This window comes from Streptomyces acidiscabies (genome assembly GCF_020010905.1).
GTDB lineage: Bacteria > Actinomycetota > Actinomycetes > Streptomycetales > Streptomycetaceae > Streptomyces > Streptomyces acidiscabies.
The window spans coordinates 3968940-4024073 of the sequence record NZ_JAGJBY010000001.1 but is presented as its reverse complement, the minus strand read 5'-3'; the positions used below and the strand labels follow the sequence as shown (position 1 = coordinate 4024073).

Sequence of the window (55134 nt, the reverse complement as noted above, 5' to 3'; positions counted from 1 at the left end):
GCTGGACGATGTGGACGGGGTCGTCCGGATGACCGTCGGGGCCGTGGTGGGCACCTGGCGGGGTGAGCCCGCCGACCAGCCCGGGGAGCGGGTCGGGGACTGGCGCTGGTATCCCCTGGACCGGCTGCCGCCGTCGCTGTTCGTGTGCAGCGCGCAGTCCCTGACGGCCTGGCGCCCCGAGCTGCCGATCGACCACGCCCCGGCCCACTTCACGCCCTACGCCGGATAGCCCTCGTACACCTGTCCTCCTCTCACCCGTTCTCGTGGGTTGACCTCGTATTTCCTGGTCCGCGCCCGGTCGCCGTAAGAGCATTTCGGCGACGGACGAGCAGGGAGGCGACAAATGAGACGACTGACCACGTTCCTGACGGTGTGCGCGACGGTGGCGGGCGCGGCGCTCGCGGGCGCGCCACCGGCCGACGCGGCGGTGGCGCAGGGGGTGACGTACCGTCAGTACGACATCCGGGGCGCGGCGGGGACGGCGCACGCGCATGTCCTGAGCGTCGACCTCACCAACTCCCATGTCCGGCTGGGCCTGTTGTACCCGGGGGTCGTGGCGGGCCGGGCGCCGGTGTCCCGACTGGCCGATTCCCAGGGCGCGTTGGGCGGGGTCAACGGCGACTTCTTCAACATCACGGAGAGCCAGCACCCGGGCGTCCCGGCGACCGGCGCGAGCGTCGGCCCTGCGGTGGCGGACGGCGAGTTCCTGAAGGGCGCGGTCCCGGACGGCCAGCGCTTCGGTCCCACGCCTCCGTCGGACACGAACACGCGTGACGTCATCGGCGTCGACCGCGACGGCCGCGCCCGCCTGGGCACGCTGCCGTTCACGGCGACGACGAACACGGGCCTGCCCGTCTCGGGCCTCAACCAGTACGCGCTGCCGGAGAACTCGGTCGGCGCGTACACCTCTCGGTGGGGCGACATCCCACGGACCAGGGCGACTTGTGGCACGGACCTGGACAGGGCCGCGCCCTGTGCGACCGACACGTACGAGGTGACGGTGCGCGGCGACCGGGTCGTCTCGGGCTCGCCGACCCCCGGCGCCGGGTCCATCTCCACGGGGACCACTGTCCTGTTGGGCCGGGAGAAGGGGGCACGGCAGCTTCGCGCGCTGGTCAAGGGGCAGTACCTGTCGGTGCGTTACCCGTACGAGGTCGAGCATCCCGCGTTCCGGTTCGCGGTGGGCGGTTACCCGATCCTGACCGGGGGCCGACCTCTTCCGGGCCTGGACGACAGGACGTCCGCCGTCCGCACGGCGATCGGTATCTCGGGGGACGGCCGACACGTCCAGCTCTTCGCCCTGGACGGGGGAACGGCGTACCGCAAGGGCTTGACGGTGGCGGAACTGGCGGGCGCGCTACGGAAGTTGGGGGCGACGGAGGGCTTCAGCCTGGACGGGGGAGGTTCGACGACGCTGGTGCTGAGGCAGGCCGGGCAGAGCGCGGCGGCGGTCCTCAACCATCCGTCGGGCGGGGCGGAGCGCCCCGTACCCAATGGCGTGGGCGTCTTCGAACGCGGATAGCCGAGCACGAAAAACATGCGCGGGGATGTCGATCCAGGCAGGCTCTGTTCGACGTAGGGGTGAGAGACGGCATCGACACGAGAGGCGAAGACCATGCCCAAGGTCCGCGTACACAACGTCACGATCTCCCTCGACGGCTTCATGGCCGGCGCGAACCAGCGACTCGACGCCCCGTTCGGCGACGGTGTGGGCTGGGGTGACGATCTGCACCGGTGGTTCATCTCCGCGTCGGAGGACGTCGCGGCGGGCAAGACCGGAATCGACGTCGACTACTTCACCCGTGGCGATCAGAACGTCGGCGCCACGATCATGGGGCGGAACATGTTCGGGCCGCAGCGCGGGCCGTGGGCGGACGAGTCCTGGCAGGGCTGGTGGGGCGACAACCCGCCCTACCACCACGACGTCTTCGTCCACACCCACCACGTGCGCCCGCCGCTGGAGATGGAGGGCGGCACGACCTTCCACTTCACCGACGAGCCGCTGGAGACGGTGTTGCGGCGCGCGTTCGACGCAGCGGGCGGCAAGGACGTCCGGATCGGCGGCGGCGCGGCGGTCATCCAGCAGTACCTGCGGGCCAGGCTGATCGACGAACTCCACCTGGCCATCGCGCCGATGCTCGTCGGACACGGGGAGCGGCTGCTCGACAACCTGGGCGACGGGATCGACGGCTACCGGGTGTCCGAACTGGTCAGCTCACCGACGGTCACGCACGCGGTGCTGGTCCGCCGCTGACGCCCGGAACTCAAGGCCGGATCCCCGCCACCAGATCCGCCGTCGCCGTCAGTCCACTGTGAATCGTCGGCGCGATCCTCGTCCCCGCCAGGAAGAACCCCAGCAACAGGCACGCGACCACGTGCGACATCTTCAGCCCCCCGTTCCGGACGAACACCACCACCAGGATCAGCAGCAGTACGACCAGGGAAATGGACACGGCCAACGCGAACCTCCTCCACTACGTCCGCTTTCGCGGCGTTCGGCCGCAAGTGTGGCGTAGTGGAGGGGCGAACCGGCTGAGTGACCTGTCCCTCGAACGGGTGGTTACGCGGCCTTGTGGGTGTCGAGGAAAACTTCGAGCCCGGCAAGGTCGTCGGTGTTGAAGTAGTCGACGCCGGCGGCGAGAAGCTCGGCCCAGAGGGCGTCCCGGGCGGGTCCGGCGAGGTCCGGCGTGGCCCAGAAGCGGACCTTCTGTCCCCGCTCGTGCGCGGCGGAGACGATCCCGCGCAGCCGCTGCCGCTCGGCCTCGGGGAAGGAACCGACGCCGAGCCAGGTGAAGTTGAGGGTCCAGTTGTCGCTGATGAGGGGGATGAGGGAGGCGGGCGCTGCGGTGCCGAGGTCGGCGAGGCGGCCGTCGTAGAAGGCACGCCGGTAGGTCTGCGCCTCCAGGGGCCCGCGTGCGGCGCGGTCGCCGGAGATGACGGCGGTGACGGCTCCCTTGCGGACCCGGCCGTGCGCGTACGTGGTGAACAGCCCGGGGTAGCGCTGGAGATGGCGGTCCAGCTCCAGGTACGTCGAGGACCCCTCGGTCTTGATGTCGATGAGGAGCTGGATCGGCTTACGCCAACCCCGGTACACGGAACCGTGGTTGGCGCGCACGCGAGCGGCGAGGGGCTCCAGGTAGAGGGATTCGAGCGTCCGGGTGGGGTCGAGGTCGCTCACCTCATGGCCGATCAACAGTTGATCGCCAACAAGGAAGATGTCCGCCTCGACGCTCCCGAACCGATGGTCGAGCGCGTCGAAGAGGGGCCGGGGGTGCTCGTAGTCGTTGTGGGCGTGCGCGCGCCACAGCGGCTCCCGGCGACCGGGGTGCCGCTCGGCGGCGAGCGCGCTGACGCCGGGCAGGGCGACGGTGCTCGCGAGGGCGGCGCCGAACGCGCCGAGGGCTCTGCGACGGGTGGTGAGGGCCATGCGCTGCTCCCTGTCTCGTGGGGGTCCCCCGCGAGTATGCGGGCGTGGACACCTCAAGAGGAGGAAGCAGAACAGGAGTTGGCCGGACGTTCACCGGGACGCACGAAGACGACGAAGAAGCCCGCCCCAGGTGGGACGGGCTTCACCGGACGGGAACCTAGAGCCTGTGTCACATCCCCGGTCGGATCAGCGCACGTCGTCTGGTGCGTGCGATCGCAAGGCGCCGGAGCGCCCGCGTGGCAGAGTCACGTGGGCGTTTCGGCAACGCCGCGAGCGTGCGTGCCAGGCGGCGGGCGCCCGGCCGGGGATGTGACACAGGCTCTTACGGCGCCTGGAGGTCGACGAGTCCGGCGAGAGTCGTCCGGTGTGCGCCGGCCGTCCCGTAGGCGATGGAGTCGGCCTTGGCCCGCTTCAGGTAGAGGTGGGTCGGGTGCTCCCAGGTCATCCCGATGCCCGCGTGGAGTTGCAGCGCCTCTTCCGCGGCCCGTACGGCGACGGGCGAGGCGTACGCCTGGGCGACCGCTACGGCCACCTCGACGTCCTCACCCGTGGCCAGCGCGTCGGCCGAACTGCGGGCAGCCGCGCGGAGGTTGACGACCTCCAGCCACACCTGCGCGAGCCGGTGCTTGAGCGACTGGAACCCGCCGACAGGCCGGTTGAACTGCTTGCGGTCCTTGAGATAGCGGACCGTCTCGGTCAACGCCCAGTCGGCGACGCCGAGTTGCTCGGAGGCCAGCAGCCCGGCGGCCGACCGCAGCGCACGGCGCACGGCGGGCCCGGAGTCACCGAGGCGGCGCCCGGGAGCGCCGTCGAGCGTGACCGTGGCCAGCGGCCGGGTGAGGTCCAGGGACGACTGCGGGGTGACCGTCGCGTCGGCGGCCTCGACGGCGTACAGCCCGCCGTCCTCCGCCGGAACCAGCAGCACATCGGCGGCGCCGGCGTCCGCGATCCCGGTCAACTGCCCGTGCAGACGGCCATTTTCGAGGCGTACGACGGAGAACGCGGTGCCCGGCGCGCGGTGCAGGCCGACCGCGAGGGCCCCCACGGCACGCCCCGACGCGAGCCGCTCCAGCAGCTCCGCGTCACCGCACTCCAGGAGCGCCTCGGTGGCGACGACCGCGCTGGACAGGTAGGGCACGGGAGCGACGGCCCGGCCCAACTCCTCCAGGACGACGGCGACTTCGCGGTGCGTGGCACCCTGGCCGCCCTGCGCTTCGGGGACGAGGAGTCCGGCGAGGCCCATGTCACCGGCGAGCAGCTTCCACAGGGCGAGGTCGTGCGGCGCGTCGGACTCGGTGCGCGTGATGACCCCGGCCGGGTCGCAGTGGTCGGTGAGCAGGTCCCGTACGGCGGACCGCAGGGCCTCTTCCTCCTCCGAGTACAGCAGGTCGCTCATCGGGCCAGGTCCTTCCAGGCGACGTCCTTGTCGGTGCGCGGCTCGGCGGGCAGGCCCAGGACGCGTTCGGCGACGATGTTCAGCAGGATCTCGGTGGTCCCGCCCTCGATGCTGTTGCCCTTGGCGCGCAGGTAGCGGTAGCCGGCCTCGCGTCCGGTGAAGTCGACGAGTTCGGGGCGGCGCATCGTCCAGTCGTCGTACAACAGGCCCTCGGAGCCGAGGAGTTCGACCTCCAGGCCGCTGATCTCCTGGTTGAGCCGCGCGAACGCGAGTTTCATCCCGGCACCCTCGGGTCCGGGCTGCCCGGCGGAGAGCTGCTGGCGCAGCCGGTCGGCGGTGAGCCGGGAGACCTCGGACTCGACCCACAGCTTCAGGAGCCGCTGGTGGAGTTCGTGCGTCCGCAGCTCGGGGCGCTCGCGCCAGGTCTTCGTGACCGGCCCGATCATCCCGCCCTCGCGCGGCAGCCGCATCCCGCCGATGGCGACGCGCTCGTTGTTCAGCGTGGTCTGCGCGACCCGCCAGCCGTCGCCGATCTCGCCGAGCCGGTGGGCGTCGGGGATGCGGACGTCGGTGAGGAACACCTCGTTGAACTCGGCCTCACCGGTGATCTGCCGCAGCGGGCGCACGTCGACGCCGGGGTCGGTCATGTCGCACAGGAAGTACGTGATCCCCGCATGCTTGGGCACGGCCGGGTCGGTGCGGGCGATGAGGATGGCCCAACGGGCGTTGTGCGCACCGGAGGTCCACACCTTCTGCCCGTTGACGATCCAGTCGTCACCCTCCCTCACAGCCCGCGTGCCGAGCGCCGCGAGGTCGGACCCGGCGCCGGGCTCGCTGAAGAGCTGGCACCAGACCTCCTCGCCGGTCCACAACGGCCGCAGGAATCGCCGGTGTTGCTCGGGAGTCCCGTACTTGAGGATGGTCGGCGCGGCCATGCCGAGCCCGATGCCGTTGCGCCGGGCGTCGTTGTCGGGCGCCCCCGCCGCCGCCAACTCGGCGTCCACGGCGGCCTGGAGAGCACGCGGCGCGTCCAACCCGCCCAGTCCGACGGGGTAGTGGACCCAGGCGAGCCCGGCGTCGAAGCGGGCGCGCAGGAAGTCGAGCCGATCGGTGCTCGCGGGCGGGTACGCCGTGAGCAACTCCCCCACCAGGCGCTTGAGTTCGGTCGCGTCGGTCATGCGGAGACCTCCACGACGACGCGGCCCGTGGTGACCCCGTCGGCCAGCTTCTGCACGACACCGGCGGCGCCGGCCAGCGGGACGCGCTCGCTCACCAGCGGCTTGATCGCGCCCTGTGCGGCGAGTTCGGTGAGCTGCTCGTGGCAGTGCTGGATCAGCTTCGGGTTCTTGGTGGCGTACAGGCCCCAGTGCAGGCCGAGCAGCGAGTAGTTCTTCACCAGCGCGTGGTTCAGCGAGGGGCTCGGGATGGAGCCGCTGGCGAACCCGACGACCACGATCCGCCCCTCGAACGCGACGACCTTGGTGGACTGCTGGTACGCCTCCCCGCCGACCGGGTCGTAGATGACGTCGGCACCCCGCCCGCCGGTCGCCTCCTTCACGGCGCCGACCACGTCGTCCGCACGCCGGTCGATGACGACGTCACAGCCCAACTCCCGTGCCACAGCGGCCTTCTCGGCCCCTCCGACCACGCCGATGACCCGCGCCCCGGCCGCCTTCCCGAGCTGCACGGCCGCACTCCCGACCCCACCGGCGGCGGCATGCACGAGCAGCGTCTCCCCGGCCTCAAGGCGGGCACGCCGGTGCAGCCCGAACCACCCGGTCTGGTACCCGATGTGCAACGCGGCGGCCTCGGCGTCGTCGAGCGACTCGGGCGCGGGGAACAACGCGGCAGGCTCGGCAACGGCGTACTCGGCAAGCGCCCCGAACGGCAGCACAGGGTTCCCGATGACCCGCCGCCCGTCCTCGGTCTCCCCACACAGCTCGACACCGGGCGTGAAGGGAAACGGCGGCTTGACCTGATAAAGCCCCCGGGCCATCAGCACATCAGGAAAGTTGAGACTCGCGGCACGCACCTTCAGCAGAACCTGACCCTCACGAGGCACAGGCCGCTCCACCTCAGCAAGCCGCATCACCTCACTCGGCTCGCCGTTCTCGTGCACTTGCCATGCCTGCATGTGGTGCCTCCACGGGGGACTACGTCGTCTGACCGAGGTCGCTTCGCATACTAAGCGGTCGCTTGCAGGGAGGGAACCGTCAGTTTCCCTCCGGGCGGGTCTCGGGACGGCCCTTGGGACGAGCCCGCACATGCATCCGCTCCCCCTGCGGCCCGAACAAACTCAAAAACTCCACCGCCCCCTCCCCCGTAGACCCGAACCAGTGCGGCACCCGCGTATCACACTCCGCCGCCTGCCCAGCCGTCAGCACGACATCATGCTCCCCCAGCACCACCCGCAACTTCCCCGACAGCACGTACAACCACTCGTACCCCTCATGCCGACGCGGCTCGGGCCGCTCCTCGCTCTGCGGCACCAGCACCTTGTACGCCTGAAGCCCACCCGGCTGCCGGGTCAACGGCCAGAAAGTCCGCCCATGCCGCACGAGCGGCTCGGACCTGACCCGCGGATCCCCCGCCTTCGGCGCCCCCACCAACTCATCCAGCGCCACCTGATGCGCCTGGGCGATCGGCAGCAACAACTCCAGCGACGGCTTCCGCAACCCCGACTCCAGCCGGGACAACGTACTGACGGAAATCCCGGTCACCTCGGACAACCCCGCCAACGTCACCTGCCGCTCCTTACGGATCCGCCGCAACCGTGGCCCCACCTCGGCAAGAACTTCGTCCGTACTCATACCGCGCATTGCATTTTCGGCAACAGGGTTTGTCAACCCCGCAGCACTTCGGGATGTGCGCGAGCCACCCCCGTAGGACGATGGCCCTATGCTCCTAGCCCGGCTGGCCGAGGTCTCCCGGGAGGTCGCCGAGACCTCGGCACGCTCCCGCAAGACGGCCCTGCTCGCGGACCTCTTCCACGAGACGGCCCCGGCGGACGTCCCCGTGGTGATCCCCTACCTGGCGGGCCGCCTCCCCCAGGGCAGACTCGGCATCGGCTGGAAACTCCTCAGCCGTACGACGCCCCCGGCCCAGAACCCGACGCTCACCGTCGCCGAGACGGACGCCCGCCTCACCGCCCTCGGCAAGGTCGCGGGAACCGGCTCCCAGGCCGAACGGACCCGCCGGCTCGCGGAGTTGATGGAGAAGGCCACGGACGACGAACAGCGCTTCCTCCGGGGCCTGTTGAGCGGCGAGGTGCGCCAAGGAGCCCTGGACGCACTCGCCGTAGAAGCCCTGGCCCAGGCAACTCGGGCGAACCCGGCGGACGTTCGCCGCGCGGTCATGCTCGCAGGCTCCCTGCAACCGGTCGCCCAAGCACTGCTCGCACAAGGACCACCAGCCCTCGCCGAGTTCCAACTCACCGTAGGCAGACCGGTGTTCCCCATGCTGGCCCACACCGCGACGTCGCCCGAGGAAGCCCTCACGAAACTGGGCCCCTGCGCGATCGAGGAGAAACTCGACGGCATCCGCATCCAGCTCCACCGCGACGCCTACGAGATCCACGTCTACACCCGCACCCTGGACGACATCACCGACCGCGTCCCCGAACTGACAGACATCGCCCGCCAGTTGAAGAGCACCGCCTTCATCCTGGACGGCGAGATCCTCGCCCTGGACCCGACGACCAACCGCCCCCTCCCCTTCCAGGAGACCGCCGGACGAGTCGGCTCCCGCGTGGACGTCACGAAGGCCGCCGCGACCACCCCCCTCTCCCCCGTCTTCTTCGACGCCCTCTCGGTGGACGGCCGCGACCTCCTGGACCTCCCCTACACGGACCGCCACGCGGAACTCGCCCGCCTGGTCCCGGAGCCGATGCGCGTACGCCGCGCACTCGTGAGCGACCCGGCCCCCGCCGAGACCTTCCTCGCGGAAACCCTGGCCAGAGGCCACGAGGGCGTCGTCCTCAAAGCCCTGGACTCCCCCTACAGCGCGGGCCGCCGAGGCACCTCCTGGCTCAAGGTCAAGCCCGTCCACACCCTCGACCTCGTGGTTCTCGCCGTGGAGCGCGGACACGGCCGCCGCACCGGCAAGCTCTCCAACCTCCACCTGGGCGCCCGCACGGCCGACGGCGGCTTCGCGATGCTCGGCAAGACCTTCAAGGGGATGACCGACGCCATGCTGACCTGGCAGACCGAACACCTCGGCGCGCTGGCCGTCGCGGACGACGGCTGGACCGTCACCGTACGGCCCGAACTCGTCGTCGAGATCGCCTACGACGGCCTGCAACGCTCCTCCCGCTACCCGGCCGGAGTCACCCTGAGGTTCGCCCGCGTCGTCCGCTACCGCGAGGACAAGCGCCCCGAGGACGCGGACACCGTGGAGACCGTGCTCGCCGCGCACCCGGAGGTACAACTGTGAAGCGCAGCGCGGGCCTGTTGCTGTTCCGGCGCCGGGACGGCCGTACGGAGGTGCTGATCGGGCACATGGGCGGGCCGCTGTTCGCGCGGAAGGACGCGGGGGCGTGGACGGTGCCGAAGGGGGAGTACGGCGACGACGAGGCGCCCTGGGACGCGGCGCGGCGGGAGTTCCAGGAGGAGTTGGGGTTGGAGCCGCCCGGCGGGGAGGCCATCGCGCTCGGGGAGGTCCGGCAGGCCGGCGGGAAGCTCGTCACCGTATGGGCGGTCGAGGCGGACCTCGACCTGGCGGCGTTCGCCCCGGGGACGTTCCGGATGGAGTGGCCGCCCAGGTCGGGGCGTGTCCAGGAGTTCCCCGAGCTGGACCGGGTCGCCTGGTACGGCCTCGAAGAGGCGCGCGGCCTCGTCGTACCGGCCCAGGCCGCGTTTCTCGACCGGCTCGCGGAGCACCCGTCCCCCGAAGGAGGCCGACCATGACCATCGCGACGGTGAACCCGGCGACCGGCGAGACCCTCAAGACGTACCAGCCCATGGACGCCGAGGAGGTGGAACGGCGGCTGCGGCTGGCGGAGGGCGCGTTCCGGTCGTACCGCACGACGACGTACGAGGAACGCGCGACGCTGCTCGGCCACGCCGCCGACCTGCTCGACGCGGACCGCGACGACATCGCCCGCGTCATGACGACCGAGATGGGCAAACCCGTCGTCCAGGCCCGCGCCGAGGCCGCGAAGTGCGCGAAGGCGATGCGCTGGTACGCCGGGAACGCGGCGGCGCTGCTCGCCGACGAGGTGCCGTCGACCGCCGACGTACGGGACTCCGGCGGCGTACGCGTCCTCGTGCGGTACCGGCCGCTCGGGCCCGTGCTCGCGGTGATGCCGTGGAACTTCCCGCTGTGGCAGGTGATCCGGTTCGCGGCGCCCGCGCTGATGGCGGGGAACGTCGGGCTGCTCAAGCACGCGTCGAACGTGCCGCAGACCGCGCTGTATCTGGAGGACCTGTTCCAGCGGGGCGGGTTCCCCGAGGGGTGTTTCCAGACGCTGCTGATCGGGTCGGGCGGGGTGGACGAGGTGCTGCGCGACGAGCGGGTGCGCGCGGTGACTCTCACGGGGAGCGAGCCTGCGGGGCGGGCCGTCGCGTCCACCGCCGGGGACATGGTGAAGAAGACCGTGCTCGAACTGGGCGGCAGCGATCCGTACGTCGTCATGCCGTCCGCCGATCTCGACCGGGCGGCCGAGGTCGCGGTGACCGCGCGTGTGCAGAACAACGGGCAGTCGTGCATCGCCGCTAAGCGGTTCATCGTGCATGCGGATGTGTACGAGGGGTTCGTCGAGCGGTTCGTCGCGGGGATGGGGGCGCTGCGGGTGGGGGATCCGCTGGACGAGTCGACGCAGGTGGGGCCGCTGGCGACCGCGCGGGGGCGGGCCGATCTGGAGGAGTTGGTCGAGGATGCGGTGCGGGGTGGGGCGCGGGTGTTGTGCGGGGGTGTGCGGCCTGAGGGGGACGGGTGGTTCTATCCGCCGACCGTCCTCGCGGGTGTGGGGCGGGAGCTGCGGATTCATCGGGAGGAGGCGTTCGGGCCGGTTGCCGTGGTGTATCGGGTGCGGGATCTCGACGAGGCTGTCGCCGTTGCCAACGACTCGCCGTTCGGGCTGAGTTCGAGTGTGTGGACGCGGGACTCCGGGGAGGTGTCGCGGTTCGCCGATGAGCTGGAGGCCGGTGGGGTGTTCTTCAACGGGATGACCGCTTCGCATCCCGCGTTTCCGTTCGGTGGGGTGAAGCGGTCCGGGTACGGGCGTGAGCTGTCCGGGCATGGGATCCGGGAGTTCTGCAACATCACTACCGTTTGGCACGGTGTGTGACGGTTGCGCGGTTACGATCGGGGCGTGAACCGGGAAGTGACTTTGCCTCTGATCGTCGACGACCGGGGGGATCTGCAGGTGGCGGCGGCCGATGTGAGCAAGTTGCTGCGCACGCTGGGCGGGAGGTGGCTGCACCTTGTCGAGGCCGGGGAGTCCGGGTGGGACGAGGAGACTGTGGCCGATCTGACGATCGAGCTGGCGAAGTTGGCCGACCGGATTGACGTTGCGTGCATTGCGCACAGTAGCGGGCGGTCGTCGTAGGGGGTTCTGAAGCGTTGCCGGGTGCGGGTTCGTCGTGGCTGGTCGCGCAGTTCCCCGCGCCCCTAAAAAACATGCACTCGCCGCCCGTCCAAAGGGCACCGTGGCGCCAGACCCGCCCAGAAAGCCCGTGCCGCCGGAATCTCCGAGAGCCCCGCGTCTCCGGAATCCCCGAAGGTCCCTTGTCGCTGGAATGGAGTAACTCCGCGCGAGATCGCCTGGTCCCCGAGTGATCGTGAGGGGAGCATCCCCTGGCGAAAGCAGGATCCGGTCATGGCTACTTTGTGCAGGCCCTCCGTTTCGGTGCCGGAGTATGTGATCACGATGGAGGAGACGCTGGAGCTGGCGCGGGAGCGGCACGCGGATCATCCTCAACTGCCGTTGGCGTTGCGGCTGATCGAGAACACGGGGGTCCGGAAGCGGCACATCGTGCAGCCGATCGAGGAGACGCTGAAGCACCCGGGGTTCGAGGAGCGCAACCGGGTCTACGTCGCGGAGGCGAAAGCGCGGGTGCCTGCCGTGGTGCAGCGGGCGCTGGACGACGCGGAGCTGCTGACCTCGGACATCGACGTGATCCTGTACGTGTCGTGCACGGGGTTCATGATGCCCTCGCTGACGGCGTGGCTGATCAACGAGATGGACTTCGACCCCTCGACCCGCCAGATACCGATAGCGCAGCTCGGTTGCGCGGCGGGCGGCGCGGCGATCAACCGGGCGCACGACTTCTGTACGGCGTATCCGCAGGCCAACGCGCTGATCGTGGCCTGCGAGTTCTGCTCGCTGTGCTACCAGCCGACCGACCTCGCGATCGGCTCCCTGCTGTCCAACGGCCTGTTCGGCGACGGCATCGCGGCGGCCGTCATGCGCGGCCGGGGCGGCGAGGGCATCACGCTGGAGCGCAACGGCTCGTACCTGATCCCGAAGACCGAGGAGTGGATCATGTACGACGTCCGGGCGACCGGCTTCCACTTCCTGCTGGACAAGCGGGTCCCGGCGACGATGGAACCCCTCGCCCCGGCCCTCCAGGAGCTGGCCGGCACGCACGGCTGGGACGCGGCCGACCTGGACTTCTACATCGTCCACGCCGGAGGCCCCCGCATCCTGGACGACCTGAGCAAGTTCCTCCAGGTCGACCCGGAGGCCTTCCGCTTCAGCCGCGCCACCCTCACCGAGTACGGCAACATCGCGAGCGCCGTGGTCCTGGACGCGCTGCGCCGCCTGTTCGACGAGGGCGGCGCCCCCGACCGCGCGCGCGGTCTGCTCGCCGGGTTCGGTCCCGGGATCACCGCCGAGATGGCGCTCGGACGCTGGAGCCGCGCATGACCGAGGAGACGCTGACCCAGGCGGTACGGCAGTGGCCCGCGCTGGATCTCCAGGGCACCGAATTCGACCCGGTGCTACGGGAGTTGATGGCCGAGGGCCCGGTCACCCGGATCCAGCTGCCGAACGGCGAGGGCTGGGCGTGGCTGGTGACGCGCATGGACGACGTACGGTTCGCGGTCAGCGATCCGCGCTTCAGCCGCGAGGCCGTCATGGACCGGCCGGTCACCCGGCTCGCCCCGCACTTCATCCCCGAGCGCGGCGCGGTCGGCTTCCTCGATCCGCCGGACCACACACGCATCCGGCGCTCGGTGGCCGCCGCGTTCACCGCGAAGGGCGTCGAGCGCGTCCGGGACCGGTCCCGGGCGATGCTGGACGAGATGGTCGACGCGCTGCTCGCCGAGGGCCCGCCCGCCGATCTGACCGGCGCCGTCCTCATGCCGTTCCCCATCGCCGTGATCTGCGAGCTGATGGGCGTCCCCGCCGCCGACCGGCACGTCATGCACACCTGGACCCAGCTCATCCTGTCCTCCACGCACGGCCGCGAGGTCAGCGAGAAGGCCAAGGCCGAGATGGGCGCGTACTTCGCCGACCTGATCGGCCTGCGCGAGGGCTCCACCGGCGAGGACGTCGCCTCGCTCCTCGGTACGGCCGTGGGGCGCGGGGACGTCACCCTCGACGAGGCCGTCGGGCTCGCCGTCCTCCTCCAGATCGGCGGCGAGGCCGTCACGAACAACAGCGGCCAGCTGTTCCATCTCCTGCTGACCCGGCCGGAGTTGGTGGCACGACTGCGCGCCGACCCGGCGATCCGGCCGCGCGCCATCGACGAGTTGCTGCGCTGGCTCCCCCACCGCAACGCCGTCGGCCTCTCCCGCATCGCGACCGAGGACGTCGAGATCAGGGGGGTCCGTATCCGGGCGGGGGACGCGGTGTACGTGTCGTACCTCGCCGCGAACCGGGACCCGGCGGTGTTCCCCTCGCCGGACGAGATCGACTTCTCCCGCTCGCCGAATCCCCACGTGGCCTTCGGGTTCGGCCCGCACTTCTGTCCCGGCAACATGCTGGCGCGCATGGAGGAGGAGTTGTTGGTGGACGCGCTCCTGGACCGGCTGCCGGGACTGAAGTTGGCGGTTCCCGCCGACCAAGTCCCTTTCAGGAAGGGCGCGTTGATCCGTGGCCCCGAGTCGCTGCCGGTGACCTGGTGACGGCCGGCGAGGGTCTCCTCGTACCGCCGGGGCACGGGCGCGTCGTCCAGACCCCGGCCCAGCGGGTGACGTTCAAGGTGACCGGGGAGCACTCGCGGACGGCGTCCACGTTCGAGGTGGAGGTGCCGCCGGGGTTCGACGTGGGCGCGCACGTCCACACGCACAGCGAGGAGCTGTTCTACGTCCTGGAGGGCGAGTTGGACGTCCTGGCCTTCGAGCCGCGCATCCGCACGCCGGACAACTGGCAGCGCTGGGAGTCGAGTTCGGGGGGCAGGGTGGTCCGGGCGACACCGGGCACGGTCATCGTCGTACCCCCGGGCTGCCCGCACGCGTTCGCGAACCCGACGGACACCCCGGCGAAGATGTTCTTCCAGGCGTCGCCGCCCCCAGATCATGAGCGGTACTTCGAGGAGCTGCTGGAGATTCTGGGGAGCGGCGGGCCGCCGGACCACGAGGCGATCGAGGAGCTACGACGGCGCTATGACATCGAGCAGCTCACGCCTCTGAAACACCGTTAGCGGATGTTCATCCCGGAGAGGGTCCTCGCGATCACCAGCTTCTGGATCTCGCTCGTCCCCTCGAAGATCGTGTAGATCGCGGCGTCCCGGTGCATCCGCTCCACCGGGTACTCCCGCGTGTACCCGTTCCCCCCGAGTATCTGGATCGCCTGCCCCGTGACCGTCTTGGCCGTCTCGCTGGCGAACAGCTTCGACATGGACCCCTCGGCGGCCGTGAACGGCTTCCCGTTGATGGCCATCCACGAGGCACGCCAGACCAGCAGCCGGGCCGCGTCGATCTGCGTACGCATCTCGGCGAGTTGGAAGGCCACGCCCTGGTTGTCGATGATGGGACGGCCGAACTGCTCGCGGGTCTTCGCGTAGTCGAGCGCGACCTCGTACGCGGCACGTGCCGTACCGACGGCCATGGCGCCGACGGCGGGCCGGGACGCCTCGAACGTCGCCATCGCCGCGTTCTTCACACGTTCGCCGCCGCTCTTCGCCTTCTCGTGCGCGCGAGCGATCCTCTGGTCCAGCTTCTCCTTGCCGCCGAGGAGGCAGGAGCCGGGGACGCGGACGTTGTCGAGGACGACCTCGGCGGTGTGGGAGGCGCGGATGCCGTGCTTCTTGAACTTCTGGCCCTGGGAGAGGCCTTCGGTGCCCGGCGGAATGATGAAGGACGCGTGGCCCTTGGAGCCGAGGTCGGGGTCGACGACGGCGACGACGACGTGGACGTTGGCGATGCCGCCGTTGGTCGCCCAGGTCTTCGTACCGTTGAGCACCCACTCGTCCTTGGCCTCGTCGTACACGGCACGCGTGCGCATGGAGGCGACGTCGGAACCGGCGTCGGGCTCGGAGGAGCAGAACGCGGCGACCTTCACGTCGTTCGCGTCGCCGTACATCTGGGGTATCCAGGTGCCGATCTGTTCCTCGGTGCCGTTCGCGAGGACGCCGACGGCGGCGAGGCCGGTGCCGACGATGGACAGGGCGATGCCCGCGTCACCCCAGAAGAGTTCCTCCATGGCCATCGGGATGCCGAGGCCGGTGGGGTCGAAGTACTGCTGGGCGTAGAAGTCCAGGGAGTAGATGCCGACCTTGGCGGCTTCCTGGATCACCGGCCAGGGGGTCTCCTCGCGCTCGTCCCACTCCGCGGCGGCGGGGCGGATGACGTCGGCGGCGAAGCCGTGGAGCCAGTCCCGGACCTCTTTCTGCTCGTCGTTGAGTTCCATGGTGAACTCGGCCATGACTCCTCCAGCGCGGCGGTGCACAAACGGCGACACTTACCATCATGTTACTAGCGGTAACGCCAGTGTGTTACTCGCGAGTAGGAAAAGTCAACTCCGGATGCAGGTGTTAGTTTGCGCAGGCGGGACCGAAACACCACAGGGGAGCGGAAATGGACACCACACAGCGGACCGACCAGCAGAGGTCTGCTGACCGTCGTCGGCGTGAACTGCTGGAGGCGGCGGATCGGGTGGTGCTGCGGGAGGGGCCGCAGGCTTCGATGAACGCGATCGCCGCTGAGGCGGGGATCACCAAGCCGATTCTGTATCGGCACTTCGGGGACAAGGGTGGGTTGTACGCGGCTCTTGCCATGCGGCATACGGATGCGCTGTTGGCCTCGTTGCGGGCCGCGCTCGATGCTCCTGCTGAGCGGCGTGAGCGGGTTGAGGCGACGCTTGATACGTACCTTGCCGCGATCGAGGCTCGGCCTCAGGTGTATCGGTTTTTGATGCACCCGGCCGAGGGGGATGTCGGGCGGCACTCTGCTCCTCTGTTGAAGCGGATGGGGGAGGAGTTGGCTCAGGTGATCGAGGAGCGGCTTGATCTGGGGCCTGGTGGGCAGCAGGTGGCTCGGGTGTGGGGGCATGGGATTGTTGGGATGATGCATGCGGCTGGGGATTGGTGGTTGGGGGAACGGCCTTGTGAGCGGAGTGAGTTGGTGCGGTGTTTGGCGGATCTTCTGTGGGGGCGGCTTGCGGCTGCGGGAGACCGGGTTGGGGGGCCGGGGTTCTGATGCGTTGCGGGGTGCGGGTACTTCGTGGCTGGTCGCGCAGTTCCCCGCGCCCCTAGGTAAGTCAACTCCCCTTGCTCCAAGAGGCTCTGCTTACTTGTCTCAGCAATCGCTTCCGCCGCCAGCCCTCCAACCGGTCCACATAAGTGCTGCCCTCCAAGTGGTCCATTTCATGTTGCAGGCATCTTGCGAAGAAGCCTGTGCCCTCAACCCTGATCTGGGCTCCCGTCATCGTGTAGCCCTCGATCACCGTTTCGTCGTAGCGTTCCGTGCCTGCCTCCAGGCCCGGTAGGGATAGGCAGCCTTCCGGGCCTCGGAGTACTACGCCGTCCACGCTGATTACTCGGGGGTTCACGATGTGGCCCACGTGGCGGAGGTCTTCGTCGTCCGGGCAGTCGTACACGAAAACCCGTAGAGGTTCGCCTACTTGGTTCGCCGCCAGGCCCACCCCCTGCGCCGCGTACATCGTCGCGAACAGGTCCTCGACCAACGACGCCAGTTCGGGGGTGAAGGCCGGGACCTCCTCGCAGGGCGTGTGGAGGGACTGGGTGCCGTGCAAAGTGATCGGGCGGACTCGGCCCCGTGTGCCCGGGATGGAGCGGTGTGGCATGGCCGTAAGGGTACGGTCCTTTGTGACACGCGCATGTCTAACAGCCGTGAGACGGTGGCGGGATTCGGGAGTGCGAATGGATCTCGATAGGCTGGCCACCCATCACGTTGTCGTCAGGCAGAGGCGCGGCGCGTACGAAGGAGGATCGAGGACTGATGGCAGGCAACTCGGACCCGCTCACGCCGCGGGCCAAGATCGCCGTGACCGCGGGCAAGGCGGTCGCCGCGGCATCGCGGGCCGCGGGCCGTGGCAGCGGTTCGGTCATCGGCGGCAAGGTCGCCCTGAAACTCGATCCCGACCTCCTCGCCCGGCTCGCCCAGAACCTGGACGTCGTCCTCGTCTCGGCCACCAACGGCAAGACCACCACGACCCGGCTGATCGCGGAGGCGCTGCGCGCGGCGGGCCCGGTCGTGTCGAACGCCCTGGGCGCGAACATGCCGGCCGGTATCACCTCGGCGCTCGCGGGCGGTTCGGAAGCGCGGTACGGCGTGATCGAGGTCGACGAGAAGTACCTCGCCGGGGTCGCGCGGGACACCGACCCGAAGTGCATCGCGCTGCTGAACCTCTCCCGTGACCAGCTCGACCGCGCCGCCGAGACCCGCATGATGGCGGAGGCGTGGCGTGAGGGGCTGAGCGGTTCGAAGGCGGTCGTCGTCGCCAACGCGGACGACCCGCTGGTGGTGTGGGCCGCGTCCTCCTCGCACAACGTGATCTGGGTCGCGGCGGGTCAGATGTGGAAGGACGACGCCTGGTCCTGCCCGTCCTGCGGTGGCGTGCTCCAGTGGCCCGGCGACGACTGGTACTGCGCGGAGTGCGGTTTCCGCCGCCCGCAGCCGAGTTGGGCCCTGTCCGGTGACCACGTCATCGACCCGCACGGCTCCGCCTGGCCGATCCACCTCCAGCTCCCCGGCCGCGCGAACAAGGCCAACGCCGCGTCCTCGGCCGCCGTCGCCGCCGTGTTCGGGGTGCCGCCGCAGGTCGCCCTGGAACGCATGTACCAGGTGCAGGCGGTCGCCGGACGCTACGACGTCGTCCAGTTCATGGGCCGGGACCTGCGGCTGCTGCTGGCGAAGAACCCGGCGGGCTGGCTGGAGACGTTCAGCCTGATCGATCCTGCACCGGCGCCGGTGATCCTGTCGGTGAACGCGCGCGGCGCGGACGGCACGGACACCTCCTGGCTGTGGGACGTCGACTACACGCAGCTGACCGGGCACCCGATCTGTGTCATCGGCGACCGCAAGCTCGACCTCGCCGTCCGGCTCGAAGTGGCGAACCAGCACTTCCAGGTGTTCGACTCGGCCGACCAGGCGGTGGCGGCGTGCCCGCCGGGCCGGATCGAGGTCATCGCCAACTACACCGCGTTCCAGGATCTGCGCCGCCGCGTCGGCAACTGAGGGGATTCAGCCAGTGAGCGACAACCAACTGCGGGTCGTCTGGGTCTACCCGGACCTGCTGAGCACGTACGGCGACCAGGGCAACGTCCTGGTCGTCGAGCGGCGGGCGCGGCAGCGCGGTCTGGACGTGGCGCGGCTCGACGTCCGCAGCGACCAGCCGATCCCGACGTCCGGCGACATCTACCTGATCGGCGGCGGCGAGGACCGTCCGCAGCGGCTCGCGGCGGAGCGGCTGATCCGGGACGGGCACCTGTACCAGGCGGTGAACAACGGGGCGATCGTGTTCGCGGTGTGCGCCGGGTACCAGATCCTGGGCCACGAGTTCGTCAACGACCAGGGCCAGCGCCAGCCGGGCCTCGGGCTGCTCGACGTGACGACGGTGCGCGGCGAGGGCGAGCGGTGTGTCGGTGACGTCCTCGCGGACATCGACCCCCGGCTCGGGCTGCCGCAGCTCACCGGGTTCGAGAACCACCAGGGCGTCACGCATCTCGGGCCGACGGCGCGGCCGTTCGCCCGCGTCCAGATGGGCAAGGGCAACGGCACGGGCGACGGCACGGAGGGCGCGTACAGCGACACCGTGTTCGGGACGTACATGCACGGTCCCGTCCTCGCGCGCAACCCGCTCATCGGTGACCTGTTGCTGAAACTCGCACTCGATGTGAACGCGCTGCCGCCGTGCGACGACCGGTGGTACGAGGCGCTGCGGGGCGAGCGGATCGCCTCGGCCCAGCAGCCTGCCTGACCTGTGTGTTCACCTGTTTTTCGGGGCACCGTCAACAGCCCGTCTGACGGTGCCCCCGCGCAGGTGAGCGGGTGCGTCCAGCAGACGGACGCACCCTTCGGATCGACCCCTTCCTGACGCTAGGGTGGCGGGGAATCGAGCCGGACGACGTGGTCCGGTCCCCGGCCCACGTGAAGAAGGTTGTTGCGCTATGCGCATTGGTGTCCTCACGTCCGGAGGCGACTGCCCCGGCCTGAACGCCGTCATCCGGTCCGTCGTGCACCGTGCCGTCGTCGACCACGGCGACGAGGTCATCGGCTTCCGGGACGGCTGGAAGGGCCTCCTGGAGTGCGACTACCTCAAGCTCGACCTCGACGCGGTCGCGGGCATCCTCGCGCGCGGCGGCACGATCCTCGGCTCCTCCCGGGTCCAGCCCTCCCATCTGCGCGACGGTGTCGAGCGGGCCAAGGGGCACGTCGAGGAGCTCGGCCTCGACGCGATCATCCCCATCGGCGGTGAGGGCACCCTCAAGGCGGCGCGGCTCATGTCCGACGCCGGGCTGCCCGTCGTCGGCGTACCGAAGACCATCGACAACGACATCGCCGTCACGGACGTCACGTTCGGCTTCGACACGGCCGTGGGTGTCGCGACCGAGGCGCTCGACCGGCTCAAGACCACCGCCGAGTCGCATCAGCGCGTCCTCGTCGTCGAGGTCATGGGGCGGCACACCGGGTGGATAGCGCTGCACTCCGGGATGGCGGCCGGTGCGCACGCGGTCGTCGTCCCCGAGCGGCCCTTCGACATCGACGAGCTGACCCGGCGGGTCGGCGCGCGGTTCGAGGCGGGCAAGCGGTTCGCGATCGTCGTCGCGGCGGAGGGGGCCAAGCCGAAGGCCGGGACCATGAGCTTCGACGAGGGCGACAAGGACATCTACGGCCACGAGCGGTTCGCGGGGATCGCCCGGCAGCTGTCCATCGAGCTGGAGTCGCGGCTCGGCAAGGAGGCGCGGCCGGTCATCCTCGGGCACGTCCAGCGGGGCGGCACGCCGACCGCGTACGACCGCGTCCTGGCGACACGCTTCGGCTGGCACGCGGTCGAGGCCGTCCACCGCGGGGAGTTCGGCAAGATGACCGCGCTGCGGGGGACGGACATCGAGATGGTGCCGCTGGCGGAGGCGGTGGAGACGCTGAAGACGGTGCCGGAGCAGCGGTACGCCGAGGCGGAGTGCGTGGTTTAGCTTGTTCGGCGGGTGCGGGTCTGCTGTGGCTGGTCGCGCAGTTCCCCGCGCCCCTAAAGGTGGGTTGCTCCCCCGGTGACATGACGTGCCGGGGGTCGCTCTACTCTTGTAGGCGCATATTTCCCCACCTCGTCTGGAGCCGCCCTTATGGATCACAGCGGGCACGGCATGACCATGGATCTGCCGCCGTTCACGCTGGGGCGGGGGTTGGAATGGTCCGCTGATCCGTTCTTCCTCGTCGCCTGCATTCTCGGGCTCGGACTTTACGGGTGGGGGGTGCTGAAACTCCGGCGGCGCGGTGATTCCTGGTCCTGGCCGCGCACCATTTCCTTCGCGCTCGGTGTTCTCACCGTCGTGCTCGTGATGTGTACGAAGCTCAATGACTACGGCATGGTCATGTTCAGCGTGCACATGGTGCAGCACATGATCATCAGCATGGTCTCGCCGATCCTCGTGCTGCTCGGGGCGCCGATGACGCTGGCGCTGCGGGCGCTGCCGGTCGCGGGGAAGGGCCGCAAGGGGCCGCGTGAGCTGCTGCTCGCCCTGCTGCACAGCCGGTACATGACGGTCATCACCCACGCCGCGTTCACGATCCCGCTGTTCATCGCGAGCCTTTACGCGCTGTATTTCACGCCGTTGTTCGACACGCTGATGGGGTCGAAGGCGGGGCACCTCGGAATGATGGTGCACTTCTTCGCGGTGGGCGTGGTGTTCTTCTGGCCGATCATCGGTGTGGACCCGGGCCCGAAGCGTCCGGGATATCTGATGCGGATGCTGGAGCTGTTCGCGGGAATGCCGTTCCACGCGTTCTTCGGTATCGCGTTGATGATGGCGTCGCAGCCGATGGTGAAGTCGTTCGAGAACCCGCCGGCCTCCCTCGGCATCGACGCCCTGTCGGACCAGAGCGCGGCGGGCGGCATCGCGTGGGCGTTCAGCGAGGTCCCCTCGGTGATCGTCCTGATCGCGCTCCTCTTCCAGTGGTACGGCTCGGACCAGCGCCTGGCGAAGCGCCAGGACCGCGCGGCCGACCGGGACGGTGACAAGGAGCTGGAGGCGTACAACGCGTATCTGGCGTCCCTGAACTCACGCCAGGGCTGACATCAGGGCACCATGGAGGGTGGACCCGCCCTGCGGAGGGCGGCCCTGAGGAGGGTGTCGCGATGGCCGGTTCCACGGACAGCTCCACCAAGACCATGGGGGTGGTCACCGTCGGCGGACTCGTCGCGGTGACGGCCTACACGGTCGCGCTCGGCAGCAACGGCTGGCTGTGGTTCGGCTGGGTCGTGCTGGGGCTGATCACACTTGCCCTGATAGTGATGCGCCAGCCCTGAGATTCACTGCGGTGCCAGTCGGGCGGCCGGGTGGACGCCCGGCTGGTACTTCGGGAGGCGCGCGGTGATCTTCATACCGGCGCCGGGGGCCGTCTCGATGACGAGGCCGTAGTCGTCGCCGTACACCTGGCGGAGTCGGTCGTCGACGTTGGAGAGGCCGATGCCGCCCGACGGGCTGACGTCGCCCGCGAGGATGCGGCGCAGCAGCTCCGGGTCCATGCCGGCGCCGTCGTCCTCGATGACGACCGTGGCCTCGGCGCCGGTGTCCTGCGCGGTGATCCTGATGTGGCACTTGTCGGCCTTGCCTTCGAGGCCGTGCTTGACGGCGTTCTCGACGAGGGGTTGCAGGCACAGGAACGGCAGGGTGACCGGGAGGACCTCGGGCGCGATCTGGAGGGTGACGGCGAGCCGGTCGCCGAAGCGGGCCCGCACGAGCGCCAAGTAGTGGTCTATGGCGTGGAGTTCGTCCGCGAGGGTGGTGAAGTCGCCGCGTCTGCGGAACGAGTAGCGGGTGAAGTCCGCGAACTCCAGCAGCAGTTCCCGCGCCCGCTCCGGGTCGGTCCGCACGAACGAGGCGATCACCGCGAGGGAGTTGAAGATGAAGTGCGGCGAGATCTGCGCGCGCAGCACCTTGATCTCCGCCTCGATCAGCCGGGTACGGGAGTCGTCGAGATCGGCGAGTTCGAGCTGTACGGAGACCCAGCGGGCAACCTCGGCGGCGGCCCGGACGAGGACGGCGGACTCGCGCGGCGCGCACGCGACCAGCGCCCCGTGCACCCGCTCGTCCACGGTCAGCGGCGCGACGACGGCCCACCGCACGGGACAGTCCGGCACCTCGCACACCAGCCGGAACGCCTCCCCCCGCCCGGTCTCCAGCGCCCCCGACAGCCGCCCCATGATCTCGGCCCGGTGATGCGCCCCGACCCCGTCCCAGGCGAGCACGCTCTTCTCGTCGGTGAGGCACAGCGCGTCGGTCCCGAGCAGCGTCCGCAGTCTGCGCGCCGACTTCCGCGCCGAGTCCTCCGTGAGCCCGGCCCGCAGCGCGGGGGCCGCGAGGGACGCCGTGTGCAGGGTCTGGAACGTAGCGTGCTCGACCGGCGTGCCGAGACCGCCGAGGGACTCGGGCCGCGCCGTACGCCGCCCCAGCCAGAAGCCTGCGGCGAGCAGCGGGAGGGCGGCGACGAGGAGCCCGGCGAGGAAGCCGCTCATGAGCCGGACTCCGATGCCGGGAGAACGGGCCGCTCACCGGAGGAGGACCGCTTCTGCGGGGCGGGCCGCTCGACGGGGGACGGCCGCTCGGTGGGAGCCGACGATGCGGACTGGTGCGGGACCCGGTCCTCCTGCGACGGCCCCTCCCCTACCGGCAGTCTCTCCCCTGCCGACGGGCGCTCCCCTGCCGACGGACGGGACTGCGGCGGGACACGGTCACGCGGCGCCCCGACATCCGGCCCCACCGCCCCGGCGTACGGCTCCACCGCCCCGGCCTCGCGCCCCGCGTGCCCGGGTGTGCGGTCGAGTGGTCGCGCGGTGTCCCGGGTCGGCCGCGCACCAGTTTCCGGCACCGCCTCCCCACCCCCCGGCGAACGCCCCGCACCGCCCTCGCCCACACCGCCACGCGACGAACGCCCCATATCCCCCTCGGCCACCCCGCCACCCGGCAGACTCCCCACACCAGCCTCAGCCGCCCCGGCCCCCGCCTCGTACCCGGTCGCCCCCGGCAGCCCCCGCCCCTCCCCCACCAGTTCCTCCGGCAGATGGAAGCGCGCCAGGATCGCCGCCGTCCCCGCCGGCACCCGCCCCGGTGTCGCCAGGGAGATCAGGATCATCGTCAGGAAGCCGAGCGGGACCGACCACAGGGCGGGCCAGGCGAGGAGGGCGTGCGGGGTGCCGGTGACCGGGAGGCCCGCCATGGTCGTGGCCACCGCGACAAACGCCGAGCCGCCGCCGACCAGCATGCCCGCCGCCGCGCCCGGCGGGGTCAGGCGGCGCCACCAGATGCCCAGGACCAGCAGGGGGCAGAACGAGGACGCGGAGACGGCGAACGCGAGGCCGACCGCGTCCGCGACCGGGAGGCCGCCGACGAGGAGGCTCGCGACGAGGGGCGCCGCCATCGCCAGGGCCGTACCCAGGCGGAAGTGGCGTACGTTGCGCGCCGGGAGGACGTCCTGGGTGAGGACGCCCGCGACGGCCATCGTGAGGCCGGACGCCGTCGAGAGGAACGCGGCGAACGCGCCGCCCGCGACCAGCGCGCCGAGGAGGTCGCCGCCGAGGCCGCCGATGATGCGGTCGGGCAGGAGCAGGACGGCCGCGTCGGCGTCGCCGGTGAGGGCGAGTTCGGGGGCGTAGAGGCGGCCGAGGGCGCCGTACAGCGGGGGCAGGAGGTAGAACGCGCCGATGAGCGCGAGGACCGCGACCGTGGTGCGGCGGGCGGCGACGCCGTGGGGGCTGGTGTAGAAGCGGACGACGACGTGCGGCAGGCCCATCGTGCCGAGGAACGTCGCGAGGATCAGGCCGTACGTCGCGTACAGGGGGCGTTCCTGGCGGCCCGTCGCCAGGGACGCCGACATGCCGCCGGTGGCGCCCCGGTCGGCGGTGGGGACGTCCGCGCCCTGCGGGAAGACCAGGCGCGTGCCGCGCTCCACGCGGTGGATGCCCATCGGCAGGCTCACCTCCGTGCCGGAGTACCGGCGGCCGTCCACTCTTCCGGTCACCTTCACGGTCAGGGGGCCCGCGAGGTTCAGATCGAGGGTCGCGTCGACGCGTACGGAACGCTGTTCGCGGAAGGTCGCGGGCTCGTCGAAGGCTTGTTTCGGACCCCCGTCGCCGTGCCAGGCCAGGGCGAGGAAGAGCGCCGGGACGAGGAGGGCGGTGAGTTTCAGCCAGTACTGGAAGGCTTGTACGAAGGTGATGCTCCGCATGCCGCCCGCCGCGACGGTCGCGGTGACGACGACGGCGACGATGACCCCGCCGAGCCAGCCGGGCGCGCCGGTCAGGACCGTCAACGTCAGCCCGGCGCCCTGGAGTTGGGGCAGCAGGTACAGCCAGCCGACGCCGACGACGAGCCCGCCCGCGAGCCTGCGCACCGTCCGCGACGCGAGCCGCGCCTCCGCGAAGTCGGGGAGCGTGTAGGCGCCGGAGCGGCGCAGCGGGGCGGCGACGAAGAGGAGCAGGACCAGGTATCCGGCGGTGTAGCCGACCGGGTACCAGAGCATGTCGGGACCCTGGACGAGGACGAGGCCCGCGATGCCGAGGAAGGACGCGGCGGACAGGTACTCGCCGCTGATCGCGGCGGCGTTCAGGCGGGGGCCGACCGTGCGGGAGGCGACGTAGAAGTCCGACGTCGTACGGGATATCCGCAGGCCGAACGCGCCGACGAGGACGGTCGCGACGACAACGAGCGCGACGGCGGGGATGGCGTACGAGGAGTTCATCGGTCCCCGGGGTTCACTTGTCTTCGACCAGGCGTACGAAGTCCCGTTCGTTGCGTTCGGCGCGGCGGACGTACCAGCGGGCCAGCAGGACGAGCGGGAGGTACAGACAGAACCCGAGGACCAGCCAGGTCATGCGGCGGGCGCCCGGCATCGCCGCGAACAGCAGGGGCAGCGGGCCGACGAGGAGGGCGAGGACCGCGAACACGGTGAGCGCGGCGCGCAGTTGGGAGCGCATGAGGGAGCGGACGTACGTGTGGCCGAGGGTGGTCTGTTCGTCGATCTCGGTGCGCGGGCGGTAGGCGCCGGAGGGACGCCGGGTGCGGCGGGGCGGTCCGGTCACGGTGACACGGCGCTCGGCGGGGTCCTGGTTGGGCACCTTTCAGAGTCTCCTCGTCGACAGCGGGCCGTGCTGCGCCTTCATGTGTTCACGTTCTCCTCATCAGCAGATCCCGCAACTCTCGCGCGTGCCTGCGGCTGACCTGGAGTTCCTCGCTCCCGACGAGGACGCTCACCGTACCGGCGTCCAGGCGCAGTTCGCGTATGTGGCGCAGGGCGACCAGGTGGCGGCGGTGGATGCGGACGAAGCCGCGGGCGCGCCAGCGCTCCTCCAGGGTGGACAGGGGGATGCGTACGAGGTGGCTGCCCTGGCCGGTGTGCAGGCGGGCGTAGTCGCCCTGGGCCTCGACGTGGGTGATGTCGTCGACGGACACGAAGCGGGTGACGCCGCCGAGCTCCACGGGGAGGTGGTCGGGGTCGGGTTCGTGGACGGGGATGTGCGGGGCGGCGCCGCGCAGTTCCGCGACGCGGCGTACGGCTTCGGCGAGGCGCTCCTTGCGGACCGGCTTGAGGACGTAGTCGACGGCCTTGAGGTCGAACGCCTGGACGGCGAAGTCCTCGTGGGCGGTGACGAACACGACCAGCGGGGGCCTCGCGAAGCCGGTGAGGAGCCGCGCGAGATCCAGGCCGTCGAGCCCCGGCATCTGGATGTCGAGGAACACGACGTCGATGGCCTCGGGACCGCCGGGCCCCGACTCCAGAGCCCGGTTGATGCGGCGCAGCGCCTCGGTCGCGTCGCCGGCGCCCTCGACGCTGCCTATGCGCGGGTCGGCGTTCAGCAGGTACAGCAGCTCCTCCAGGGAGGGGCGTTCGTCGTCGACGGCGAGGGCGCGCAGCATGAATGGGGAGTGTAGGGGGGAACGGGCGTTGTGCACATGTACGGGGCTTGGCGGTATCCGCTGGATACAGTGCCCGCATGAACTCTGGCGACGATCTCGACCGGAAGATCATCACGGCGCTGATGGCGAACGCTCGGTCCAGTTTCGCCGAGATCGGGGCGGCGATCGGGCTGTCGGCGACGGCCGTGAAGCGGCGGGTGGACCGGCTGCGGGAGTCCGGGGTGATCACCGGGTTCACGGCGACCGTGCAGCCGGCGGCGCTGGGCTGGCGTACGGAGGCGTACGTGGAGGTGTACTGCGAGGGCGCCGCGCCCCCCAGGCGGCTCGCGGAGGTCGTGCGCAACCATCCGGAGATCACCGCGGCGATGACGGTGACCGGCGGGGCGGACGCGCTGCTGCACGTGCGGGCCCGGGATGTGGAGCACTTCGAGGAGGTGCTGGAGCGGATCCGGACCGAGCCGTTCATCCGGAAGACGATCAGCGTGATGGTCCTGTCCCACCTGCTGCCGGAGGCTCCGGAGGCGGGCGCGACCCATCCCGCACCGGACGTGCGTGAAGGGGCCTGAACACGCAGCGATCGTGCGTCGACACGCAACGTCGGTTGCTTGTCGCTCGTACCGGTGAGTTCCTACCGTTGATCACATCCCGTAGGTTTCACTGGAAAAGCGGAGGAACCCCTCTGTGCCCGACTCCCGTGTGCCGCGCTCCCGGCGGTTCCTCGTCTGCGAACCCCGGCACTTCGCCGTGCAGTACGCGATCAATCCCTGGATGAACCCCGACAAACCCGTCGACGTCGATCTCGCGCAGGAGCAGTGGCAGTCGCTGATCCGCGCGTACCGTTCCCACGGCCACACCGTCGACTCCGTCGAGCCCGCGCCCGGCCTGCCCGACATGGTGTTCGCGGCGAACTCCGCGGTCGTCGTCGACGGCCGGGTCCTCGGCGCCCTCTTCCACGCGCCCGAGCGGCGCCCCGAGTCCGTCCACTACGACACCTGGTTCACGAGCGCCGGGTACGACGTACGGCGTCCGGAGCACGTCGTCGAGGGCGAGGGCGACCTCGTCTGGACCGGCCGCTACCTGCTCGCCGGGACGGGGTTCCGCACGACGCGGGAGGCGCACCGCGAGGCGCAGGAGTTCTTCGGGCGGCCGGTGATCGCGCTGACGCTGACCGACCCGTACTTCTACCACCTCGACACCGCCCTGTTCGTCCTGGACGACGACAACATCGCGTACTTCCCGGAGGCGTTCTCGCCGGGCAGCCGCGAGGTGCTCGCCGCCCTCTACCCGGACGCCGTCCTCGCCACCCGCGACGACGCGCTCGCCTTCGGCCTCAACTCCGTCTCCGACGGCCGCAACGTCTTCATCGCCCCGCGCGCCGAGGCGCTCGCCGCCCGGCTCGCCGACCACGGCTATGTCCCCGTCCCCGTCGACCTCTCCGAGTTCCACAAGGCCGGCGGTGGCATCAAGTGCTGCACCCAGGAGATCCGCTGATGACGACCATGTCCGAGCTGCGTACCTCTGCCGAGCTGATCGACGCCGAGGAGCCGGTCCTCGCGCACAACTACCACCCCCTGCCGGTCGTCGTCGCCCGCGCGGAGGGCGCCTGGGTCGAGGACGTCGACGGCCGCCGCTACCTCGACATGCTCGCCGGGTACTCGGCCCTGAACTTCGGCCACCGCCACCCGGCGCTGATCGAGGCGGCCCACCGCCAGCTCGACCGCCTGACGCTCACCTCCCGCGCCTTCCACAACGACCGCCTCGCCGAATTCGCCGAGCGGCTGACCGCGTTGACCGGCTACGACATGATGCTGCCGATGAACACGGGCGCGGAGGCCGTGGAGAGCGGCATCAAGCTCGCCCGCAAGTGGGCGTACGACGTGAAGGGCGTCCCCGCCGACCGGGCCACCATCGTCGTCGCCGCCGACAACTTCCACGGGCGTACGACGACCATCGTCAGCTTCTCCACGGACGAGTCGGCGCGCAGCGGCTTCGGGCCGTTCACGCCGGGGTTCCGGATCGTGCCGTACAACGACCTCGCGGCGCTGGAGGCGGCGATCGACGAGACGACGGCGGCGGTGCTGATCGAGCCCATCCAGGGTGAGGCCGGGGTCCTGATTCCCGACGCCGGATACCTGTCCGGCGTGCGGGAGTTGACCCTCCGCGCCGGGTGTCTCTTCATCGCCGACGAGATCCAGTCGGGGCTGGGGCGGACGGGGCACACGCTCGCGGTCCAGCACGAAGGGGTCGTGCCGGACGCCGTGCTGCTGGGCAAGGCGCTGGGCGGCGGCATCGTGCCGGTCTCGGCGGTCGTGGGCCGCCGCGAGGTCCTGGGCGTCCTGCACCCCGGCGAGCATGGCTCCACGTTCGGCGGCAACCCGCTCGCGGCGGCGGTCGGCACGGCGGTGATCGACCTCCTGGAGACGGGCGAATTCCAGCGCCGGGCCGCGGAGTTGGGGACGGTCCTGCACGAGGGCCTCACCGACCTGGTGGGCCACGGAGTCGTCTCCTTCCGCTCCCGGGGCCTGTGGGCGGGCGTCGACGTGGACCCGGCGCTCGGCACCGGCCGCGAGATCAGCGAACGGCTCATGCGGGAGGGCGTCCTGGCCAAGGACACCCACGGCTCGACGATCCGCATCGCCCCGCCGCTGTGCATCACGGAGGAGGAACTGCGGTCGGCGATCGGGGTGTTGGGGAGGGTGCTGAGCTGAATTGCGGGCCGGGTTCCCCCTACTCTTGGAGCCGCGGTGACAGGTCCAGCGAGCAGGGGGAACCCAGGTGCCCAGCGATCCGGAAGAGTTCGAGGACGGGGGCGGTGACAGGCAGGTCTCCACCGACCAGGTGTCGTCAGGCCCCATCGCGGTGGGGGGCCACTCGTCCGTCACCGTGGGGCCAATGAGCCCGGAGGGGCCTACGGAAGGGCTGTTGCGGGCGGTCCACGAGGTGCGCGAGGACCTGACCCGCGTACGGCCGGACGTCCTGGACTCCTCCCTCGACGGGATCCTGGCCAGGGCCGAGTCGCAGGTCGAGCACGCCGGGGAACTGCCGCTCCCCCTGGCCCGGTTGCTCCACTCGCACCTCATGCGTTCCTCGATCGCTCCCCTGTTCTCCTCGGCCCTGCGGCTGGCCGAACTGCTCGCGGAGTACGCCGAGCCCGACGCCGAGTCCGACGAGGACATCGTCGTCCGCGATTACCACATGCCCGCCCCACCGCAAGGCGCCGTTTACGGCACCCACCCCGGCACCCCCGCCAAGCACACCCCGCCCGGCCCCGGCACCGGTTCCGACGACGACGAATGGCCCGACCCGGTAGATGGGTGACATAGCGAAAGGCGCGCTGGGTGGGGCCTGGACGCTGCTCGTCGGCTGGATCCTCCCCACCGCGCTGAACCTCGCGGTGCTGATGTTCGCCGTCGCGCCGAGCCTGCGTGGGCTGGGGCCGTTCGACCGTGTGCGGGACATCGGGTCCGGGCACACCGGGATTCTGCTGCTGACCGGCTCCCTGCTGATCGGGCTCGCCGCGAACGCGTGCCAGAACGCGCTGTACCGGTTGCTGGAGGGGTACTTGCTGTGGCCCGCGCGGGCGTACGACGCCGGGTGCCGGCGCAGCCGTCGTACGAAGGAGCGGTTGGCCGGGCGGCTGACGGTGCTGCGGCTGGAGCGGCGGCGGCACGAGCGGGGGTCGCTGTCGGAGGTGGACGCCGGGGAGCTGGCGCGGCTGCTGGGGGATCCGGGGATCGCGCGGGCCGTGCCCGGGGACCGGCGCCGGACCGCCGCTCAACGGGCCCTGTTGCAGGAGCGGTTGGCGCGGTATCCGATCGCCGACGACCAGATCGCGCCGACCCGGCTCGGGAACGCGATCCGGCGGTTCGAGGAGTACGGGGCGGACCGGTACCGGATGGACACACAGCTCCTGTGGAACGAACTCACCGGCTGCGCACCGGATCAGCTCACCCGGCAGACCGAGATCGCCCGCGCGAGTGTGGACTTCTTCGTGGCGCTCCTGTTCGGGCACGCGGCGGTGATGGCGCTGGCGGTGCTCGCGCTGGCGGCGGGCGACCGGCCGGACGTGCCGTTGCTGCTGGTCATGGTGGGCGTGCTCGGGGTGCTGCTGCCGGTCTGGTACCGGTCGGCGGTGACGGCGACGGACGAGTGGGCGGCGTCGGTGCGGGCGCTGGTGAACGCCGGACGCAGGCCGCTCGCGGGGGCGTTGGGGCTGAGGGTTCCGCAGCAGCTCGCGGACGAGCGGGAGATGTGGGCGATGGTGTCGCGGCTGTCGCGGATCCCGTACCACGAGCGGGCGTCGGCGCTGGACCGGTACCGGGTCACCGGGGACGCGGGAGACGCCGACGGGCAGGGCTGAGGAAGCTCCGGCCGGGTCCGTTCCCGTGCGTTCCCCGCCCGCCTACACTGACCCCACTTGATGTCCCGGCTGACCTGCCGGAATGTCGGAGCGAGGAGCGGGCCTTGTTCTACCAGTTGTTGAAGCATGTGTTGCTGGGCCCGTTGTTGAGGGTGTTGTTCCGGCCGAAGATCGAGGGGCTGGAGAACGTTCCGGAGGACGGGGCCGCGATCGTCGCCGGGAATCATCTGTCGTTCGCCGATCATTTTCTGATGCCGGCCGTCATCAAGCGGCGGATCACCTTTCTCGCCAAGGCCGAGTACTTCACCGGGCCCGGGGTGCGGGGGCGGCTGACGGCCGCGTTCTTCCGCAGTGCCGGGCAGATTCCCGTGGACCGGTCGGGGAAGGAGGCGGGGCAGGCGGCCATCCGGGAAGGGCTCGGGGTGCTGAGCAAGGAGGAGTTGCTCGGGATCTATCCCGAGGGGACCCGGTCGCACGACGGGAAGCTGTACAAGGGCAAGGTCGGGGTCGCCGTGATGGCGCTGACCGCCGGGGTGCCGGTCGTGCCGTGCGCGATGATCGGGACGTTCGAGGCGCAGCCGCCGGGGCAGCGGTTCCCAAGTCTGCACCCGGTGACGATCCGGTTCGGGAAGCCGCTCGAATTCTCGCGGTACGCCGGGATGGAGCACGAGAAGGCGATCCTGCGGGCCATCACGGACGAAATCATGTACGAGATTCTCAAGCTGTCGGGTCAGGAGTACGTCGACCAGTACGCGGCCGTCGCGAAGGCGGAGGCGCAGAAGTTCCCCCGGCTGCCGCTGAGTTGACGTAAAAGGGGACGCAAAGGGGGGACGACCCCGGCGGAGGCCGTCCCCTCGTACAGACGCTTACGGCTTCGGCGTCGCGTGCGGCCCGCAGGCCACGTCGGCGGCGTCGAGCGTGCCGCGCAGGAGGTACGCGTCGACCCGCTGGTTGACGCACGGGTTGACGAGCGCGGTCACACCGTGGGAGCCCGCGTTCTTCTCGGTGATGAGGCGGGAGCCCTTGAGGCGCTGGTGGAGAGAGACGGCGCCGGAGTACGGGGTGGCGGCGTCACGCTCGGACTGGACGATGAGCGTCTGCGGCAGGCCCCGGTTCGTCCGAACCTCGACCGGCGTCTGCTGCTTGGCCGACCAGGTCGCGCACGGCAGGTTCAGCCACGCGTTCGCCCAGGTCAGGAAGGGATAGTCTTTGTGGAGCCGGGTGTTGTCCCGGTCCCACTTCTTCCACGACGTCGGCCACTTGGCGTCCGCGCACTCGACGGCCGTGTAGACGGCGTTGCCGTTCTCGGCGGTGATGTTGCCCGCCGTGTCGGAGAGGTCGGGCGCGGCGGCGTCGATGACGGCCTGGACGTTCCCGGCGAAGTACTGGCTGAGAGCCGTCGCGGTGGGAATCCACGACGAGTCGTAGTACGGCGCGGTCTGGAAGAACCCGATCAGCTCGGCCGGTCCGACGACCCCGCCGAGGGGCGCCTGTGCCGCGTCGGCCCGCAGCTTCAGCCACTTCGCCTGCACCTGGTCGCGCGTGGTGCCGAGGTGGTACGCGGCGTCGTTGGCGGCGACCCAGTCCTGCCAGTCCTTCCAGCGGCCCTCGAAGGCGACGTCCTGGTCCAGGTTGGCCTGGTACCAGATCTTCTCCCGCGAGGGGTCGACGACGCTGTCGAAGATCATGCGGCGCACGTGCGTCGGGAACAGGGTGCTGTAGACGGCGCCGAGGTACGTGCCGTAGGACGCGCCGAGGAAGTTGAGCTTCTTCTCGCCGAGCGCGGCGCGGATGACGTCGAGGTCGCGCGCGGAGTTCGGGGTGGTGAGGTGCGGCAGCATCTCGCCGCTGCGCTCGGCGCACCCGTCGGCGTACTCGCGGGCCAGCTTGCGCTGGGCGCGCTTGTCGGCCTCGGAACTGGGCACCGGGTCCATCTTGGGCGCCTTGACGTACTCCTGCGGGTCGATGCAGGAGATCGGCGCGGACTTGCCGACGCCGCGCGGGTCGAAGCCCACGAAGTCGTACGCCTTGGACGCGTTGACCCACACCGGGGCCTTGGTGGTGACGCGGCGCGGGAAGCGCAGGCCGGAGGCGCCGGGGCCGCCGGGGTTGTAGATGAGGGCGCCCTGGCGCTCCTCGGGGGTCCCGGTGTTGCGGATGCGGTCGACGGCGAGCTTGATCTGCTTGCCGTACGGCTTCGCGTAGTCGAGCGGGACGCTCACATAGCCGCAGGTGATCGGCTTCTCCAGGCCCCAACTCGTGGGGCAGTCCTGCCAGTCGATGCCGGCCTGCGCCGCCCGTGCGGCGGCTATCGCGACGCCGACGGACTCACGGCCCTGGCCGTAGCCGCTGCCGCCGGTGGCGCTCGCGGTGGGGGCGGCGACGGCCCCGGCTATCAGGGTCGCCGTGACGAGCACTCCGGCAGAACCCAGCGCGGCGGTTCTTCTGTGGGGTCTCAAATGCGGTCTCCCTGTACGAAGTTGACGTGTCAGTACGGGAGGGATCCTGTCTGTTGTGCGTTTCTTGTGAACAGACCCGGCACCGGTTCTTTGCCAATCCGATAAGCGGATGACGACGTCCGTTCGCCGGATCTCTCACCCCAGTTGGGCCAGCGCCTCATCCAGCACCCTGCGCAACACGAGCCCGTCGGGCGCGAGCGCGGTCACGAGAGCGGCCGGGCCGCTCAGCGGTACGACACTGGCGGCACCGTCCGCCAGCACCCGCACCGGCGCCGGGTCGTCCGCGAACTCCGGGCGTACGACGATGAGTTGGCCGACGGCGCGGTGGCCGCCGAGGACAGCCGGGCCGTCCCAGCCGCCGGGCGCGCCCGGACCGCACGCCAACTCCTGGTCCAGGACGGTGCGTTCACCGACCTTGAGCGTCAACCGGCTGGTGAGGCGGCCGGGTTCCTCACCGGCGCGGCCGAGCACCTGCTCCTCGCGGAACACGAGCCGGGCGCCGAGGGCGGCGTCGATGCGGGTCGTGACGTACAGGTCGCTGCCGTTCGCGGAGATCAACGGCTCGGGGAGCCAGCGGAGTTCGGCGTCCTCGGCGACCTTCAGGCGCACGTCGTACCGCGCCTCGCCCTTGTGCTGGCCCGGCAGCGCGATCGTCGCGGCGGCGGAGCCGACGGTCAGGCGGGCGCCGGGGTCTACGTCCGCCTCGACGCGGAAGCGGTCGCCGCCGAGGGGGCCGCTCATCGCGCCGACGAGCAACGCCCTTGCCTCGGCCGGGTGGTGACTCCGGGTGCGGCGCAGCGCCAAGGGGCCGTCGCTCTCCAGCACCGGCAGGACGGTTCCGCCCCGGTCGTCGAGGGTGGCCCGCAGCCGGGCTGTCGCCTTTACGCCGTCCACGCACGCACCTGTGCCCGCACCCACGCGGCGACCTCGGCGACGCCCGCCTCGCTCCTCAACGACTGGAAGGCGACCGGGAGTTCGGCGCGCTGTGCCTTCGCGTCGGCCGCCATCCTCGCGAGGTCGGAGCCGACGTACGGGGCTAGGTCGGTCTTGTTGACGACGAGGAGGTCGGCGGTGGTGACACCGGGGCCGCCCTTGCGGGGGATGTCGTCGCCGCCGGCCACGTCGATGACGAAGATCTGCGCGTCCACCAGGCCCTTGGAGAAGGTCGCGGTGAGGTTGTCGCCGCCGGACTCTACGAGGATCAGGTCCAGCGGGCCGACGCTGTCCTCCAGGTCCTCGACGGCTTCGAGGTTGGCGGAGATGTCGTCGCGGATCGCGGTGTGCGGGCAGGCGCCGGTCTCCACGGCGGCGATGCGCTCCGGCGGCAGCACGGCTTCCCTGAGCAGGAATTCGGCGTCCTCGCGGGTGTAGATGTCGTTGGTGACGACGGCGAGGCTGAGTTCTTCGCGGAGGTCTCGGCAGAGGGCGGCGACGGTGGCGGTCTTGCCGGAGCCGACGGGGCCGCCTAGGCCGATGCGGAGCGCTCTGCGGGTGCCGTCGGGGCGGTGGGCGTCTGCGCTGAGCGCTGCCGCGTGGGAGTGGGGGTGGTCGAGGTGCATGGGTGGCTCCTGGTGTGCGGGGGGCGGAGGGTGCGGGGTCGGGGGTGGGGAGTGTTGCTTGGTGCCGGGTGCGGGTTCGTTGTGGCTGGTCGCGCCCGCGCGGCGGTAGCCGCAAATTGATACAGCCCCGCGCCCCTAAGTGGGAGTGGTTGGCGTTAGTTGGGATGTGAGGTGTGCGCCGCCAAGCCTCGCCTCACCCCACCCCCGCCGAACTTCACGACGCGAACAACCTCCCCCGCCTCCCCGCGTGCACCTCCGCCGCCAGTTCCAGCAACGGTGCCGAAGCCGCAGGGAGTTGCGGGGGTGTCGCCGTTCCCGCCGTCACCGCCGCGTCCACGACCCGGTCCATCTCCGGGGCCAGCCGCGCCAGAACTCCCGTCGCCTGGAAAGGGTCGAGGCTCAGCAGCCGGACCACGGCCGTCGCCGGGCCGCTGACGCTCTCGTACACGGAGCAGTACGCGGCGTCCCGGGGGCCCAGGCCCGCCGCGCGTGCCGTCACCCCCAACACCACAGGCTGGTGCGCCCCCTTGGGGAACTCCCGCGCCAGCGCGTCCAGTTCGGGCCCCGGCCAGGTCGCCCGCGCGGCCCGCATCAACTGCCTCCCCAGCTTGCGGGCGGCAACCCGCAGCGCCGGTGAGGGAGTTCGCGCGTCCGCCTGCGCGTCCAGCCACACCGGGTCGGCACCGGCGGCGGCGGCCGAGGCCAGTGCCGCCGAGACGAGCCCCGCCGTATGCAACCGCCCCCGGCAGAACGCCTCCAAGCTCTCGACTCCGGTGATCCGCCCGGCCCGCACCGCCTCTTCCGCCCCGCCGGAGTGCGCGTGCCCCCCGGCGGGAAAGCGGCCGTCGGCGAGGACGAGCAACGCCGCCCCGGACATCAGTAGCCCGCCATCTCAGAACCTCGCCCTCTCGGACCCGTCAGAACAGGAAGTACCGCTGCGCCATGGGCAGTTCGGCGGCCGGTGTCGCCTCCACCAGTTCCCCGTCGATGTGGACGGCGAAGCTGTCGGGGTCGACCCGGACGTCGGGGCGCGCGGCGTTCTCCCGCATGTCCGCCTTCGTGACGCCGCGCGTGGAGTCGATCGCGACGAACCGCTTGCCGAGCTGGAGGCGCTCGGGGAGCCCGTCGTCGATGGCCAACTGGGCGACGAAGTTGAAGGAGTTGGCGGCGGGGGCGCGGCCGATCGCGCCGTACATGGGGCGCGGCAGGATCGGCTGGGGCGTCGGGATGGACGCGTTGGCGTCACCCATCTGCGCGTAGGCGATCTGCCCGCCCTTGACGACGAGATGAGGCTTCACGCCGAAGAACGCGGGCTCCCACAGCACGAGGTCCGCGAGCTTGCCGGTCTCGACGGAACCGACCTCGCGGGCGAGCCCCTGCGCGATGGCCGGGTTGATCGTGTACTTGGCGACGTACCGCCGTACCCGCTGGTTGTCGGCGCGCCCGTCCCCCGGCAGGGAACCCCGGCGCCGCTTCATCACGTGCGCCGTCTGCCAGGTACGGAGGATGACCTCACCCACCCGCCCCATCGCCTGCGCGTCGGAGGAGATGATCGAGATCGCGCCGAGGTCGTGGAGGATGTCCTCCGCGCCGATGGTGGACGGCCGGATGCGGGACTCGGCGAAGGCGAGGTCCTCGGGGACGGCCGGGTTGAGGTGGTGGCAGACCATCAGCATGTCGAGGTGTTCCTCGGCGGTGTTGACGGTGTAGGGCCGGGTCGGGTTGGTGGAGGACGGCAGGACGTTCGGCTGGGAGACGACCGTCATGATGTCGGGCGCGTGCCCGCCGCCCGCACCCTCGGTGTGGTACGCGTGGATCCCGCGCCCGCCGATCGCCGCGAGGGTGTCGGCGACGAACCCGGCCTCGTTCAACGTGTCGGTGTGGATGGCGACTTGGATGCCGGTCTGGTCTGCGACGGTGAGGGACGCGTCGATGACGGCCGGGGTGGACCCCCAGTCCTCGTGGAGCTTCAGGCCGAGCGCGCCGCCGCGGATCTGGGAGAGCATCGCGTCGTGCGAGACGGTGTTGCCCTTGCCGAGGAACCCGATGTTGAGCGGGTACTGCTCCATCGCCTCCAGCATCCGCGCGAGGTGCCAGGGCCCGGGCGTGACGGTCGTCGCCTTGGAGCCCTCGGCGGGCCCGGTGCCGCCGCCGACGAGGGTGGTGACGCCGGCCGCGAGCGCCTCGTCGGCGATCTGCGGGCAGATGAAGTGGACGTGCGCGTCGACCCCGCCCGCCGTGACGATCCGCCCGTTGCCCGCGATGATCTCGGTCTCGGGCCCGATGACGAGGTCCGGGTGGACGCCGTCCATGGTGTCGGGGTTACCGGCCTTGCCGATCCCGGTGATCCGCCCGTCGCGGATGCCGATGTCGGCCTTGACGATCCCCCAGTGGTCGACGATGACCGCGCCCGTGATGACGGTGTCCGGCGTGCCGTCTGCGCGCGTAGCACGCGCCTGCCCCATGGACTCCCGGATGACCTTGCCGCCCCCGAACACGGCCTCGTCACCGGCGAGTCCGGGCCCGCCGGAGCGGTCCTCCTCGATCTCGATCAGCAGGTCGGTGTCCGCGAGGCGGATGCGGTCGCCGGTCGTCGGGCCGAACAGGTCGGCGTACGCGGCGCGCGAGATCTCAGGCATCGAGGGCACCTCCGGTCTCCCCGCGCAGCCCCGGCACGATCCGGGCGCCGGCCAGCGGGACGAGTTCGACGTCGACGGGGAGCCCCGGTTCGAAGCGTACGGCCGTCCCGGCGGCGACGTTGAGCCGCTTGCCGTGCGCGGCGGCGCGGTCGAACTCCAGACCGGGGTTGGCCTCGGCGAAGTGGTAGTGGGAGCCGACCTGCACGGGGCGGTCGGCGGCGTTGAGGACGGTCATCCGGGTGACCTCGCGGCCCGCGTTGTACACGATCGGACCCTCCTCGAACAGGATCTCTCCGGGAATCATCGGCGGCCTCAGACGATCGGGTCGTGGACGGTGACGAGCTTCGTGCCGTCCGGGAAGGTCGCCTCGACCTGGACGTCGTGGATCATCTCGGGGATGCCCTCCATGACGTCGTCCCTGGTGAGCAACTTCCGGCCGGACGCCATGAGTTCGGCGACGGTACGGCCGTCCCGGGCGCCTTCGAGGATGTGCGAGGTGATCAGCGCGACCGCCTCGGGGTGGTTGAGCTTGAGACCGCGCGCGCGGCGCTTCTCGGCGACGTCGGCCGCCACGTGGATCAGCAGCCTCTCCTGCTCGTGCGGGGTCAGTTGCACGTCCCACCTCACCTCCTCACGCCGGACCGTGCGGGGTCCGGCTGCCGCGGCCACGGGAAAAGCCCTGGTGGCGTGATCGGAGGCTAGTTGCGGCGCGTTTCAGGGACGTTAACCGAGCTGTGACTCCGCGGCGCGGGGGTCGCGCATGCTCATCAGGGCGCGTACGCCGTCGGTGAGGGCCTTCTCCATGTCGTCCGGGGTGGCCCCCAGGACGGCGATCTGGGTCACCAGGCCCTGCGCCATCGCGATCATCGCGCGGGCCAGCGCGTCCGCGTCGGCGTCGGGCGGCATGATCCCGGCGTCCTTGTAACCACGGACCACGTGCTGCCAGGACTGACGCACCCTCTCGTACCCCTCGCGCACCTGCGCGGCCAGCTCCTCGTTGCGCAGGAGCTCGCTCCACGCCTGGACGAGCAGCCGGGGGAACAGCCACTCGCCGCCCTCCAGGCGCCCCGCCCGCGCCTTCAGCATGCTCCTCAGCACCCTCGGCACCAGCTCGTCCGGCAGCGGCGCCGGGTGCTCCTGCGCCGCCTCGCCGTAGACCTCGGCGAGGACGCCGATCACCTCGGCGACGATCGCGGCGATCAGCTCGTCCTTGCTGCTGAAGTAGCGGTACACCGCCCCCGCCGAGAGCTCCGCCTCCTTGAGCACGTCCTGCATCGACGTGGCATGGAAGCCGTTGCGGGCGAAGCAGCGCTCGGCCGCGTCGAGGATCTGCCGACGGCGGGCGTCGAGGTGTGCCTGGGATACACGAGCCATGCCCTCAACATAAAACGAACGTTCCTTCTTGACAAGGCGCGGGGACCCGGAGCACGGTATGGACAACGTAAAACGAACGATCCTTCTTTTTAGGGGGCCGCCATGCGGACAGCACAGAGCACGGACCGGGAAGCACCCGCTCGGGCAGCGGACACACGGGAGACCGCACCACCGGCACCCGCCACTCCCCTCCCCCGCCGCCTCCTCGCCACCCTCCTCCTCGTCCCGCTCCTCGCCGCCCTGGCCCTCTGGGCCTTCGCCTGGCCCGCCACCCGCGTGGCCCCGCGCGACCTGCCGCTCGGCGTGGCGGGCCCGAGCGCTGCGGTGACCCAGGTGGAGGGCCAACTGCGGGAGCACAAGGGCGCGTTCGAGATCCACCGGTACGCCGACGAGGCCGCAGCCCGCGCCGCGATCGAGGACCGGGACGTGTACGGCGCCGTGGTCGTCACCTCGGGCGGGCCGGAGCTGCTCACCGCGTCCGCCGCGAGCCCGGTCGTCGCGCAGCTGCTCCAGCAGGCGGTGCCCGCCGGCACGAAGACGGTGGACGTGGTCGCCGCCCCGGCGTCGGACCCCCGGGGCGCCGCCCTCACCGCGAGCGTCCTGCCGCTGGCGATGGCCGGGATGGCGGCCGGCGCGGTGGTGACGGTCCTGGGCCTGGCGGGCTGGCCGGCGATCGCGGCGCTGCTGGGGTCGGCCGCGCTGGCCGGTGCGGTGGTCGCGGGCATCGCCGACAGCTGGCTCGGCGTCCTCACCGGCGACTGGTGGGCGGAGGCGGGCACCTTGGCGCTGGCGACCCTCGCGGTGAGCGCGGCGGTGGCGGGCGTGTCCGCGCTGCTCGGCCGCGCCGGGATCGGCCTGGTCTCCGCGGTCGTGATGCTCCTCGGCAACCCGTTCTCCGGAGCCTCCTCGGCCCCTCAGATGCTCCCCTCGCCGGTCGGCACGATCGGCCAGTGGCTCCCGCCGGGTGCCAGCGCGACGCTCCTGCGCTCGGTGTCCTTCTTCGACGGCGCGGCTTCCCTGGGCCCGGCCCTCACGCTGGCCTGGTGGGCGGCGATCGGGTTGGGTGCGGTGCTGCTGGGTACGGCACTGAAGGGCCGTACGGCGTCCAAGGAGCGGGAGTTGGCAGCCGCGTAACGGCAACCTCACCGACGTACCGATACCCCCCAGCGCGCCCCGCCTCCCCGGCGAGGGCGCGCACCCCTTTCACCGGCGCGTCTCACCCCAGCGCCGGCCCCCGGTGCTCCGCCGCGATCCCGAACCGCTGTCGTTCGCGAGGAGCTGAAGCCACCTCGCGGACCGTCGACACCGCGCTGATCATCGGCTCCTCGACGGGCGCGTCCATCGCGTCGAGGCGTTCCAGGTCCGCTGCGGAGACCAGTGCCACCAGGGGTTTTCCGTGTCGCGTGACGACGACGCGCTCGCCGCCGTAGACGACCCGGTTGATCAGGTCGGCGAGTTCAGCCCTGGCTTGCGTCACCGGAATCTCGTAGGCCATACCTCATTCTAACGTCACGTACGTCCTGTACATTTTTTACAGACGCAGAAGGAGGGTCATCCATGAACCGCCCGACCGCCCACGCCCGGCACGTCCTGCCTGAGTTCCACGAACGCACGAGCTACGGCACGAAGACGCTGGACCCGTACTCGAAACTCCTGGAGGAGCGGATCGTCTTCCTCGGGACGCCGGTGGACGACGTCTCGGCGAACGACGTGATGGCCCAGTTCATGCACCTGGAGTACCAGGACCCGGACCGGGCGATCTCGCTGTACATCAACTCCCCGGGCGGCTCGTTCACGGCGATGTCGGCGATCTACGACACGATGCGGTACGTCAGCTGCGACGTGGAGACGATCTGCCTGGGCCAGGCCGGCGCGTCGGCGGCGGTCCTGCTCGCGGCCGGCACCCCGGGCAGGCGGCTGATCCTGCCCGGCGCGCGGGTGGTGATCGGCCAGCCCGAGGCCGGCGAGTTCCAGGGCCAGGCCAGCGATCTCGCCATCCAGGCCGAGGAGTTGAGCCGGACCCGGGCGCTCCTGGAGGAGATGCTCGTACGTCACTCGGGCCGTACCCCGCAGCAGGTGACCGAGGACATCGAGCGGGACCGGGTGCTCGACGCGGAGGCGGCGGTGGCGTACGGCATCGTCGACCGGATCGTGTCGACCCGCGGGGCGAGCGGCGGAAGGTGAGGGCTGGATGCTGCCGGAACTCCCCCCGCTCCCGGCGCTGACGCGCGCGGAGGCCGACCTGATCGACCATTACCTGGAGGTCGTCGACCTGCTGGGCCGCATCAACCCCAGCCGGGACGGCGACACCTACCGGGGCCTCAGGGCGGCGCAGGCGCTGGTGGCGAAGGCGACCGCGCTGCGTGACGCGCTGACGCTGATGCACCAGCGCGGCGAGCACGAGGTCCACGCGGAGACCCTGGCGCGCGCCCTGCGCGTCCTGGACGGCGACCGGCGCACGGCGAGGGTGACGCTGCCCCCGCCCCGGAGCTGAGCGTGCGCCTCACGCGCCCGCCCGTGCTCCCTCGCGGTGACGTACGGGGCCGTCGCACGGTGCGTGATGACGCATCGCCACCGGAGGGCCGCCGGGCGGCGGACAGTGGCGTAGAACCGTCCCCCGTTCGGCGTAACGAGGTTTCCCCCGGGCGGCCCTCAGAGGTTGCGCAACCTGCGGAGACGGGGTGCGGACCGGGGCATTCCCGCCCTGATCGACGGCTGCGCAGGTGACGGACACGTGGCCGTTTCTCGAACTGTTCACCCGAATGGCTCAGTCGTGAGTAAGGCCACAAATCCTCGGATTCGTTGGGTATTTCGGTCACGAGTGAGTCAAGATCCCTGACTGACGACAAGCCCCCGCCACCAGAGGCGGGGCGGTCCGGGTGGACGCCGAGTCCTGCCGCTGCCCGGATTGACCGAGTCGACAGGAGTGCATCGGCAGGAGTGGAGGACCCAGGCAGTACGGGTCGCCGGGACGGTCACGCCATGACCGGGCCGCGCAGCCCTTGGGGTGAAGCCGTGGTGACACGGCCGGGCCAACTTCGCCAGCCCGAATCCGACAGGTCATCCTTCTCAGGCGGTTGACGAAGGGTTGCGCATGACTGCGCTCAATCGTGTCCCGTCGATGATGGTCCGAGCCGGAACGGTCTCGGCCTTCGCACTGGCCGCCGTGGGCGGCTCCGTGGTCGTACCGGGTGTCGCCTCCGGAGCCGAGGCGGCCACCGTCTCGACGAAGGCGCTCCAGATCGCGGCGTCCAAGAAGGGCGCCCCGTACAAGTACGGCGCCGCCGGACCGAAGCGGTTCGACTGCTCGGGGCTCACGCAGTACGCGTTCAAGAAGGCGGGCAAGTCCCTGCCGCGCACGACCACCCAGCAGTACAACAAGACCAAGCACATCTCCGCGTCGAAGCGGCAGAAGGGAGACCTGGTCTTCTTCCACTCCGGGTCGAACGTCTACCACGTGGCGATATACGCCGGGAACAACAAGATCTGGCACTCGCCGAAGACCGGTGACGTGGTGCGCCTCCAGAAGATCTGGACCAAGAGCGTCTGGTACGGCCGGGTCAAGTAGCCCGCTGCACCGTCGCCGCCGTCCAGGGCAGCTCGCACAGGACCGTCTTGCCGCCCTCCTGGGTGGGCCGCACCCTGAGGCGCCCGCCGCACTCCGCCGCCAGCGAGCGGATGATCACCATCCCCCGGCCGTTGTCCTGCTGGACAGCGGCCGGAAGGCGTTTGGGGAAGCGCGGATGGCTGTCCGTGACGCCGACGCTGACCTGCTCGTCCCGGTCGAGGACGAGGGCGACGGTGAAGGTCGGCGACTGGCCGAGGGTGTGCTGGATGGCGTTGGTGGCGAGTTCGGAGACGATCAGGCGGATGGTCTCGGCGAGGTCCGCGCCGGGCGGCAGGCCCCACTCCGCGAGCGTGCCCGCGGTGAAGGTACGGGCCGCGGCGACCGACACGGGGTCGCTCGGCAGGGTGACGGATGCTTCCAGGTGGTCTGCCATGGCGACGTCGTCCCTTTCCCACGGGACCGGCGTCCGACACGAGGCGGATGGTTCGAGTACGGTCCCGGACTGGTGCTTCACCGTCAGACTGCCATTTCCACGGGCCTCCTGTGCGGCGATCCACCAGGATATGCATATATCTGTCGCCCGAAGCGGTGAACTCTGCTACGGCAGATCGGATTTGGGCGGCGCGCAGGGAGTAATGGGAAGCAGTGAGGAGAAGGGCATGCAACACGGCCCGGCGGTGCGCCGCCGCAAACTGGGCGCGGAACTGCGTGCGTTACGCAATCGGGCCCGGCTCACGAGCGGCGAGGCGGCCCGGCTGGTGGGCTGGCACCAGTCGAAGGTGAGCCGGATCGAGACCGGCACCAGCAGTGCGAAACCGGCCGATGTGGCGCTGCTCCTGGACGCCTACGGGGTGGCCGACGCCCGGCTGCGGGAGCTGATGCTGGTGCTCGCCGGGGGTGGCGAGGGGGTCGGGCGGGACCACTGGTGGCACGCCTACCGGGGTCTGCTGCCGCCCACGTACCGGGACTTCATCAGCCTGGAGTCGCAGGCGAGCGCGATGCGCACGCTGGAGACGACGGTGGTCCCGGGGCTGCTCCAGACCCCCGAGTACGCTCGCGCGGTGACCCGCTCGGCCCTGGAGGGCGTGGACGAGGAGCAGTTGGACGCGCTGGTGGAGGTGCGGCTGGCCCGCCAGGACGTGCTGCTCGGGAACCCGCCGCTGCTGCTGAGCGCCGTCCTCGACGAGGCGGTGCTGCGCCGTCAGGTGGGCGGTCCCGAGGTGATGGCGGCGCAACTGGAACGGTTGCTGGAGGCCGCGAAACTCCCCCAAGTGACGCTCCAGGTACTCCCGTTCTCGGCGGGGGCGCATATCGGGGTGACAGGGCCTTTCGTAGTCTTTTCGTTCTCGAGCGTTTCTGATCTGGATGTGGTCGTTCTCGACCACTTGACGAGTAGTCATCACCTTGAGGGGAAAGAAGACCTCCGGGCCTACTCGGAGGCTTTCACCAAGCTTCAGATCCATGCCCTTTCACCCGAGGACTCATTGGATTTCATCGCCGGGACAGGTGACGGCGCGTAAGGAGGCACCCCCATGTCAGCACTGCCTCGGAACGTTCCTTCCGCAATCGCTCTGCACGAGGCTCGATGGCTGCGCAGCAGCTACAGCACGGGAGCCAACAACTGCGTGGAGACAGCCCCGTACTCGGGTCTCCTCGCGGTCCGCGACTCCAAGTCCCCCACCGGACCCGCGCTGCTCTTCACCCAGGGGAGCTGGACGGAGTTCGCCTCGGCACTCTGAGCACGCTCTCCTGAAATACAGCACGGCCGTGTCGCCGACTCATGGTCGTGTCGCGTCGATCACCCGCACCGCGCGGTCCACTTCCACCCCGGAGAGGTCCGCGCGGGCGGTCAGCCGCAGCCGTGAGACACCGTCGGGCACGGAAGGGGGGCGGAAGCACCCCACCGCGAGCCCCGCCGTCCGGCAGTCCGCCGCCCAGCGGACGGCCGCCTCGGGCGACGGGGCGCGCACGGAGACGACCGCGGCGTCGGGGCGTACCGCGTCCAGGCCCGCGGCCGTCAGCCGGTCGTGCAGCTCGCCCGCCACCGCGCGGGCCCGCTGCGCCCGCTCGGGTTCCCGCCGCAGCAGCCGCAGGGCCGCGAGGGCGGCTCCGGCCGCCGCCGGGGCGAGTCCCGTGTCGAAGATGAACGTGCGGGCCGCGTTGACGAGATGGTCGATCACCTTCGCCGGTCCCAGCACCGCGCCGCCCTGGCTGCCGAGCGACTTCGACAGGGTGACGGTGACGACGACGTCGTCCGCGCCCGCGAGTCCGGCCGCGTACGGCGCTCCGCGCCCGCCGTCGCCGATCACGCCGAGGCCGTGCGCGTCGTCCACGACCAGCCCGGCGCCCGCTTCCCGGCAGGCCGCCGCGAGCCGGTCCAGGGGGGCCGCGTCGCCGTCCACGGAGAACACGGTGTCGGAGACGACGATCGCCTCGCCGTCGTACGTACGCAGGGTCTTGCGCACCGCCTCCGGGTCGGCGTGGCCGACGACCTGGACGGTGCCCCGGGCCAGGCGGCAGCCGTCGATGAGGGAGGCGTGGTTGCCCGCGTCGGAGAGGACGAGGGTGCCCTCGGGGGCGAGGGCGGTGACGGCGGCGAGGTTCGCGGCGTAGCCGGAGGAGAACACGAGGGCCGCCTCGGCGCCGCAGAACTCGGCGAGTTCGCGCTCCAGTTCGGCGTGCAGCTCGGTCGTACCGGTGACCAGGCGGGAGCCGGTGGCGCCGCCGCCCCAGGTCCTGGCCGCCCGCGCCGCGCCCTCGGTGACCTCGGGGTGGCGGGCGAGGCCCAGGTAGTCGTTGCTCGCGAGGTCGAGCAGGGGGCTGTCGGCGGGGCGGGGGCGCAGGGTGCGGACGAGTCCGGCGCGGCGGCGCGCCTGCGCGTGGTCGTCGATCCAGCCGAACGCCATGGGTCGGTCCTCCGGGGCTTGTGCGGGTTCCGGGGCACTGTCCGGGGCTTTGTAGACAGCGAACAGACATTAGCGGGCCGACAAGCCGCCCACTGTGTGGCAATACCCACACGTCAAGCGGGGTCTGTTGTGCGATCCCCACCTTGGCCCCGGGCGGCCCGGTAGGACAGGATCGGCTCTCATGGACCTGCTGACGACGCTGGTGGACAAGGGGCTTCGGCGCGAGCCGCCGACCCGCGAGGAAGCGCTCGCCGTGCTGCGCACCTCGGACGACGACGTACTCGACGTGGTGGCCGCGGCCGGGAAGGTGCGCCGGCACTGGTTCGGGCGCCGGGTGAAGCTGAACTACCTGATCAACCTCAAGTCGGGCCTGTGCCCCGAGGACTGCTCGTACTGCTCCCAGCGCCTCGGCTCCACGACCGGCATCCTCAAGTACACGTGGATCAAGCCGGACGAGGCGTCCCGTACGGCCGCCGCCGGGGTCGCCGGGGGCGCCAAGCGGGTCTGCCTGGTCGCCTCCGGGCGCGGTCCGACCGACCGGGACGTGGAACGGGTCGCGGGGACGATCAAGGCCATCAAGGACGAGAACGAGGGCGTCGAGGTCTGCGCCTGCCTCGGCCTGCTCACCGACGGGCAGGCGGAGCGGCTGCGCGAGGCCGGCGCCGACGCGTACAACCACAACCTCAACACGTCCGAGTCGACGTACGGCGAGATCACGACGACCCACACGTACGCGGACCGCGTCGACACCGTCGGCAAGGCACACGCGGCCGGGCTCTCCGCCTGTTCCGGGCTCATCGCGGGCATGGGCGAGAGCGACGAGGACCTCGTCGACGTCGTCTTCTCGCTGCGCGCGCTCGACCCCGACTCGGTGCCGGTCAACTTCCTCATCCCCGTCGAGGGGACGCCGCTCGCGAAGGAGTGGCACCTCAGCCCGCAGCACTGTCTGCGGATTCTCGCGATGGTGCGGTTCGTGTGTCCCGACATCGAGGTGCGGATCGCGGGCGGGCGGGAGGTGCATCTGCGGTCGATGCAGCCGGTGGCGCTGCACCTCGCCAACTCGATCTTCCTCGGGGACTATCTGACGACCGAGGGGCAGGCGGGCCAGGCGGACCTGGACATGATCGCGGACGCCGGGTTCGAGGTGGAGGGCGCGGATCAGGTGACGTTGCCGGAGCATCGGGTGCATGCCGGGGGTGGCTGCGGGTCTGCGGAGTCTGCCGGGTGCGGAGGTCATGAGGGTGACGCGTCCGGCTGTGGTGGCGGTGGCGTGTGCGGTACGTCGGAGCCGGCGCCGTCTGTCGCGGCCTCGTCCGGTGAACCCCGTACCGACCTCGTCGCCGTCCGCCGTCGCGGTGTCGGAACGGATCTCGCGCCGAATGCCTGACGTACCCGAGCTGTTGGAGCTGGACCGGCGGCACGTCTGGCATCCGTACGGTCCGATGCCGGGCACTGTCGAACCGCTCGTCGTCGAGGCGGCGAGCGGGGTCCGGCTCCGACTCGCGGACGGCCGGGGCGAGTTGGTGGACGGCATGTCCTCGTGGTGGTCGGCGATCCACGGCTACCGGCACCCCGCGCTGGACGAGGCCGCGCGCGAGCAGCTCGGCCGGATGAGCCACGTCATGTTCGGCGGCCTCACCCACGAACCCGCCGTCCTGCTCGCGAAGTTGCTCGTCGACATCACCCCCGAGGGCCTGGAGCACGTGTTCCTCGCGGACTCGGGGTCGGTGTCGGTCGAGGTCGCGGTCAAGATGTGCCTCCAGTACTGGCGTTCACTGGGCCGCCCGTCGAAACAGCGCCTGCTGACCTGGCGCGGCGGCTACCACGGCGACACCTGGCACCCGATGTCCGTGTGCGACCCCGAGGGCGGGATGCACGAGCTGTGGTCGGGCGTCCTGCCCCGCCAACTCTTCGTGGGCGCACCGCCGTCGGAGTTCGACGAGGGGTACGCCGATGAGCTGCGCGCGGCGATCGCGCGCCACGCGGACGAGCTGGCCGCCGTCATCGTGGAGCCGGTCGTGCAGGGTGCGGGCGGGATGCGGTTCCACTCCCCCGCGTATCTGCGCGTGCTGCGCGAGGCGTGCGACGAGCACGACGTGCTGCTCGTGTTCGACGAGATCGCGACCGGGTTCGGCCGTACGGGTGCGCTGTTCGCGGCGGATCACGCGGCGGTGACGCCGGATGTGATGTGCGTCGGCAAGGCGCTGACCGGCGGTTACATGACCCTCGCGGCGACGCTGTGCACGGCGCGGGTGGCCGAGGGGATCTCGCGCGGCGAGGTCCCGGTGCTGGCGCACGGGCCGACGTTCATGGGCAATCCGCTCGCCGCAGCCGTCGCCCGTGCCTCGATCGAGCTGCTGCTCGGGCAGGACTGGGCGGCCGAAGTGAAGCGGATCGAGACGGGGTTGACGGAGGGGCTGTCAACGGCCTTGTCCCTGCCGGGAGTTCGGGACGTCCGGGTTCTCGGGGCCATCGGGGTCGTCCAGTTGGACCATCCCGTCGACATGGCGGCGGCCACGGCGGCGGCCGTCCGCGAGGGCGTGTGGCTGCGGCCGTTCCGCGACCTCGTCTACACGATGCCGCCGTACGTCACCGGCGACGACGACGTCGCCCGGATCGCGCGCGCGGTGTGCGCCGCCGCGCGGGAGGGATGAGCATGGCGGTCCTGGTCGTCACGGGGACGGGTACGGAGGTCGGAAAGACGGCCGTCACAGCGGCGGTTGCCGCCGTCGCGGTCGCGGCGGGGCGTTCGGTCGCCGTGCTGAAGGCCGCGCAGACCGGGGTGGGGCCCGGGGAGTCGGGGGACGCGGACGAGGTCGCCCGGCTCGCCGGGGCTGTCACCGTCGCCGAGTGCGCTCGCTATCCCGAGCCGCTCGCCCCGGCAACTGCCGCTCGGCGGGCCGGACTTGCTCCGGTGCGGCCTCACGATGTCGTCGAGCGGGCGCAGAAGCTGGCCGCGGAGCACGACTTGGTGCTCGTCGAGGGGGCTGGGGGGCTGCTCGTGCGGTTCGACGAGGAGGGGGGCAACCTCGCCGATGTCGCCGCGCTGTTGGGGGCGCCGGTGCTGCTGGTCGCCTCGGCGGGGCTCGGGACGCTGAACACGACCGAGCTGACGGCCCGTGAACTCCGGTCCCGTGAGGTGGAGTTGCTCGGGGTCGTCATCGGGAGCTGGCCTCGGGTGCCGGATCTGGCGATGCGGTGCAATGTGGAGGATCTGCCGGTGGTGTCGGGGGCTCCGTTGCTGGGGGTGCTGCCGGAGGGGGTGGGGGCGTTGTCGCCGGGTGATTTCCGTGCGGGGGCGGGGAGTTGGCTGGCGGGGCGGTTGGAGGGGGCGTGGGACGCGGAGGAGTTCCGGGCGGGGTTGGAGTGAGCGGAAGGGAGTTGGGCTTTGCGCCCAACTCCCTTTGCCTTACGGGGACTCCGCCAGGATGCGGACCAGTTCGATGCGCGACCTGATCCCCAACCGGGTGAAGACTCCCCTCAGATGGTGGTCGATCGTGCGCGGGCTCAGTGCGAGCCGTCCGGCGATCTCCCGGTTCGTCGCGCCGTCGGCGGCCATGCGGGCGACCAGCAACTGCTGGGCCGTGAGCGTGTCGACGGGGCTGGTGGACACGCGTAGCGGCGCGGCCGGTGCGCCCAGGGCGCGCAGTTCGGCGCGCGCGAGGTCCGCGCAGTGGGGGGAGCCGAAGGAGGTGAACGCCTCAAGTGCGCTGTGTAGACGGTCCCTTGCCTCGGTGCGGCGGCGCAGACGTCGTAGCGCGCTGCCGAACAGCAGTTCCGTACGGGCCCGTTCGAAGTCGCGGGTGCCTCCGGCGTGCAGGTCGAGAGCCTCGCGGTAGTGGTCGACGGCCTCGGCGCCGGGCGTGAGCAGGGCCCGGCAACGGGCGCTCAGGGCGAGGTCGTCGGGGCTGCGTACGGCTCGCGCCCAGCGGTCGTAGTCGGCGTGCGCGGCCTTCGCGACGCGGGTGTCGCCCGTGCGGACGGCCGCCTCTACGTACGCGGGGGTCGCGAGGTGCCGTATCGCGCGGTGGCCGTGGCCCGGGCCGAACCCGGCGAGCGCGCGGAGCCTGGCTGCGGCGCCGTCGAACTGGCCGGTGCCGAGGTCCAGGACGGCGAGGGCCCACTGGGCGAGGGCTGCGGGGAGGCCGAGGCCGTGTGCGAGGGCGTGTTCGCGGGCGGCGGCGGCCCGTTCCCGGCACAGGTCGGCGTCCCCGGTGAGCGCCGCGAACATCGCCAGCGCGGCCTGGAGGTGGCACGCCGCGTTGTCCTGGCCGGTCGTGTACGCCTCCCGCAGGGCCTCCAGCGCCGCCGCCTCCGCCGCGCGTGGACGTCCGGTCCAGAAGTCGGCGTACACCTGGAACTCCCGCGCCTGCACGACCGTACCGGCGGCGCCCCTCGCCCTCGCGGACTCGGCCGCTCTGAGCGTCGCGGTGGCGGCCCTGGTGTGGTCGCCGAGCATCAGCGCGGCGATGCCGGCGTGTACGAGGAGGGTGGGGTCACCGCCGGGTCCGCAGCGGCTTGCGGCGGCTTCCAGGAGGTCGCGGGCGTCCCGATAGCGGCCGTCCACTGCGGCTGCCAGGCCGGGGAGGACTCCGGGTGGGGTGATGCCGGTGCGGTGGGTGAGGGCGAGGGCTTCTCGGCAGCGGCGGAGGTCGCCGGTGTAGATGGCGGCTTCGGTGGCTCGGGCTAGGAGGTGGGGGGTGTCGGTGGGGTCGGGGGTGGTGTGGGGGGTGGTGTTGGCGTGAGTGGTGGCGCGGGGGTTTCTGGCGGGGGTCTCGTGGTCGGTGTTGCCGGTGTTGCCGGTGTTGCCGGTGTTGCCGGTGTTGCCGGTGTTGCCGGCAGAGTCCGCGCGGCAGGCGGCGTCGGCGCGGCGGGCGGCGGCGTGGCAGGCGGAGCCGGTGTTGCCTGTGGCGCTGCCGTTGCCCACGGCGCCCGCGCGGCCCGTGGCGCTGGCGTGGCCCGTGGCGCTGGCGTGGCCCGTGCCGCCGGCGTGGCGAAACGTTCCGTCCTCCTCGGCATCCCCGGCATCCCCCGTCCCGCACCTCCTCACCACCCCCGCCAGCACCGCATCGAACGCCTCCCCCGCGTTGCCCGCGCGCAGCGCCAGGACCCCCGCGAGGGCGTCGGCGTGGGTGTGGGCGGCGAGGAGGCGGGCGTGGTCGCCGTCGCCCGACTCCCAGGCGTCGGCTGCGGCGCGGGCGAGGAGGCGGGTGCGGACGGCGGGGTCGGGGGCGAGGGTCGCGGCGCGTTCCGTGAGGGCGCGGGCGAGGGAGGGGGCGCCCGTCGCGCGCGCGTGGGTGGCCGCCGAGGCGAGTTCCCCGGCGAGCCGTCCGCTGGGCCCGAGGGCGCCCGCGCCCCGGTGCCAGGCGCGGTACGGGGCCTCGGCGGCGCCGTTCAGCACGCGCGCGAGGAGGCGGTGGGCGTCGCGGCGGTCCGTGGGGGTCGCCGTCTCGTACGCGGCGACGCGGATCCAGTGGTCGCGGAAGGCGACGCCGTCGGGGGTGGCGCAGGCGAGCCCTGCGGCCTCGGCGGCCTCCAGGGGGCGCGCGTCGAGGTCGGCGGCGGCCACCGCGCGCAGGAAGGCGCGGGTCGGGACGGGGTGCTGGTCGGCGGCGGCGAGCAGGAGCAGGCGGCGCGTGTCCTCGGGGAGCGCGTAGATCTCGCGTCTTCGCGCGCGCAGGAGTTCGGGGGCGAGCGCGGCGGGTTCGGAGGGCAGGGGGTCGAGTCCGGCCGCCTGCCGTGCGGTCAGGCGCGCCGCGATCTCGGCGGCGGCGCGGGGGTCGCCGTACGCGCGTACGCGTACCCGCGCCCGGACGCCTTCGGTGGGGGCGAAGGCGGGGCGGGGCGGTGGCGAAGTGCGGTCGAGCGTGGGGGGAGTCACCGGAGTCACCACACGATTCACGTTACTGGCGGGTTACTTGAGCCGTAAAGACCGGCGACTTCACCGATGCGGCGCGCGTAGATGCCACCGGACACTCCTGGCGACCCCACCCGTACCAGGAGGCATCATGCAGCGCCCCATGCGTCGCATCGCTGCGGCCGTCTCGGCCGTGTTCGCTTCGCTCCTTCTGTCGCTCTCCCTGTCCGTTCCGGCCGCCCACGCGGCGACACACAATCCGGTCATTTTCGTTCACGGTCTCAGCAGTGACGCCAGTAGTTGGGACGACTGGACCGCGGACTTCAAGGCGGACGGCTACACCGCGTCCGAGCTGGACGCGTGGTCGTACAGCTGGACGCAGTCGAACGTCACGACCGCGCAGCAGCTCGCCACGGAGGTCAGGAACGTCCTCGCCCGTACGGGCGCTTCGAAGGTCGACATCGTCGCTCATTCCATGGGTGTGCTCAGCACGCGTTACTACCTGAAGAACCTCGGCGGAACGGCTTATGTCGACGACTTCGTGTCGACGGCGGGCGTCAACCACGGGACGACGACCGCGGGTTGGTGCGCGTGGCTGTACACCTCGTGTTCGGAGATGAACACCGGCAGCTCGTTCCTGACGTCCCTGAACTCGGGTGACGAGACGCCGGGCAGCGTGTCGTACGCGAGCTACTGGTCGAACTGCGACGACGCGCTCACGCCGGACACGACGGCGATCCTGAGCGGGGCGACGAACGTCGAGGTCGGGTGCATCTCGCACACCGACATGAACAACGACCACGGCGTCTACCAGCAGGTTCGCGACTTCATCGCCTGACGGCTCGTTCCCGAGGGGGTGCGTGGCGCCCGCGCGGGGGACAATCGCGGCAGAGCCCGCGGGCAGGAGGTCCCCCATGCCGACGCGCACCCCCAAGGACGCCGTCCGCCATCCGGTCTTCGCGCGCTTCTACACGCGGTTCAGCGTCGCGGCCGAACCGTCCGTCGGCCCGCTGCGCACCGAGCTGCTGGCGGGGCTCTCGGGACGGGTGATCGAGATCGGTGCCGGGAACGGGCTGAACTTCGCGCACTATCCGGCGGGCGTCTCCGAGGTCGTCGCCCTCGAACCCGAACGGTTCCTGCGGCAGTCCGCGCGGGTGGCCGCGCTGCGCGCCGAGGTGCCGATCGACGTCGTGCCGGGGGTCGCGGAGGCGCTGCCCGTCAAGAGCGAGGCGTTCGACGCGGCCGTCCTGTCGCTGACGCTGTGCAGCGTGCGGGACGTGGAACGGGCGCTGCGGGAGGTCCGGCGGGTGCTGCGGCCGGGGGGTGAGCTGCGGTTCTTCGAGCACGGGCGGGGTGGGGGTGCGGTGATGCGGGGTGTGCAGCGGGGGTTGGACCGGACGGTGTGGCCGGTGCTGTTCGGGGGGTGCCATCTGGGCCGGGACCCGGTGGCGTCGATCGTGGGGGCGGGGTTCGAACTCGGGGAGCACCGGCGGCTGCTGGTGCCGCCCAAGGGCTTGGTGACGCCGGCTTCGTACTGCGTTCTGGGGACGGCTCGTCGCCCTGCCGACTGAGGTCTCCACCCGTGGGTGGAGAGGGAGTTGGGGACTTGAGAGGGATACCGTCCGCACGGTCGGCGACCCTACGCTCGGAGCCACGAGGAAGGCACCGAGTGAGGAGGCCGCATTGTCCACATCCGCCGTGCAGCAGGACCCCGGGGTCGCGGCCCGGGCGCGGGGCCTGACGAAGGCGTACGGCTCCGGAGAGACCGCCGTCCTGGCGCTGGACGGAGTCGACGTGGACATCGCCCGCGGCCGGTTCACGGCGGTGATGGGCCCCTCGGGGTCGGGCAAGTCGACGCTGATGCACTGCCTCGCCGGTCTGGACACGGTCTCGGCGGGCCACGTCTGGCTGGGCGACACGGAGATCACGGCCCTGAACGACCGCAAACTGACCCGCTTACGGCGCGACCGGGTCGGCTTCATGTTCCAGTCCTTCAACCTGATCCCGACGCTGACGGCGGCGGAGAACATCACGCTCCCCATGGACATCGCGGGCCACAAGCCGGACCAGAAGTGGCTGGCCGAGATCATCGGCACCCTGGGCCTGCGCGACCGTCTGAAGCACCGCCCCGCCCAGCTCTCCGGCGGCCAGCAGCAACGCGTGGCCTGCGCCCGCGCCCTGATCTCCCGCCCGGACCTGATCTTCGCCGACGAGCCCACCGGCAACCTCGACTCCCGCGCGGGCCTGGAGGTCCTCACGATCCTGCGCCAGGCGGTGGACGCCCTCGGCCAGACGGTCGTCATGGTCACCCACGACCCGACCGCCGCCGCCCACTCCGACCTGGTCCTGTTCCTGGCGGACGGCCGCATCGTGGAGGACATGGAACGGCCCACGGCGGAAGGGGTGTTGGAGCGGCTGCGGCTGTTCGCGGGCGAGGGCGGTTCAGCGCCGGAGACGGACGGGGTGCGGGAGCCGGCCGCCGGGACGGGCGGGGAGGACGGCGAGGTGCGCGGTGCGGAGCGGCCGGATCGCGGAGCCCTCGCGCAAGACCCGGCAGCCAGCACCCCCTGCCCCGCGCCCGACGCGCCCCCGGCCCCCCGCTCCGACCCCCGCGCGGAGGACTGACCATGCTCAAGGCCACCCTCCGAAGCTTCCTCGCCCACAAAGGCCGGCTCCTGCTGTCCGCCCTCGCCGTCGTCCTGTCGGTCGCGTTCGTGGCGGGCAGCCTGATCTTCTCGGACACCGTGACGCGGACGTTCGACCGTCTCTTCGCCTCCACCTCGGCGGACGTGACGGTGCAGCCGAAGGACGACCTCACCTCGTCGGTCCCCACCGGCGCCGTCCAGACCCTCCCCGCCGCCCTCGAGAAGCGCCTCGCGGCACTCCCCGGCGTGGCGGACACGCACGCGGAGGTGAGCGTCGAGAACGCGACGGTCGTCGACGCGGAGAACGAGTCGGTCGGACCGACGACAGGCGCCCCCACCCTCGCCCTGGACTGGCACCTCACCGACCGCAGCCCGGTGAAACTGACCTCCGGCAGGCCCCCGCGCGGCGCCGGGGAAGCGCTGCTGGACGCGGACACGGCCGACAAGAAGGACGTACGGATCGGCGACCGGCTGACGGTGATGGCGCAGCCGGGCACGTTCAAGGTCACCGTCGTGGGGATCGTCACCTTCACGACCACCAACCCCGGCGCGGCTCTCGTCTTCCTGGACCCGGAGGTCGCCGCCAAGGAGTTGCTCGGCTCGGCGGACCGCGCGACCGCGATCGAGCTGCGAGCGGCGCCGGGCGTGTCGGACGAGGCCCTCAAGGCACGCGTGGCGAGCACTCTCGGCGCGGGCCCGTACGACGTGAAGACGGCCGACGAGCAGGCGAAGTCCTCGGCGGAGCAGCTCGGCGGGTTCCTGGACGTGATCAAGTACGTGATGCTCGGCTTCGCGGGCATCGCCGTCCTCGTCGGCGTCTTCCTGATCGTCAACACGTTCTCGATGCTGATCGCCCAGCGCACCAGGGAGTTGGGCCTGCTGAGGGCGCTGGGCGCGGACCGCCGCCAGGTGCGCCGCTCGGTCCTGACGGAAGCCGTCCTGCTGGGCCTCACCGGCTCCACCCTGGGCCTCGCGGCGGGCATCGGCCTGGCGGCGGGCCTGATCAAGCTGATGTCCCTGTTCGGGATGAACCTGAAGACGACGGAGATGGTGGTCGGCTGGCCGACCCCGGTCGCGGCGTACGTGGTGGGTGTCGGTGTCACGTTCGTCGCCGCGTACCTGCCCGCGCGCCGGGCGGCGGCCGTCTCCCCGATGGCGGCGCTCGCGGACGCGGAGGTCGCCGGTGTGGGCCGCCCCCTGCGGGTGCGGGCGATCGTCGGCGCGTCCCTGGCCGCACTGGGCGCGGCGGCGCTGGCGGGCTGCGCTGCGGCGACGAGAACGGCGTCGGCGGCGTCCCTGCTGGGCCTGGGCGTCGTCCTCACCCTGCTGGCGACGGTCGTGGCGGGCCCGCTGCTGGTCCGCCCGGTGATCAGGGTCCTCGGCGGCGCGTTCCCGGCCCTGTTCGGCTCGGTCGGCCGGATGAGCCAGCGCAACGCCCTGCGCAACCCGCGCCGTACGGGCGCGA

58 protein-coding genes and 1 pseudogene (2 of these 59 running past the window's edge) are annotated in these 55134 nt (G+C 71.2%); 35 read left to right on the top strand and 24 right to left on the bottom strand.

Annotated elements, in window-relative coordinates:
* The 3 genes from J8M50_RS18680 to J8M50_RS18670 all read left to right on the top strand — a co-directional run.
* Positions 1-229 carry the end of an NUDIX domain-containing protein gene (locus tag J8M50_RS18680; RefSeq protein WP_010355465.1) on the top strand. It extends 677 nt beyond the left edge of the window, so 229 of the gene's 906 nt are visible here — the last part of the coding sequence; the start codon falls outside the window, past its left edge; its stop codon occupies positions 227-229.
* Between the two features lie 114 nt (positions 230-343).
* A complete protein-coding gene (locus J8M50_RS18675) occupies positions 344-1522 on the top strand; it encodes a phosphodiester glycosidase family protein (RefSeq protein WP_010355467.1) in 1179 nt (392 codons plus the stop codon).
* Between the two features lie 93 nt (positions 1523-1615).
* The gene (locus tag J8M50_RS18670) at positions 1616-2254 is read left to right on the top strand and encodes a dihydrofolate reductase family protein (RefSeq protein ID WP_010355470.1); all 639 of its coding nucleotides are present in this window, start codon (positions 1616-1618) and stop codon (positions 2252-2254) included.
* A gap of 10 nt (positions 2255-2264) precedes the next feature.
* Here J8M50_RS18670 and J8M50_RS18665 read toward each other — a convergent pair whose 3' ends face one another.
* From J8M50_RS18665 to J8M50_RS18640, 6 genes are all read right to left on the bottom strand, one after another.
* Positions 2265-2459 (bottom strand): hypothetical protein, encoded by a 195-nt coding sequence (locus tag J8M50_RS18665; protein WP_010355471.1) that lies wholly within the window; start codon positions 2457-2459, stop codon positions 2265-2267.
* A gap of 101 nt (positions 2460-2560) precedes the next feature.
* Positions 2561-3427 (bottom strand): phosphatidylinositol-specific phospholipase C/glycerophosphodiester phosphodiesterase family protein, encoded by an 867-nt coding sequence (locus J8M50_RS18660; RefSeq protein ID WP_010355472.1) that lies wholly within the window; start codon positions 3425-3427, stop codon positions 2561-2563.
* A 322-nt stretch (positions 3428-3749) separates the two neighbouring features.
* Positions 3750-4823, bottom strand: coding sequence for an acyl-CoA dehydrogenase family protein (locus tag J8M50_RS18655; RefSeq protein WP_010355473.1), 1074 nt, complete (start codon positions 4821-4823; stop codon positions 3750-3752).
* Entirely contained in the window at positions 4820-6001 is a 1182-nt protein-coding gene (locus J8M50_RS18650) for an acyl-CoA dehydrogenase family protein (RefSeq protein WP_010355474.1), read from the bottom strand. Before J8M50_RS18650 ends, J8M50_RS18655 begins: the two co-directional genes overlap by 4 nt.
* Positions 5998-6957, bottom strand: coding sequence for an NADPH:quinone oxidoreductase family protein (locus J8M50_RS18645; protein ID WP_010355475.1), 960 nt, complete (start codon positions 6955-6957; stop codon positions 5998-6000). Before J8M50_RS18645 ends, J8M50_RS18650 begins: the two co-directional genes overlap by 4 nt.
* A 79-nt stretch (positions 6958-7036) precedes the next feature.
* Positions 7037-7633 carry a helix-turn-helix domain-containing protein gene (locus tag J8M50_RS18640; RefSeq protein ID WP_010355476.1) on the bottom strand — a complete coding sequence of 199 codons (597 nt, stop codon included), beginning with the start codon at positions 7631-7633 and terminating at the stop codon, positions 7037-7039.
* Between the two features lie 88 nt (positions 7634-7721).
* Here J8M50_RS18640 and J8M50_RS18635 point away from each other — a divergent pair, with 88 nt between their 5' ends.
* The 7 genes from J8M50_RS18635 to J8M50_RS18605 all read left to right on the top strand — a co-directional run bounded on the left by J8M50_RS18635 (position 7722) and on the right by J8M50_RS18605 (position 14410).
* On the top strand, positions 7722-9254 hold the full coding sequence (locus tag J8M50_RS18635) for an ATP-dependent DNA ligase (protein WP_010355477.1): 1533 nt from the start codon (positions 7722-7724) through the stop codon (positions 9252-9254).
* Positions 9251-9727, top strand: coding sequence for an NUDIX hydrolase (locus tag J8M50_RS18630; RefSeq protein ID WP_010355478.1), 477 nt, complete (start codon positions 9251-9253; stop codon positions 9725-9727). The genes J8M50_RS18635 and J8M50_RS18630 overlap by 4 nt, the downstream gene beginning before the upstream one ends.
* On the top strand, positions 9724-11109 hold the full coding sequence (locus tag J8M50_RS18625) for an NADP-dependent succinic semialdehyde dehydrogenase (protein WP_010355479.1): 1386 nt from the start codon (positions 9724-9726) through the stop codon (positions 11107-11109). Before J8M50_RS18630 ends, J8M50_RS18625 begins: the two co-directional genes overlap by 4 nt.
* 24 nt (positions 11110-11133) lie before the next feature.
* Positions 11134-11370, top strand: a complete 237-nt coding sequence (locus J8M50_RS18620) for a DUF6213 family protein (protein WP_029184107.1) — start codon at positions 11134-11136, stop codon at positions 11368-11370.
* A 270-nt stretch (positions 11371-11640) separates the two neighbouring features.
* Positions 11641-12690, top strand: coding sequence for a type III polyketide synthase (locus tag J8M50_RS18615; protein ID WP_029184108.1), 1050 nt, complete (start codon positions 11641-11643; stop codon positions 12688-12690).
* Positions 12687-13892 carry a cytochrome P450 gene (locus J8M50_RS18610; protein ID WP_010355482.1) on the top strand — a complete coding sequence of 402 codons (1206 nt, stop codon included), beginning with the start codon at positions 12687-12689 and terminating at the stop codon, positions 13890-13892. Before J8M50_RS18615 ends, J8M50_RS18610 begins: the two co-directional genes overlap by 4 nt.
* On the top strand, positions 13889-14410 hold the full coding sequence (locus J8M50_RS18605; protein WP_010355483.1) for a cupin domain-containing protein: 522 nt from the start codon (positions 13889-13891) through the stop codon (positions 14408-14410). Before J8M50_RS18610 ends, J8M50_RS18605 begins: the two co-directional genes overlap by 4 nt.
* Here J8M50_RS18605 and J8M50_RS18600 read toward each other — a convergent pair.
* A complete protein-coding gene (locus J8M50_RS18600; protein ID WP_010355484.1) occupies positions 14407-15633 on the bottom strand; it encodes an acyl-CoA dehydrogenase family protein in 1227 nt (408 codons plus the stop codon). The two genes, J8M50_RS18605 and J8M50_RS18600, sit on opposite strands and share 4 nt — an antisense overlap.
* A 152-nt stretch (positions 15634-15785) precedes the next feature.
* On the opposite strand from J8M50_RS18600, the gene J8M50_RS18595 reads away from it, so the two are divergent.
* Positions 15786-16406, top strand: a complete 621-nt coding sequence (locus tag J8M50_RS18595; RefSeq protein WP_010355485.1) for a TetR/AcrR family transcriptional regulator — start codon at positions 15786-15788, stop codon at positions 16404-16406.
* Between the two features lie 61 nt (positions 16407-16467).
* Here the strand turns inward: J8M50_RS18595 and def are convergent, their stop codons facing one another.
* Entirely contained in the window at positions 16468-17013 is a 546-nt protein-coding gene (gene def, locus J8M50_RS18590; protein WP_010355486.1) for a peptide deformylase, read from the bottom strand.
* Positions 17014-17168: 155 nt separating this feature from the next.
* Between def and J8M50_RS18585 the strand changes: the two genes are divergently transcribed.
* The 5 genes from J8M50_RS18585 (at position 17169) to J8M50_RS18565 (ending at position 21696) form a co-directional block, all read left to right on the top strand.
* Positions 17169-18407, top strand: coding sequence for a Mur ligase family protein (locus J8M50_RS18585; protein WP_010355487.1), 1239 nt, complete (start codon positions 17169-17171; stop codon positions 18405-18407).
* A 13-nt stretch (positions 18408-18420) separates the two neighbouring features.
* Positions 18421-19149 (top strand): type 1 glutamine amidotransferase, encoded by a 729-nt coding sequence (locus J8M50_RS18580; RefSeq protein ID WP_010355488.1) that lies wholly within the window; start codon positions 18421-18423, stop codon positions 19147-19149.
* A gap of 190 nt (positions 19150-19339) precedes the next feature.
* Complete coding sequence (locus tag J8M50_RS18575) at positions 19340-20365, top strand: 6-phosphofructokinase (protein WP_010355489.1); 1026 nt, start codon at positions 19340-19342, stop codon at positions 20363-20365.
* Between the two features lie 147 nt (positions 20366-20512).
* Positions 20513-21463, top strand: a complete 951-nt coding sequence (locus tag J8M50_RS18570; protein WP_010355490.1) for a cytochrome c oxidase assembly protein — start codon at positions 20513-20515, stop codon at positions 21461-21463.
* Between the two features lie 62 nt (positions 21464-21525).
* The gene (locus J8M50_RS18565) at positions 21526-21696 is read left to right on the top strand and encodes a hypothetical protein (RefSeq protein ID WP_010355491.1); all 171 of its coding nucleotides are present in this window, start codon (positions 21526-21528) and stop codon (positions 21694-21696) included.
* Positions 21697-21699: 3 nt separating this feature from the next.
* On the opposite strand, the gene J8M50_RS18560 is transcribed toward J8M50_RS18565, so the two are convergent.
* The 4 genes and pseudogenes from J8M50_RS18560 to J8M50_RS18545 all read right to left on the bottom strand — a co-directional run bounded on the left by J8M50_RS18560 (position 21700) and on the right by J8M50_RS18545 (position 26302).
* Entirely contained in the window at positions 21700-22905 is a 1206-nt protein-coding gene (locus tag J8M50_RS18560; RefSeq protein ID WP_010355493.1) for a sensor histidine kinase, read from the bottom strand.
* Between the two features lie 521 nt (positions 22906-23426).
* Positions 23427-25127: pseudogene (locus tag J8M50_RS18555) on the bottom strand (sodium/solute symporter); the annotation flags it as partial.
* Between the two features lie 13 nt (positions 25128-25140).
* Positions 25141-25503 carry a membrane protein gene (locus tag J8M50_RS18550; protein WP_010355495.1) on the bottom strand — a complete coding sequence of 121 codons (363 nt, stop codon included), beginning with the start codon at positions 25501-25503 and terminating at the stop codon, positions 25141-25143.
* Between the two features lie 49 nt (positions 25504-25552).
* Positions 25553-26302 (bottom strand): LytR/AlgR family response regulator transcription factor, encoded by a 750-nt coding sequence (locus J8M50_RS18545; RefSeq protein WP_010355496.1) that lies wholly within the window; start codon positions 26300-26302, stop codon positions 25553-25555.
* Between the two features lie 77 nt (positions 26303-26379).
* Here J8M50_RS18545 and J8M50_RS18540 point away from each other — a divergent pair, with 77 nt between their 5' ends.
* The 6 genes from J8M50_RS18540 (at position 26380) to J8M50_RS18515 (ending at position 31468) form a co-directional block, all read left to right on the top strand.
* The gene (locus tag J8M50_RS18540) at positions 26380-26868 is read left to right on the top strand and encodes an Lrp/AsnC family transcriptional regulator (protein ID WP_010355497.1); all 489 of its coding nucleotides are present in this window, start codon (positions 26380-26382) and stop codon (positions 26866-26868) included.
* A 115-nt stretch (positions 26869-26983) separates the two neighbouring features.
* Entirely contained in the window at positions 26984-27793 is an 810-nt protein-coding gene (ddaH, locus tag J8M50_RS18535; RefSeq protein WP_010355498.1) for a dimethylargininase, read from the top strand.
* Complete coding sequence (rocD, locus tag J8M50_RS18530; RefSeq protein WP_010355499.1) at positions 27793-29010, top strand: ornithine--oxo-acid transaminase; 1218 nt, start codon at positions 27793-27795, stop codon at positions 29008-29010. Before ddaH ends, rocD begins: the two co-directional genes overlap by 1 nt.
* A 67-nt stretch (positions 29011-29077) precedes the next feature.
* Complete coding sequence (locus J8M50_RS18525; RefSeq protein ID WP_010355500.1) at positions 29078-29620, top strand: hypothetical protein; 543 nt, start codon at positions 29078-29080, stop codon at positions 29618-29620.
* Positions 29613-30662, top strand: coding sequence for a hypothetical protein (locus tag J8M50_RS18520; protein ID WP_010355501.1), 1050 nt, complete (start codon positions 29613-29615; stop codon positions 30660-30662). The genes J8M50_RS18525 and J8M50_RS18520 overlap by 8 nt, the downstream gene beginning before the upstream one ends.
* A 104-nt stretch (positions 30663-30766) precedes the next feature.
* Entirely contained in the window at positions 30767-31468 is a 702-nt protein-coding gene (locus J8M50_RS18515; protein ID WP_010355502.1) for a lysophospholipid acyltransferase family protein, read from the top strand.
* 60 nt (positions 31469-31528) lie between these two features.
* On the opposite strand, the gene J8M50_RS18510 is transcribed toward J8M50_RS18515, so the two are convergent.
* The 8 genes from J8M50_RS18510 to J8M50_RS18475 all read right to left on the bottom strand — a co-directional run bounded on the left by J8M50_RS18510 (position 31529) and on the right by J8M50_RS18475 (position 38693).
* Positions 31529-33121 carry an alpha/beta hydrolase gene (locus J8M50_RS18510; protein ID WP_029184109.1) on the bottom strand — a complete coding sequence of 531 codons (1593 nt, stop codon included), beginning with the start codon at positions 33119-33121 and terminating at the stop codon, positions 31529-31531.
* Between the two features lie 135 nt (positions 33122-33256).
* On the bottom strand, positions 33257-34015 hold the full coding sequence (locus J8M50_RS18505) for an urease accessory protein UreD (protein WP_010355504.1): 759 nt from the start codon (positions 34013-34015) through the stop codon (positions 33257-33259).
* Positions 34003-34680, bottom strand: coding sequence for an urease accessory protein UreG (gene ureG / locus J8M50_RS18500; protein ID WP_010355505.1), 678 nt, complete (start codon positions 34678-34680; stop codon positions 34003-34005). Before ureG ends, J8M50_RS18505 begins: the two co-directional genes overlap by 13 nt.
* Before the next feature lie 214 nt (positions 34681-34894).
* Entirely contained in the window at positions 34895-35557 is a 663-nt protein-coding gene (locus J8M50_RS18495) for an urease accessory protein UreF (RefSeq protein WP_010355506.1), read from the bottom strand.
* A gap of 40 nt (positions 35558-35597) precedes the next feature.
* Entirely contained in the window at positions 35598-37319 is a 1722-nt protein-coding gene (locus tag J8M50_RS18490; RefSeq protein WP_010355507.1) for an urease subunit alpha, read from the bottom strand.
* Positions 37312-37623 (bottom strand): urease subunit beta, encoded by a 312-nt coding sequence (locus J8M50_RS18485; RefSeq protein ID WP_010355508.1) that lies wholly within the window; start codon positions 37621-37623, stop codon positions 37312-37314. The genes J8M50_RS18490 and J8M50_RS18485 overlap by 8 nt, the downstream gene beginning before the upstream one ends.
* A gap of 8 nt (positions 37624-37631) precedes the next feature.
* Positions 37632-37934 (bottom strand): urease subunit gamma, encoded by a 303-nt coding sequence (locus J8M50_RS18480; protein WP_010355509.1) that lies wholly within the window; start codon positions 37932-37934, stop codon positions 37632-37634.
* A gap of 108 nt (positions 37935-38042) precedes the next feature.
* Positions 38043-38693, bottom strand: coding sequence for a TetR/AcrR family transcriptional regulator (locus J8M50_RS18475; RefSeq protein WP_010355510.1), 651 nt, complete (start codon positions 38691-38693; stop codon positions 38043-38045).
* Between the two features lie 102 nt (positions 38694-38795).
* Between J8M50_RS18475 and J8M50_RS18470 the strand changes: the two genes are divergently transcribed.
* Positions 38796-39827, top strand: a complete 1032-nt coding sequence (locus J8M50_RS18470; RefSeq protein WP_010355511.1) for an ABC transporter permease — start codon at positions 38796-38798, stop codon at positions 39825-39827.
* Between the two features lie 82 nt (positions 39828-39909).
* On the opposite strand, the gene J8M50_RS18465 is transcribed toward J8M50_RS18470, so the two are convergent.
* Complete coding sequence (locus J8M50_RS18465; protein ID WP_010355512.1) at positions 39910-40188, bottom strand: type II toxin-antitoxin system Phd/YefM family antitoxin; 279 nt, start codon at positions 40186-40188, stop codon at positions 39910-39912.
* Between the two features lie 62 nt (positions 40189-40250).
* Here J8M50_RS18465 and J8M50_RS18460 point away from each other — a divergent pair, with 62 nt between their 5' ends.
* From J8M50_RS18460 to J8M50_RS18450, 3 genes are all read left to right on the top strand, one after another.
* Positions 40251-40877 carry an ATP-dependent Clp protease proteolytic subunit gene (locus J8M50_RS18460; RefSeq protein ID WP_010355513.1) on the top strand — a complete coding sequence of 209 codons (627 nt, stop codon included), beginning with the start codon at positions 40251-40253 and terminating at the stop codon, positions 40875-40877.
* 7 nt (positions 40878-40884) lie between these two features.
* A complete protein-coding gene (locus J8M50_RS18455; protein ID WP_010355514.1) occupies positions 40885-41187 on the top strand; it encodes a hypothetical protein in 303 nt (100 codons plus the stop codon).
* Between the two features lie 600 nt (positions 41188-41787).
* Positions 41788-42261: a C40 family peptidase gene (locus J8M50_RS18450; RefSeq protein WP_010355515.1), complete on the top strand. Its 474-nt coding sequence runs from the start codon at positions 41788-41790 to the stop codon at positions 42259-42261.
* Here the strand turns inward: J8M50_RS18450 and J8M50_RS18445 are convergent.
* On the bottom strand, positions 42254-42694 hold the full coding sequence (locus J8M50_RS18445; RefSeq protein WP_010355516.1) for an ATP-binding protein: 441 nt from the start codon (positions 42692-42694) through the stop codon (positions 42254-42256). The genes J8M50_RS18450 and J8M50_RS18445 overlap by 8 nt on opposite strands.
* A 226-nt stretch (positions 42695-42920) precedes the next feature.
* Here J8M50_RS18445 and J8M50_RS18440 point away from each other — a divergent pair, with 226 nt between their 5' ends.
* Positions 42921-43781, top strand: a complete 861-nt coding sequence (locus tag J8M50_RS18440) for a helix-turn-helix domain-containing protein (protein ID WP_010355517.1) — start codon at positions 42921-42923, stop codon at positions 43779-43781.
* 12 nt (positions 43782-43793) lie between these two features.
* The gene (locus tag J8M50_RS18435) at positions 43794-44000 is read left to right on the top strand and encodes a DUF397 domain-containing protein (protein WP_029184110.1); all 207 of its coding nucleotides are present in this window, start codon (positions 43794-43796) and stop codon (positions 43998-44000) included.
* 39 nt (positions 44001-44039) lie between these two features.
* Here the strand turns inward: J8M50_RS18435 and J8M50_RS18430 are convergent, their stop codons facing one another.
* Positions 44040-45167 (bottom strand): 8-amino-7-oxononanoate synthase, encoded by a 1128-nt coding sequence (locus J8M50_RS18430; protein WP_059046267.1) that lies wholly within the window; start codon positions 45165-45167, stop codon positions 44040-44042.
* A gap of 181 nt (positions 45168-45348) precedes the next feature.
* On the opposite strand from J8M50_RS18430, the gene bioB reads away from it, so the two are divergent.
* The 3 genes from bioB to bioD are packed head-to-tail and all read left to right on the top strand — an operon-like array spanning position 45349 to position 48537.
* Positions 45349-46554, top strand: a complete 1206-nt coding sequence (bioB, locus tag J8M50_RS18425) for a biotin synthase BioB (RefSeq protein WP_010360692.1) — start codon at positions 45349-45351, stop codon at positions 46552-46554.
* Complete coding sequence (locus J8M50_RS18420; protein ID WP_010360694.1) at positions 46547-47821, top strand: adenosylmethionine--8-amino-7-oxononanoate transaminase; 1275 nt, start codon at positions 46547-46549, stop codon at positions 47819-47821. Before bioB ends, J8M50_RS18420 begins: the two co-directional genes overlap by 8 nt.
* A 2-nt stretch (positions 47822-47823) precedes the next feature.
* Positions 47824-48537 (top strand): dethiobiotin synthase, encoded by a 714-nt coding sequence (bioD, locus tag J8M50_RS18415; protein ID WP_029184700.1) that lies wholly within the window; start codon positions 47824-47826, stop codon positions 48535-48537.
* Positions 48538-48576: 39 nt separating this feature from the next.
* On the opposite strand, the gene J8M50_RS18410 is transcribed toward bioD, so the two are convergent.
* Entirely contained in the window at positions 48577-51057 is a 2481-nt protein-coding gene (locus tag J8M50_RS18410) for a helix-turn-helix transcriptional regulator (protein ID WP_372462333.1), read from the bottom strand.
* Between the two features lie 118 nt (positions 51058-51175).
* On the opposite strand from J8M50_RS18410, the gene J8M50_RS18405 reads away from it, so the two are divergent.
* From J8M50_RS18405 to J8M50_RS18390, 4 genes are all read left to right on the top strand, one after another.
* The gene (locus J8M50_RS18405) at positions 51176-51862 is read left to right on the top strand and encodes an esterase/lipase family protein (RefSeq protein ID WP_029184661.1); all 687 of its coding nucleotides are present in this window, start codon (positions 51176-51178) and stop codon (positions 51860-51862) included.
* A gap of 76 nt (positions 51863-51938) precedes the next feature.
* Entirely contained in the window at positions 51939-52595 is a 657-nt protein-coding gene (locus J8M50_RS18400) for a class I SAM-dependent methyltransferase (protein WP_010360399.1), read from the top strand.
* A gap of 112 nt (positions 52596-52707) precedes the next feature.
* Positions 52708-53649, top strand: a complete 942-nt coding sequence (locus J8M50_RS18395; RefSeq protein ID WP_078481502.1) for an ABC transporter ATP-binding protein — start codon at positions 52708-52710, stop codon at positions 53647-53649.
* 2 nt (positions 53650-53651) lie between these two features.
* Positions 53652-55134, top strand: partial view of an ABC transporter permease gene (locus J8M50_RS18390; protein WP_010360403.1) — the 5' portion only. 1085 nt of this gene lie beyond the right edge of the window; 1483 of the gene's 2568 nt are visible here — the first part of the coding sequence; the start codon lies at positions 53652-53654; the stop codon falls past the right edge of the window.

Coding starts and splice junctions, on each gene's coding strand:
- J8M50_RS18610 (WP_010355482.1), top strand. CDS start 12,687: ATGACCGAGGAGACGCTGACCCAGGCGGTACGGCAGTGGCCCGCGCTG.
- J8M50_RS18420 (WP_010360694.1), top strand. CDS start 46,547: ATGCCTGACGTACCCGAGCTGTTGGAGCTGGACCGGCGGCACGTCTGG.
- J8M50_RS18450 (WP_010355515.1), top strand. CDS start 41,788: ATGACTGCGCTCAATCGTGTCCCGTCGATGATGGTCCGAGCCGGAACG.
- J8M50_RS18560 (WP_010355493.1), bottom strand. CDS start 22,905: ATGAGCGGCTTCCTCGCCGGGCTCCTCGTCGCCGCCCTCCCGCTGCTC.
- J8M50_RS18460 (WP_010355513.1), top strand. CDS start 40,251: ATGAACCGCCCGACCGCCCACGCCCGGCACGTCCTGCCTGAGTTCCAC.
- J8M50_RS18570 (WP_010355490.1), top strand. CDS start 20,513: ATGGATCACAGCGGGCACGGCATGACCATGGATCTGCCGCCGTTCACG.
- J8M50_RS18575 (WP_010355489.1), top strand. CDS start 19,340: ATGCGCATTGGTGTCCTCACGTCCGGAGGCGACTGCCCCGGCCTGAAC.
- J8M50_RS18675 (WP_010355467.1), top strand. CDS start 344: ATGAGACGACTGACCACGTTCCTGACGGTGTGCGCGACGGTGGCGGGC.
- J8M50_RS18400 (WP_010360399.1), top strand. CDS start 51,939: ATGCCGACGCGCACCCCCAAGGACGCCGTCCGCCATCCGGTCTTCGCG.
- J8M50_RS18670 (WP_010355470.1), top strand. CDS start 1,616: ATGCCCAAGGTCCGCGTACACAACGTCACGATCTCCCTCGACGGCTTC.
- J8M50_RS18440 (WP_010355517.1), top strand. CDS start 42,921: ATGCAACACGGCCCGGCGGTGCGCCGCCGCAAACTGGGCGCGGAACTG.
- J8M50_RS18635 (WP_010355477.1), top strand. CDS start 7,722: ATGCTCCTAGCCCGGCTGGCCGAGGTCTCCCGGGAGGTCGCCGAGACC.
- J8M50_RS18645 (WP_010355475.1), bottom strand. CDS start 6,957: ATGCAGGCATGGCAAGTGCACGAGAACGGCGAGCCGAGTGAGGTGATG.
- J8M50_RS18565 (WP_010355491.1), top strand. CDS start 21,526: ATGGCCGGTTCCACGGACAGCTCCACCAAGACCATGGGGGTGGTCACC.
- J8M50_RS18485 (WP_010355508.1), bottom strand. CDS start 37,623: ATGATTCCCGGAGAGATCCTGTTCGAGGAGGGTCCGATCGTGTACAAC.
- ureG (WP_010355505.1), bottom strand. CDS start 34,680: ATGCACCTCGACCACCCCCACTCCCACGCGGCAGCGCTCAGCGCAGAC.
- J8M50_RS18600 (WP_010355484.1), bottom strand. CDS start 15,633: ATGGCCGAGTTCACCATGGAACTCAACGACGAGCAGAAAGAGGTCCGG.
- J8M50_RS18475 (WP_010355510.1), bottom strand. CDS start 38,693: ATGGCTCGTGTATCCCAGGCACACCTCGACGCCCGCCGTCGGCAGATC.
- J8M50_RS18445 (WP_010355516.1), bottom strand. CDS start 42,694: ATGGCAGACCACCTGGAAGCATCCGTCACCCTGCCGAGCGACCCCGTG.
- rocD (WP_010355499.1), top strand. CDS start 27,793: ATGACGACCATGTCCGAGCTGCGTACCTCTGCCGAGCTGATCGACGCC.
- J8M50_RS18540 (WP_010355497.1), top strand. CDS start 26,380: ATGAACTCTGGCGACGATCTCGACCGGAAGATCATCACGGCGCTGATG.
- J8M50_RS18585 (WP_010355487.1), top strand. CDS start 17,169: ATGGCAGGCAACTCGGACCCGCTCACGCCGCGGGCCAAGATCGCCGTG.
- J8M50_RS18545 (WP_010355496.1), bottom strand. CDS start 26,302: ATGCTGCGCGCCCTCGCCGTCGACGACGAACGCCCCTCCCTGGAGGAG.
- bioB (WP_010360692.1), top strand. CDS start 45,349: ATGGACCTGCTGACGACGCTGGTGGACAAGGGGCTTCGGCGCGAGCCG.
- def (WP_010355486.1), bottom strand. CDS start 17,013: ATGCCACACCGCTCCATCCCGGGCACACGGGGCCGAGTCCGCCCGATC.
- J8M50_RS18470 (WP_010355511.1), top strand. CDS start 38,796: ATGCGGACAGCACAGAGCACGGACCGGGAAGCACCCGCTCGGGCAGCG.
- J8M50_RS18465 (WP_010355512.1), bottom strand. CDS start 40,188: ATGGCCTACGAGATTCCGGTGACGCAAGCCAGGGCTGAACTCGCCGAC.
- bioD (WP_029184700.1), top strand. CDS start 47,824: ATGGCGGTCCTGGTCGTCACGGGGACGGGTACGGAGGTCGGAAAGACG.
- J8M50_RS18455 (WP_010355514.1), top strand. CDS start 40,885: ATGCTGCCGGAACTCCCCCCGCTCCCGGCGCTGACGCGCGCGGAGGCC.
- J8M50_RS18595 (WP_010355485.1), top strand. CDS start 15,786: ATGGACACCACACAGCGGACCGACCAGCAGAGGTCTGCTGACCGTCGT.
- J8M50_RS18625 (WP_010355479.1), top strand. CDS start 9,724: ATGACCATCGCGACGGTGAACCCGGCGACCGGCGAGACCCTCAAGACG.
- J8M50_RS18660 (WP_010355472.1), bottom strand. CDS start 3,427: ATGGCCCTCACCACCCGTCGCAGAGCCCTCGGCGCGTTCGGCGCCGCC.
- J8M50_RS18405 (WP_029184661.1), top strand. CDS start 51,176: ATGCAGCGCCCCATGCGTCGCATCGCTGCGGCCGTCTCGGCCGTGTTC.
- J8M50_RS18650 (WP_010355474.1), bottom strand. CDS start 6,001: ATGACCGACGCGACCGAACTCAAGCGCCTGGTGGGGGAGTTGCTCACG.
- J8M50_RS18640 (WP_010355476.1), bottom strand. CDS start 7,633: ATGAGTACGGACGAAGTTCTTGCCGAGGTGGGGCCACGGTTGCGGCGG.
- J8M50_RS18615 (WP_029184108.1), top strand. CDS start 11,641: ATGGCTACTTTGTGCAGGCCCTCCGTTTCGGTGCCGGAGTATGTGATC.
- J8M50_RS18490 (WP_010355507.1), bottom strand. CDS start 37,319: ATGCCTGAGATCTCGCGCGCCGCGTACGCCGACCTGTTCGGCCCGACG.
- J8M50_RS18435 (WP_029184110.1), top strand. CDS start 43,794: ATGTCAGCACTGCCTCGGAACGTTCCTTCCGCAATCGCTCTGCACGAG.
- J8M50_RS18495 (WP_010355506.1), bottom strand. CDS start 35,557: ATGTCCGGGGCGGCGTTGCTCGTCCTCGCCGACGGCCGCTTTCCCGCC.
- J8M50_RS18655 (WP_010355473.1), bottom strand. CDS start 4,823: ATGAGCGACCTGCTGTACTCGGAGGAGGAAGAGGCCCTGCGGTCCGCC.
- J8M50_RS18520 (WP_010355501.1), top strand. CDS start 29,613: ATGGGTGACATAGCGAAAGGCGCGCTGGGTGGGGCCTGGACGCTGCTC.
- J8M50_RS18430 (WP_059046267.1), bottom strand. CDS start 45,167: ATGGCGTTCGGCTGGATCGACGACCACGCGCAGGCGCGCCGCCGCGCC.